The sequence below is a fragment of the Micromonospora sp. NPDC007220 genome, from assembly GCF_040634035.1.
GTDB lineage: Bacteria > Actinomycetota > Actinomycetes > Mycobacteriales > Micromonosporaceae > Micromonospora > Micromonospora reichwaldensis.
This window is the reverse complement of sequence record NZ_JBEYEU010000001.1, coordinates 167,400-223,693: the sequence shown is the minus strand read 5'-3', so window position 1 is coordinate 223,693 and position 56,294 is coordinate 167,400. Positions and strand designations below refer to the sequence as shown.

Genomic DNA, 56,294 nt, shown 5'->3' with positions numbered 1-56,294 from the left:
CCCAGCGTGGCAAAGGTGTTGTACTGGTCCGTCGACATCCCGGGAGCGGTGTTGTTGTACGTGTAGCCGAACGGCCAGAGCACCAGCTCCGAGTACGTGTGGAAGTCGATGTTCGCCTTGATCTGCTGGGTGCCGCCGACGACCCGGCTGTTCACGAAGTTCCGCAGCGCCTGCGTCTCCGGCGCGGAGAACGCCGACGGGCCCCGGTAGGTCTCCGACGAGGTCGAGCCGGACGAGCCGCCGCAGCAGCCCCACTGGTAGGACCAGTTCCGGTTCAGGTCGGTGCCGACGGCCGTCGAGCCGCTGTTCGGCTGCCGGTTCTTGCGCCAGGAGCGGTAGGAGCCGGTGGCGATGTCGTACTCGCTGCCGTCCGGGTTGACCGTCGGCACGATCCAGATCTCCCGGCTGTTCACGATGCTGGTGATCCGGGAGTCGCTGCCGTAGCTGTCGGTGAAGAGGTTGAGCAGGTAGACCGCCATCTCGACGGTCAGGTGCTCGCGGGCGTGCTGCTGGGAGTTGAACAGGATCTCCGGCTCGTTCTCGTCGGTGGCGACGTTGTCGGAGATCTTCACCGCCATCAGGTCCCGGCCCTCGTACGAGGAGCCGATGCTGATCTTCCGGGCGATCGAGGGGTGGTCCGCGACCACCTTGTTCACCAGGGCGGTCAGCTCGGCGTAGTCGTGGTAGTTGGAGTCGGCGGGCGGGAAGGCGGCCGTGCCGACGTCCCCCTCGGCGTGGTCGTGCCCGTCGGCCGACGGGGCGGGGACCGCCTCCAGCCGGAAGCCGAGCCGGGTGATGGCCGCCGCCTCGGCGGGCGTGGCCGAGACGTTCAGCACGCCGTGCTCGACGAAGTCGATGGCGGCGCCGGTGCCGGCGACGGCGGTGCGGTCGTCGACCGTACGCGGGCCGAGCACCCGGTACGACGCCGCCGCGGAGTCGGCCCGGTCCGGGGCCGGCCGGGCTGTGGCCGGCGCGGCGGCGACCGTGAGCAGGGCGAACCCGGCTGCTACGGCGACCGCCAGGCGACGGCGGAGGGTGGTGTTGCGGAAGGCCATGGACAACCTCCTCGGGGGGCGGGAGGAGATCCCGCTCGGTGGAGGACACTTCACCACCGCTCACATGGTCATATCAACATCCATCGTTGCCCACTTTGCATGTCATCCTGATCCTCACATCGGCAATGATTTTCCAACTGTCGACCTCTGGCGAAAGTTCCTTCCGAGCGGGACACTGACCCGCAACGATCGTCCGTCCCTGCGGAGGACCCATGGCCAGAACACGCCTGCGTACGGCCGCCCTCGCGGCCGCCACCGCACTCTCCCTTCTCGGCACCGCGGCACCCGCCGTCGCTGCCGCACCCGTCGCGGCCCCGTCGACCAAACGACCGGTGGTCCACGACGAACAGATCACCTTCCAGGACTGGTCCCGCTACCCCGACTGGCGTCGCGGCACCCACGCCGGCACCAAGGCCGTCCCCGGCCTCCGGCCGGGCGTGACGCTGGCCCGGCCGCTCGGCACCACCGACTACACCGACCCGCACACCGGCGTCACCAAGAGCTGGGAGTACGCGACCTGGACCTCCCCGGTCACCCAGGTCGGGTTCGACGCCACCGAGCTGATCGCCTCGTGGAACGCGAAGACCCCGGCCGGCACCTGGATCCAGGTGGAGATGCAGGGCACGTACAACACCGGCGTCCAGACCAAGTGGTACGTGATGGGCCGGTGGGCCTCCGGTGACGCCGACATCAAGCGCACCAGCGTCAACCGGCAGGGCGACCCCTGGTCGACCATCTGGACCGACACCTTCAGCATCGACGACGCCTCCGTCGGGGTGCTGCTGCGGGGGTACCAGCTGCGGCTGACCCTCTACCGGGCGCCGGGCCAGCAGGCCGCGCCGGTGGTCCACACCCTGGGGGCGATGAGCTCGAACGTCCCCGACCGGTTCACCGTCGAGCCGAGCAAGGGCGGCATCGCCTGGGGCAAGGAACTCCGCGTCCCCCGCTACTCGCAGAACGTCCACGCCGGCCACTACCCCGAGTACGACGGCGGCGGCCAGGCCTGGTGCTCCCCCACGTCCACCACGATGGTGATCGAGTACTGGGGCCGCAAGGCGTCCGAGGAGGAGACCTCCTGGGTCGACCCGACCTACCCGGACCCGACGGTCAACCACGCCGCCCGGATGGTCTACGACTACCAGTACGACGGCGCCGGCAACTGGCCCTTCAACACCGCGTACGCCGCCAGCTTCCCCGGCCTGGAGGGACGGGTCACCCGGCTGCACTCGCTGGACGAGGTGGAGCGCTTCATCGCCGCCGGGATCCCGGTCGTGACCAGCCAGTCCTTCCTCGCCAGCGAGCTGGACGGGGCGAACTACGGCACCTCGGGACACCTGTTCGTCATCGTCGGCTTCACCGCCGAGGGCGACGTGATCGTCAACGACCCGGCCTCGTCGAGCAACGACGTGGTGCGCAACGTCTACAAGCGTGAGCAGTTCGAGCAGATCTGGCTGCGGACCAAGCGGATCAACGCCAGCGGCGGGGTGTCCGGCGGCCCCGGCGGCGTCGTCTACCTGATCAAGCCCACGACGAAGCCGTGGCCGAAGGTGGCCGGCTCCACCAACTGGTGACCTGACACCGACCCAATCGAGGGGTCCGCGTCGCCCGGCTCAGGCCGGCGACCGGGCCCCTCGGCCGTTCCGGACGAGTCCCGTCCTTCGAGAGATGCTGGCCGGATGTCTACGGGTTGGCCGACTTGCGACGTTGATAGGGCGTGACGTTCGAGGAGTACGCGTTCGCCCGCACTTCGGCGCTGGTGCGGCTCGCCCGGTTGCTGACCGGTGACGAGCATCGGGCCGAGGACCTGGTTCAGGATGTCCTCGCCAGGGCGTACGCCCGCTGGGCGCGCATCTCCCGGACGGATCGGCCCGATGCGTACGTCCGACGGATGCTCGTCAACGCCCACCACTCGTGGTGGCGCCGGCGCAGCAGCCAGGAGATCTCCGTCGCCGACGTGCACGATCGGCCGGGCGCCACGGACGAGGCCGCCGGTGTCGCCGAACGCGACGCTCTGTGGCGGCTCGTCCGCACCCTGCCGGCGCGTCAACGCACCGTGATCGTCCTGCGCTACTACGAGGATCTCGACGACGCGTCGATCGCCGAGATCATGGACTGCTCCACCGGCACAGTCCGTACCCACGCGAAGCGGGCCCTGACGGCACTCCGCGAGCGGCAGGAAGCATTCGCATCCACCTCCGCCCGGACAGGAGGAGAGTTCTGATGTCCAGCAACCTCGATCAGCAGCTCGCCACGACGCTCAAGCACCACGCGGGCGGCGACATCGACCCCGCGCCGATCGTGGAACACGCCCGGCGTCGCGGCCACCGCCTCCGACTGCGCCGCCGCTGGTTGACCGCCGGGGGGACGGCAGCGGCGTGCGTCGTCCTGGCCGCGGCGGTCATGGTGATTCCGTCCGGTCGGGCACCCGATGGCGGGACCATGTCGGCCACGGCACTCGTGCTGCCGGACGCACCGGGCCAGCCCGGCGCCATCGCACGGCCCGAGGTCGTGGGGGCCGATCCCGGCGTGGTGCACTTCACGACCGACAGCCTGGTCAGCGGCGCCTCGTCCGCGACCTGGAGCGCCGGCCGTGGGGTCGAGAGCGTCGAGTTCCGGGGCCCGACCGGGCAGGCCCGGTTCGCGTTGGCGCGCAGCGTCGCGACGCTCGACGGGCTACAGCAGACGCTGTCGTCGGCGGGGCGACCGCAGCCGCCGACCGATGTGCGAGTCGGAGGCCGCCCGGGGGTCGCTTGGCTCGATACGAAGCTGTGGTTCGTCCGTTGGCAACCCGTTGACGGGCTCTGGGCTCAGCTCGACATCTACGCGACCGGCCGCGACGAGGCGACGGACGCGGCGAGTCGCGTCCGGTTCGACGGCGCCCACCGCTGCGTGGTGCCGTTCCGCCTGCGGTCACTGCCGCCGGGTGGGCGGCTGCTCGGATGCTCGGTCACGCTTTCCCGGTCGGAGCACGGCTCCTTCGATGAGGCCTCGCTGACGGTAGGGGACGATTCCGGGCGCTGGCTGACGGTTCGGGCGCAACCCGTGCCGGGGCGCGACGCCAGGGAAGCCGACCTCGTCGCAGGGCCCTACCGGGCTCGCCGGCAGGGCAGCGACGTGCTGGAGATGTTCGTCGAGCCGTGCGTCGTCGAGGCGTTCCTCAAGGGTTGGGGGAACGGCTACACCGAGCCGGAAGGCCTGACGATTCTTAGCGGGTACCAGCCGGTCCGCGACCTCGACAACCCCGACACCTGGTGACACCACCGCAGCGCCGACAGGGCGGATTCCACCGTCGCTCGTCCTGCGGCTGTGCGATTGGAGATCAGGCCGGAAGCGATGGCAACAGTGGACTACATTTGCAGCCTCATCGAAGGAGGCGAATGTGGCGGACTGCTCGAGGTGCGGGCGATCAAAGAACTACGCGGGCGAATGCATGTACTGCTGGGGGCGGGAGGCGGGAGACGACATTAACGCCGGGAAGACCATGCGCCTTCCGAACTCCGATTCGAGGCGCGACATAAACACCGGGCAGACCTACCACCCGAAGAGTTCCGGTTGCCTCGTGCTCGCCGTGCTCACACTGTCGCTGTCCGGGCTGATCCCCGGCGTGCTGCTGATGTGGCACCTGACAGTCTGACGGTCCGGCCGCCGGCCGCCCCTGGCCAGGATCCGCCAGCACGGCCGTGATGCGCCCGCCGACGTCGGCCCGGAGCAGGCGGGGATCATCGCCGAGGCGCTAGTTGGAGGGCCCCGGCGCCTCCCGGTCCTGGTCCTCGCCGGCGAGGGCGGAGCGGAGCCGCTCCTTCTCGGCGCGACGACGCTCGGCGGCGGTGGCCATCTCCTCGGCCATCTCGTCCCGCCAGCCCTTGAGCAGGAAGAACGACAGGGCGGCCGAGAAGGCCAGCGCCACCATCAGCTTGATGAAGATGTTCATCTCGACCAGCCAGAGGGCCGCCAGCACGGCGACGAACAGGCCGAGCCGGCCCAGCGTGTACTTGACCGCCGCGCTCACGTTCCGCACTCCGTTCTCCGCCGCCGGAGTTCCGGCGGCAGGTTCAGCCCGTCCGGCGGGCCAGCCAGTGGACGCCGTGGAACCAGACCACCGCGTACCCGAGGGTGAAGGTCGCCGCCCCCAGCCCACCGGAGAGCAGCGGCGGGAGACCGGCGGCGAGGCCGGCCACCACCAGCCCGGCGACCACGCCCACGGCGGCGGCCGCCAGCGCCGACACCACCCGGGCCGCGCCGAACTCCCAGGCGCGGAAGTCGTCCCAGAACAGCCAGGCCGGCAGGATGATCGCCAGCCAGCCGCTCGACCGCCCGAATTCGCCGCTGCCGATGAGCGCGAACGCCCAGTCGAACAGCACCACCGCCAGCACGCCGATGACCAGGCCGGCCAGGCTCACCCCGAGCAGGTCGCCCAGGGTGAGGATGCGCCCCTCGGCGTCCCGCCGGGGGAATCCGCTCCGCTGCTCGGTCATGGTCTGGAAGGGTACGTGCCGACTCAGGCCCAGACCTGCTGCGGCTCGGCGCGGCGCTCGGCCAGGGACGCGGGGGCGTCGTACTCGCGGACCACCTCGTAGCGGGTGTTCCGCTCGACGGGACGGAAGCCGGCGTCCCAGATCAGGTGCAGCAGGTCGTCCCGGTGCATCGTGTTCGGGGTGCCGTACGAGTCGGCGTCGTGGGTGATCTTGTATTCGACGACCGAGCCGTCCAGGTCGTCGACGCCGAAGTTGAGCGAGAGCTGGGCCACCGACAGCCCGTGCATGACCCAGAAGCACTTCACGTGCGGGACGTTGTCGAAGAGCAGCCGGGAGACCGCGAAGGTCTTCAGCGACTCGGCCGGCGACGCCATCGTCGTCCGGGCCTGGATCCGGTTACGGATCTTGCCGTCCGCCGAGTCGACGAAGTCGTGCTGGTAGCGCAGCGGGATGAAGACCGCGAAGCCGCCGGTCTCGTCCTGGAGCTCGCGCAGCCGCAGCACGTGGTCCACCCGGTGCCGGGGCTCCTCGATGTGGCCGTAGAGCATCGTCGCCGGGGTCTTCATGCCCTTGCTGTGCGCCAGGGCGTGGATCCGCGACCAGTCCTCCCAGTGACAGGCGTGGTCGACGATGTGCTGGCGGACCTCCCAGTCGAAGATCTCCGCGCCGCCGCCGGTCAGCGACTCCAGGCCGGCGTCCATCAGCTCGTCGAGGATCTCGTCGGCGCTCAGCCCGCTGATCTTCTCGAACCACTGCACCTCGGTCGCGGTGAAGCACTTGAGCTTCACGTTCGGCAGCGCCGCCTTCAGCTCGCGCAGCACCTTCGGGTAGTAGCGCCAGGGCAGGGTCGGGTGCAGGCCGTTGACGATGTGCAGCTCGGTGAGCTGCTCGTCCTCCATCTCCTTGGCCTTGCGGACCGCCTCGTCGATGCGCATCGTGTAGGCGTCCTTCTCGCCCGGCTTGCGCTGGAACGAGCAGTACGCGCACGAGGCGGAGCAGACGTTGGTCAGGTTGAGGTGCCGGTTGACGTTGAACATCACCCGGTCGCCGTTGAGCTCGGTGCGCCGGTGGTGCGCCAGCCGGCCGAGCCACGCGAGGTCGTCGCTGTCGTAGAGGGCGATCCCGTCCTCACGGGTCAGCCGCTCGCCGGCGTACACCTTCGCTTCGAGCTCACGCTTGAGTCCGGCGTCCATCGAAAGCCACGTCCCTTCCACCTGCGGTAGGAATCGAGCGTACGTCGGCCCGCCGACGCCGCCGCAGCATGGTCGGCCCCCGTGCGCCGGTTCACCGAACTCTCAGGCTCCTGTTACCTGCCGACGCATCGACATCGTTGCCTGGGTGCGGTAAGACAGGGTGGGACGTTCGCCACACACTGGTAGCGTCCCGACGGCCGCGCCCACCCGGCGCGGCGACGCAGGCCGGACGGGGAGCGGAATGGGCGACAGCAGGCACGGGCGACGGCAGCGACGGCGGAGTCCGGTGATCTCGCCGGTGCTGCGCCCGGCGCTCTGGTCCGCCCTGCTCGGCGCCGTCGCCGCCACGGTCCTCGCCAACCCGGTCCAGGCCGACCCGTCGCTGCCCACCAGCGTCCCCGACACCGGGTCCCGGCCGTCCTACAGCGGCCAGCTCCAGCTCCCCGGCGGCACGCCGGTCCCGGGGTTGCCGGGCACGGTCCCGGGGTTGCCGGGCACGGTCCCCGGGCTGCCGGGCACGGTCCCCGGCGTGCCGGGCGGCAACGTCGGCAACGGCCCGCTCGCCGCCCAGATCTACGCCGCCGAGGCCCAGGTCGGGCAGCTCCGTGACCAGCTGCTCCTGCTCCAGCAGAAGCGCACCGAGGCCGAGACGCAGCGTGCCACCGCCGAGCGCAACCTCGCCCTCGCCCGGGACGCGGTGGCGCGCGCCCAGGAGGGCGCCGACGCCGCCGCCGCAGGCGCCTTCAAGGCCGCCGCCGCCCTCCCGCCGGGCGAGTTCGCCAACGACCTGCACGAACTGAGCCGGCTCTCCCGGATCATCCGGGGCGAGAAGGCCGAGGGCGGCACCACCGCCGCCCAGGGCGAGGTGTCCCGGGCCCGCACCGGCGAGCAGGCCGCCAGCCAGGCGATGGTCTCGGCCGACTCCCGCCTCACGGGCGCCAGGACGGAATACTCCGCCGGCGAGAAGGCCCTGCGCGCGGCCGAGAAGAAGCTGGACAAGCTGAAGCGGGACAACGCCGCCCAGCTCGTCGAGATCGAACGCCAGCAGGAGGCCGCCGAGCAGCGCCTCGGCGCCGGCTACCTCGGCAACGAGACCGCCAACGGGCTGGCCGCCCACCCGACGGCGCTGAAGGCCCTGGCGTACGCCAAGGCGCAGCTCGGCGACCCCTACCTGTGGGCCGCCGAGGGGCCGGACCGGTTCGACTGCTCCGGCCTCATCTACGCCGCCTACCGGTCGGCGGGCTACTACGGGCTGCCCCGGGTCTCCCGGGACCAGTACTACGCCACCCGGTCCCGCACCGTGTCCCGCACCGCGCTGCTCCCCGGTGACCTGCTCTTCTTCGCCTCCGGCACCAGCTGGACGACGATCCACCACATGGGCATGTACGTCGGCGGCGGCAAGATGATCCACGCGCCGACCACCGGCGACGTGGTGAAGATCTCCACCGTGCGCTGGTCGCGCCTCTACGCCGCCACCCGCGTCATCGGGGCGGTGCCCGCACCGGTCAGCACCCCATCGCCGACGCCGACGCCGAGCAAGCCGCCCGCGACGAAGCCGCCGACCAGCCCGAAGCCGACCTCGCCGACCTCGCCGTCGCCGAGCCCGTCGACGTCACCGTCGACCTCGCCGTCCCCGACGCCGACCGGCACCCCCTCGCCCACGCCCACGCCCGACACGTCGACCTCGCCGTCGCCGTCCCCGAGCAGCTCGGACGCCTCGTCGCCGAGCCCCTCGGGGGGCAGTGTGGCGCCGACCACGGCGCAGAGCAGTTCCGATCCGGCGGCCAGCACCTCGGCCAGCACGTCGGCCACCGCCTCGGCGAGCTCCGGCAGCTGACCACGGTCCCCGGGCCGACCGACGGGATCGGCCCGACATCGCCCCCGGAACACGCTCCGGCTGTGCCGTCGGGCCGGAATGTGGCACGGTGACAGACAGGCACGCCCGGTCCGATGTCGCGGATCCGGGCGCGAGCGTGCGCGGAGGGCGAGCATGGCCGAGCAAGAGGTTCCGGCGGAGCCGGTCGACCACGGATCCGCGCCCGACCGGAGCGGTGCCGGGGCACCGCATCCCCTGACGTCCGTCGGCGCACCGACGCCGGCCACAGCCGACGGCGCGGCGGGGCCGTCCGGGTCGTCGACCGAGCCGCCCTCCGACGACGTACGCCGACAGCCCGACGCGCCGGCCCGGGGCCGGGTGTCCGTGGCCACCGCCGCCGCGCCCGGCGGGAGCGAGGCGGTGCCGCCGACCGGCCCGAGCGCCGGCACCACCTACCGGGCCGCCGGGACGGGTGCCCCGGCGGCCACCCCGGTCCCCGGTCAGCGGGGCACGGCGGGGGCGCGGGCCAGCGCCGCCGTACCGGGCATGCGGCGGATCTCGGCGGACGAGGCCGGGGCCATCCGTTCCCGGACGGGCGAGGCCCGGATCTACCGGGCGGCGCCGGTCAACCCGGAGCCGCCGGAGCCCGCCCAGCCGCCGGAGCCGGCGCAGCCGCCGACCCCGCCCGTCCCGGAGCCCGAGCCGGCGCCGGCCCCCACTCCGCCGGTACCTGGTCCGAACCCGCCGTCGCCGGCCCCTCCCGTCCCGGCCCCGACGCCGCCGGTCCCCGGTCCCTACCCGCCCGGCCCGGTGCCCCCGGGACCGGGGCCCAGGCCGCCGGCACCGGTACCGCCCGTGCCGGGTCCGCCCACGCCGCCACCCGGGCCGCCGGTGCCCGCCCCGCCGCCCCCGCCCGGCCCGACGCCGGCGCCACCGTTCCCGCCGCCGCCCCTCACGGCCGCCGCGAGCGCCGGACCGGCACCGGGCCCCGTCGCGGGCGCGCCGCCGTTCTCCGCGCCGCCGGTGGTCACGCCGTCGTTCTCCGCACCTCCGGCATCCGCGCCGCCGTTCTCCGCGCCCCCGGCGGTAGCGCCCTCGTTCTCCGCACCGCCGGCATCCGCGCCGCCGTTCTCCGCACCTCCGGCGGTCGCGCCGCCGTTCTCTGCGCCTCCGACGAGCGCGCCCTCGTTCTCCGCACCTCCGGCGGTCGCGCCGCCGTTCTCCGCACCTCCGGTGTCCGGGCCGCCGGTGGTGCCCGCTCCCGCACTGCCGGGCTGGCCGCCGCCCACCAACCCGGGTGACCGCCGGCCCGGTGGTGCCGAGCCGGCCACCGCGCCCCGGGAGGCACGCCGGCTGAGCGGTCGCGTCGACGGCGGCGGCTCGGCCACGCGCGTCGGGCAGGCCGGGGGCGCCCCCGCGGGCCGCTACGACGGCGGACCCGACCTGGGCACCATCTACGGCGCGGGCGCCGGAGCCGGCACCGAGGGCCCGGGCTTCAGCACAGTGTCGTTCCCGAACAACCCGGTGGAGAACTCCGGCTCGTTGACCGGGCACATCCTGGCCCAGGGCTGGACGGAGACCCCCACCGAGCAGCGCTCCAGCACCGCCAAGGTGGTGGTCGTCCTGGCCGCCTCGCTGGGCCTGCTCGTGGCGATCAGCGTGCTGGTCGTGCTGCTCGCCAACGACACGGTGGGTGGGCTGGTGGGCGGCGTCCTGAACAAGTGAGCCGCGTACGACGTCGATGGTGAGCCCGCCCACTACCCGTCCGTGGTCGGGTGGCGGGTTCGCCCTGTCGCCGTACACTGGTGGGGATCACTGACCCGGCGCGCCCTGCGCGCCCATGGGCGATCTTGCGGGCGATTCGGCGGCGTTCAGCTGCGGCAGGCCATCGCGAAGATGCGCCCCGCTCGAAAGGCATTTCTTGACGACCTTTGCTGAACCCAGCACGTTCCTGCCCGCCCTCGACACCGCCGACGCGCAGACCGCCGTCGAGCGGGACGGCACCGTCCAGGACCCGGCCGCCCCGGTGACGCCCGAGGCCACCGACTTCGCCGCGCTGGGGCTGCCCCAGCCGCTGGTCCAGGCGCTCGCCCGGCAGGGCATCACCACCCCGTTCGAGATCCAGCGCGCCACCATGCCCGACGCGCTCGCCGGCCGCGACGTCCTCGGCCGTGGCCAGACCGGCTCCGGCAAGACCCTGGCCTTCGGCCTGCCCCTGCTGGCCCTGGTGGCCGACCGCAACCGGGCCCGGCCGTTGCGCCCCCGGGCCCTGGTCCTGGTGCCGACCCGGGAACTCGCGATGCAGGTCAACGACGCGCTGATGCCGCTCGGCAAGGCCGTCGGCGTGTTCCTGAAGACCGCCGTCGGCGGCGTGCCGTACGACCGGCAGATCGACGCGCTGCGGCGCGGGGTGGAGATCATCGTGGCCACCCCGGGCCGGCTGGGCGACCTGATCGCCCGGGGCGTCTGCCACCTGGACGACATCGAGGTCACGGTCCTCGACGAGGCCGACCAGATGGCCGACATGGGCTTCCTGCCCGAGGTCACCGAACTGCTGGCGAAGACGCCGGCCGGCACCCAGCGGCTGCTCTTCTCGGCCACCCTGGACGGCGACGTCGACGCGCTGGTCAAGCGGTTCATGACCGACCCGGTGACGCACTCCACCGCCCCGTCCACCGCCTCGGTGTCCACCATGGACCACCACATGCTGCTGATCCCGCCGCACGACAAGTTCCCGGTCGCCGCGTCCATCGCGGCCCGGGACGGTCGGACGATGGTCTTCGCCCGCACCCAGCTCGGCGTCGACCGGCTGGTCGAGCAGCTGGCCGCCGTCGGCGTACGGGCGGGCGGGCTGCACGGCGGCAAGACCCAGCGGATGCGTACCCGCACGCTGGCCGAGTTCCGTGAGGGACGGGTGAACGTCCTGGTCGCCACGGACGTGGCCGCCCGGGGCATCCACGTCGACGGTGTCTCGCTGGTGCTGCACGTCGACCCGCCGAAGGACCCGAAGGACTACCTGCACCGCGCGGGGCGTACCGCCCGGGCCGGCGAGTCCGGCGCGGTGGCCACGCTGGTGCTGCCGAAGCAGCGGCGGACCACGCTCGCCATGCTGGAGAAGGCCGGCGTGGCACCGGCCGAGACCCGGGTGCGGGTCGGCGACCCGGCGCTCGCCGAGCTGACCGGCGCCCGTGAGCCGAGCGGCGTCCCGGTGCGCATCGAGGCCGAGGAACCGCGCCGGCACGGCGACCGGCCGGGCGGCCCGCGCCGCTACGGCGACCGTGACACCCGGGGCGAGCGCCGCTACGGTGACCGGCCCCAGGGCGAGCGGCGCTACGGCGACCGCCCGACCGACGGCCGTGGCTACGGCGACCGCCCGCAGGGCGAGCGCCGCTACTCCGACCGGCCCGCCGACGGCCGTGGCTACGGTGACCGGCCCCAGGGCGAACGCCGCTACTCCGACCGCCCCACCGACAGCCGCGGCTACGGCGACCGCCCCCAGGGCGAACGCCGCTACTCCGACCGGCCCACCGACAGCCGTGGCTACTCCGACCGCCCGACCGACAGCCGTGGCTACGGGGACCGGTCCACGGACAGCCGTGGCTACGGTGACCGGCCGCAGGGTGAGCGGCGCTTCGGCGACCGGGGCGGCTTCCGGCCCGAGGGCCGGGGGCGCGACGACCGGCCGCGCGACGACCGGCGGGGCTTCGGCGGGCGTCCGCCGGCGCGTACCCACTGACCGACAGCGTCATCCACGAACGCCGTCGCGGGGCCCAGGCTCCGCGGCGGCGTTCGCGCATCCGCTGCCGGTGCCGGCCGGGTCGCGTAACGTCCGGCTCATGCCGACCATGCCGAAGTCGCTCTTCTGGACCCGGACGGACACCGCCGGCGCGGAGCACGCGCTGTTCGACGACGGCCGTGGACTGACGGCGCGGGGCACGCTCACGGCCGTCGACCCGATCCCCTACACCTGCCGCTACCAGCTCGCCACCGACCCCGAGTGGGCCACCCTCCGCGTCGAGGTCGAGGCGGAGGGCACCGGGTGGCTGCGGAGCGTACGCCTGGAGCGGGTGACCGACGGGTGGCGGGTGACCACCGCCGAGCAGGGCGACCTGGACGCGGCGCTGCGGGCGGCCGGCCACCCGCCGGTCGGGCTGCCCGGCACCGACGACCCGGACCGGCTGGCCGGGGCGGTGGACGTCGACCTCGGCGGGGCGGCGCTGTTCAACGCGCTACCGGTGCGCCGGCTCGGGCTGCCCCGCGCCGCGGCCGACACCCCGCACCGGATCGACGTCGCCTGGGTGCTGGTGCCCAGCCTGCTGGTGGTGCCCGCCGAGCAGGTCTACACCCCGCTCGGTCCCGGCCGGGTCCGCTTCACCAGCGACACCTTCACCGCCGACATCGACCTCGACGGCGACGGCTACGTGGTGCGCTACCCCGGGCTGGCCGAGCGCGTCGGCCCGCGCTGACCGGGCTGCGGGCGCCTCCCCCGACGACCCGGGCCGGCCAGGCTGGCTCAGCCATTCCGCCGGCTCAGGCCCGCGAGGCGGCTCAGGCCGGCCAGGCGCCCGTGCTGAGGAAGCGCTCGACGGTCGCCAGGTGCGGGGTGAGGTCCAGTCCCTGGGCGGCCAGCCAGTCGTCGGAGTAGTAGGTGTCGGCGTAGCGGTCGCCGGCGTCGCAGATCAGGGTGACCACCGAGCCGGTGCGGCCCTCGGCGAGCAGTTCCGCGATCAGCCCGAAGGCGCCCCACAGGTTGGTGCCGGTCGAGCCGCCCACCCGGCGGCCGAGCACTGCCGAGCCGGCGCGCATGGCGGCCAGCGAGGCGGCGTCGGGGACCTGGACCATCCGGTCCACCACCGACGGCACGAACGACGCCTCGACGGTCGGCCGGCCGATGCCCTCGATGCGGGAGCCCCGCCCGGTGCGCACCGACCAGTCGGCGGCCTGCCAGGCGGGATAGAACGCGGAGTTCTCCGGGTCGACCACGCACAACTTGGTGGGCAGCCGCTGGTAGCGGGCGTACCGGCCGATGGTGGCGCTGGTGCCGCCCGTGCCGGCGCCCACCACGACCCACGCCGGCACCGGGTGCCGTTCCAGGGCGAGCTGCGCGTAGATCGACTCGGCGATGTTGTTGTTGCCCCGCCAGTCGGTGGCGCGCTCGGCGTAGGTGAACTGGTCCATGAAGTGCCCGCCGGAGTCCTCCGCCAGCCAGCGGGCCTCCACGACCACCTTGGCCGGGTCGTCGACGAGGTGGCAGCGGCCACCCTGGAACTCGATCTGGACGATCTTCTCCGGCGAGGTGGAGGCGGGCATCACCGCGATGAACGGCAGCCCCAGCATCCGCGCGAAGTACGCCTCGGAGACCGCCGTCGAGCCGGAGGACGCCTCCACGATCGTGGTCTCCGGGCCGATCCAGCCGTTGCACAGCCCGTAGAGGAAGAGCGAACGGGCCAGCCGGTGCTTCAGCGAGCCGGTCGGGTGCACCGACTCGTCCTTGAGGTAGAGGTCGATCCCCCACGACCGGGGCAGCGGGAACGGCAGCAGGTGGGTGTCGGCGGAGCGGTTGGCGTCCGCCTCCACGGCGGCGATCGCCTCGGTCACCCAGCGCCGGCTGGCCTCGTCGCACCGGTCGATGTGAGTCACGTTCGAAACTTAGCAAGCCCGCTCACTGCGGACCGGCCCCGATCCGCCGGCGCTGGCGGCGCTGCCCGGCCCTGCCGGCCGCGAGGATCAGCGGGGCGAGGCGCACGGCGACGCCGGGCAGCGCGTCGAGGAGCCGGACCTGCGCGCCGCGCCAGCGGGGGACGCTGACCACCGGGCGGGGCCGCCGGGCCAGCCGCGCGGCCCGCCGGGCCACCCGCTCGGGGGTCAGCAGCGTCCCGGTGAAGGAGGCCGCGGCGCCCGGGTCGTCGAGCCGGTCGTGCAGCATCGGCGTCCAGATCCCGTCCGGGCACAGGCACGACACGTGTACGCCCCGGTGCCCGGCCAGCCGCAGGTCGGCGAGGGTGCCGATGCTGAACGCGACGAGGGCGTGCTTGCTGGCCGCGTAGACGGTCTCGCCGGGCGCGGCCACCAGGCCGGCCAGCGACACGACGTTGACCACGTGCCCGTGCCCCTGTCCCCGCATGACGGCCAGCGCGGCGAGGGTGCCGTTCATCGCGCCGAGGGCGTTGACCTCGACCACCCGGCGACGGGTCGCCGCGTCGTGCTCCCACGAGGGGCCGGTGACGAGGATCCCCGCGTTGTTCACCCAGAGGCCGAGCCCGCCCCGGCCGGCGGCCTCGGCGGCGACGGCGGCACAGGCGTCGGAGTCGCGTACGTCCAGCCGGCGCGACCAGCCGCCCAGCGGGGCGGCGGCACGGGCCACCGCCTGGTCGTCGTGGTCGGTGAGGAGCACCGGCCAGCCGTCGGCGTGCAGCGCGGCGGCGATGGCGCGGCCGAGGCCGCCGGCCGCGCCGGTGACCACCGCCGTCCCGGGGGCTGGCTTCGTCATCGGCGCACGCTATCGCCGCCCGGCGACCGCGCGCCAGAGCCGGCCGGACGCGGCCGTCCGGAGGCCGACGGCCGGGGGTCGCGGGACGCGGCCGTCGGGGCGGGCGGGGGCGGGGGGCGGCCCTCGGGTCAGGCGGCGGGAGGCACCGGGGCCTGTGGCCGGTTCTCCCACTTCGTGGAGAGGGCGATGCCGGTCCGGGTGGAGGCGACGCCCGGGGTCCGGTTCAGCCGCACGATGAGCCGCTCCAGCTCGGCGATGGTGCCGACCCTGGCCTTGAGCAGGAACGACTCGACGCCGGCCATGAAGTAGCAGGACTCGATCTCGGGCATCTGCCGGAAGGCCTCCAGCACGTCGTCGGTGTCGCCGCCGGAGTCCTCGACGATCCCGATGAGCGCGGTGACGGCGAAGCCGATCGCCTCGGGCTCCACCTCCGCCCGGTAGGCCCGGATCACGCCGCTGGACTCCAGCTTGCCGACCCGCTCGTGCACGGCGGGCGCGGAGAGGCCGACCTGCCGGGCCAGCTCGGCGTAGGACAGGCGGGCGTTGCCGCGTAGCAGCTCCACGAGGCTCAGGTCGATGGCGTCCACGGACTGTGACCCTAGCGGTCCGGGCGTAACGTCGGGCATCCGGCGCGCGTTGGACATGACAGGGCGTAGTCGCTCGCAAACTGACAGTCAAGGGAGCCGCACCCAGGTAATATTTCCTAACTTCCCACTCAGTGCGTTTTTCGCGTTTGGCGGACAGGCCAGGTCGCTGGTGCTGTAATTGCCATACGTCCCTCATGACGGCTCTGGGCTCGCACCGGCCGGGGGCAGTGTGTTCAGCCGGGGGCTTCGTCGACGCGAGGAGGGGGCTGTGGACACTGGAGATCGCCTGCTGACACCGGGTGAAGTTGCCGCGCTGTTTCGGGTTGACCCGAAGACTGTGACGCGATGGGCAGCGGCGGGCCGGATAGGCAGCATCCGGACTCCAGGCGGGCATCGCCGGTTTCGGGAATCCGAGGTGCGGGCCCTGCTTGAGGGGGAGGGCATGTTGGACGAGGCGGAAGACGTCGGCAAGCCGCGTAACGCGGGGCCGGCCACCTCGACCGGGCCGGGCCCGGCCAACGCCGGCATGTACTGAATGGTGCGGATCATCACGCGGGCCGGACGAGAGCTCCGGTCCGCGTCGCGGTGAGCCGGGCCCGGGTCACTCCCGCGCCGCGCCCAGCTCACCCGACCAGCGACGGAACAGCGTGTGCGGTACGCCGAGGGCGTCCAGCACCTTGCCGGCCACGAAGTCGACGAGCTGCGGGGCGGAGGCCGCCGCCCCGGCGCCGTAGAAGCCGGGACTGGCCGGCAGCACCACCGCTCCGGCGTCGTGCAGCGCGATCAGATGCTCCAGGTGGCTGCGGGTCACCGGCGTCTCCCGGGGCACCACCACCACCGGCCGGCGCTCCTTGAGGTTGACCTCGGCGGCCCGCTGCAACAGGTCCTTGGAGAGCCCGATCGCGATGCCGGCGCAGGCCGCCGTGCTCGCCGGGACCACCGCCATCCCGCGTACCCGGTAGGAGCCGCTGCTCGGGCCGGCGGCCAGGTCGCCGGCGGGCCAGTGCCGCACGTCGGCTCCCGCGAGGTCGCGGCCCAGCCAGGCGGCGAGGTCGTCGGCCCAGTGTGCGTCCCGGAACGGGCGTCCGGTCTCGTCGAGGACGGTCAGCCGGGCGGCCCGGGAGACGATCAGGTCCACCGGCTCGCCGGCGTCGAGCAGCGCCCGCACGACGGCCGCCGCGTACGGCGTGCCGGACGCCCCGGAGACTCCGACCACCCATGGTTCGCGCATGCCCTCCAGCCTGCCTGGTCGGCCCCTCCCGATGCCGGGCACCCCCGTCCGGAGCGTCCGTGATGTCCCGCTCGGGTGTCGGTTGTGCGCCGACGGGCGCGATGTCGGGTCGGGAGCGCGACCATCCCGCCCGCCTGACATGCTGCCGGTGGCGATTCCCACGCGAAGCGGGATCGCACCGGGGAGGAATCGGTGATGACCGGCGAGGTCCTCTGGTCGCTACGGTCGGAGTGCCCCATCCCGCCCCGGCTCTCGCCGCACGCCGACCGGGTGCAGAAGTGGCTGGTCGGCGACCTGCTGCCGGGCCTCGGCCTGGCGACTGACGACGCGGCGCCGCAACGGCTGGCGCACGCCGGCGTCGCCCGGTACGCCGGCCGGCTCTACCCCGGCGCCACCGAGGCCGACCTGCGGGCGCTGACGGCCCTGTTCACCTGGTTCTTCCTGGTCGACGACGCGTGCGACCGGCCGGGCCGGCTCGACGCCGACCAGATCCGGGCGCTGCGCGCCGGCGCGCTCACCCTGCTGCACGCCGGTCCCCGGCTCCGGCACGCCGGCCTGACCGGGCCGCTGAGGCGGCTGCTGGTGCACGCGTGGCGGGAGCCGCGCCGTCGGATGCCGGCCCGCTGGCGGCTGCGCTTCACCGAGGCCGTCGCCGACCATCTCGACGGCACGTGGCGGGAGGCGGCGAACAAGGCGGCCGGCCGTCGCCCCGGCGTCGCCGAGTACGTCGCGCTGCGGCGCGCCACCTCCGCCGCGTACGTGTCGTATCCGCTGGTGGAGTTCGTCACCGGCCGCCCGCTGCCCGACCCGGTCCACCACCACCCGCTGCTGCGGGAGATCGCCGACACCGGCAACGACCTGCTCTCCTGGTACAACGACCTCGCCTCGTTGGAGCGCGACGAGGCCACCTCCGGCGGGCACAACCTGGTGCTCGCGACGGCGGCCGAGCAGCGGGTGCCGGTGGAGACCGCGGTCGGCCTGACGGCCGAGCGCTGGCGGGCGTCGATGCGGCGCTTCGTCGAGCTGCGCGCCGGGGTGCCGTCGTTCGGCCCGACGCTGGACCGGGCGGTCGCCGACCACCTCGACGGGGTGGCGAACGCCGTCCGGGCCACCGTCGACTGGACCCTGGAGAGCACCCGCTACGGCGGCGGAGGAGGCCGCCTCGTCGACGCTGCCGCCGGCGGAGGGGCCCCTTTCTGACCGGTCAGGCGCGCAGGCCGAGGCGGACGACCAGGTCGAGCAGGGCGAAGACGAACAGCGCGATGCCGACGAAGCCGTTGGCGGTGAAGAAGGCCCGGTTGACCTTGCTCAGGTCGGTCGGGCTGACCACCAGGTGCTGGTAGCCGAAGGCGACGGCGGTCAGCGCCAGACCCACCCACCAGAGCCAGCCGAAGCCGACCAGCGCCCCGAACCAGACGAACAGCGCGAACGTCACCACGTGCGCGACGGTGGAGGCGTGCAGCGCGAACCGCAGCCCGTAGCGGGCCGGCACGCTGTGCACGCCGATCTGCCGGTCCACCTCGGCGTCCTGGCAGGCGTAGATCAGGTCGAACCCGCCGATCCAGAGGCCGACGGCCACGCCCAGCAGCCACGCCGGCCAGGAGCCGTCGAGGGTGCCGGTGACGCCCAGCCAGGCGCCGACCGGGCCGACGGCCTGGGCGACGGCCAGGATCGCGTGCGGCCAGTTGGTGAACCGCTTGCCGTACGGGTAGACGACCAGCGGCACCACGGCGAGCGGCGCGAGCACCAGGCAGAGCGGGTTGAGCAGGGCGGCGGCGGCGAGGAAGACCACGAGCGCGACCGCCGCGCCGGTCCAGGCCGTCCGCACGCTGACCGCCCCGGTGACCAGCTCCCGGGAGGCGGTACGCGGGTTCCGCGCGTCGATCCGCCGGTCCAGGATCCGGTTGGCGGCCATCGCGAACGTCCGCGCGCCGACCATCGCCACGGTGATCAGCAGCAGGTCCAGCCACCGGACCCGCCCGCCGTCGACCTGCATGGCGGTGAGCGCCGACAGGTACGCGAACGGCAGCGCGAACACGGAGTGCTCGATCGCCACCAGCTTGAGGAAGGACTTGACCCGGCCCGGTCGCTGCACCGGTTCGACGGCGGTGGCCATCAGATGCCGTACTCCTTCCAGCGCTTGTCGACCAGGGAGACGACCTCGGGGGCCATCCGCATCTCCTCCGGCCAGCCCCGGGTGTAGCCCTCCGCGGGCAGCTTGCGGGTCGCGTCGACGCCCGCCTTGCCGCCCCAGAACTGCTGGTACGACGCGTGGTCGAGGTGGTCCACCGGGCCCTCGGTGAGCAGCAGGTCCCGGGCGTAGTCGACGTTGCCGAAGGCGCGGAAGGCGACCTCGTTGTAGTCGTGCACGTCGCAGTCCTCGTCGACGATCACGATCAGCTTGGTCAGCGACATCATGTGCGCGCCCCAGATCGCGTTCATGACCTTCTGAGCGTGCTTCGGGTAGCGCTTGCGGATCGACACGATCGCGCAGTTGTGGAAGACCCCGGCGGCGGGCAGGTCGTAGTCGACGATGTCCGGGATCAGGAAGCGCAGCAGCGGCGCGAAGATCCGCTCGGTGGCCTTGCCGAGGCCGTGGTCCTCCTGGGGCGGCTGCGACGTGACGATCGTGTGGTAGACCGGGTCGCGCTGCGTGGTCATGCACTCGATGTGCATCACCGGGAAGGGCTCCACCGGGGTGTAGAAGCCGGTGTGGTCGCCGAACGGACCCTCCGGGAGCCGCTCACCCGGCTCGATGTAGCCCTCCAGGACGATCTGCGCGTGCGCCGGCACCTGCAACGGGACGGTCAGGCAGTCCACCATCTCGACCCGCTCGCCGCGCAGGTACCCGGCGAACAGGTATTCGTCGATGTCGGCGGGGAGCGGCGCGCTGGCCGAGTACGCCACCGCCGGGTCGGTGCCGATGGCGATCGCCACCGGCAGGCGCTGGCCGAGCCGCTCGGCGACCGCGTGGTGCGCCGTGGAGTTCTTGTGGATCTGCCAGTGCATGCCGATGCTGTTCCGCGAGTGCTGCTGCAACCGGTACAGCCCCAGGTTGCGCTTGCCGGTCTCCGGGTGCTTCGTGTGGGTCAGCCCGAAGTTGTGGAAGATCCCGCCGTCACCCGGCCAGACCTGCAACCCCGGCAGCCGGTCCAGGTCGACGTCGTCGCCCCGGTAGACCACCTGCTGGCAGGGGGCGGTCCTGACCTTCTTCGGCGGCATCGACGTGAGCTGCCTGACCTTGCCCAGGCCGTCCATCATCCCGGAGAGGCCCACCGGCAGCTCCGGCTTGAGCATGTTGCCGATCCGCTCGCCGACCTCGTCCAGCGACTCGACGCCGAGCGCCATCGCCATCCGCTTCTCGGTGCCGAAGAGGTTGATCACCACCGGCATCTCGCCCCGGGTGGGCCGCTCGAAGAGCAGCGCCGGCCCGTCCGCGCGGACCGTCCGGGTGACGATCTCGCTGATCTCCAGGGTGGGATCGACCGGCGCGCTCACCCGCCGCAGCTCGCCCGCGCGCTCCAGCGCCGCGAGGAAGTCCTTGAGATCGGTGTACGGGAAGCCACGAGCCGCCATGCCTGCCAGTCTCCCGCACCGACCTGGGCGGCGACCACGCCGGGTGGTGTGACACCGACGATCCACCCGTGAGGAAGCGCGGAAACTGCCGGGCCGCTTCTGCCGGCGGAGCCCGCGCCATCGAACGTTGTCGCTCCGGCGGGCCGGATCGGGCGGCTGGCGCTCACTAGGATCAGGTCCGCCGACCGGGCCGGCGGTGACGCCCCGCCGCGGCTCCGCGGACCGGCCCACCCCACGAAGGAGATCGATGACAACTGTGCGCTTCCCGCGCCGCAGCGTGCTGCGCGCCCTTACGGTGCTGGCCGTGGTCACGGCGGGCGCCGGCACGGTGGCCGGCCCGGCCGCCGCGCAAACCGACCCCGGTTGGGTCAGCGGCTGGCTCAACGACCTCACCGTCGGCGCGGCCGGCGCGCCCGGCCGGTCGGCACCGCTGGACCTGAGCAGCAGCGGCGCGACCGCCCCCCGGGTCACCGTCGACCTGAGCGGTCTCGCCGGTGTCGCCACGGCCAGCTTCCCCAGCTGGTGCGTCACCGAGGGCACCTCGGTGACCTGCCCGATGCCGCCGGAGGCGACCCCGGACGAGTACGGCACCGTCAACGGCACGGTGCCGGTGGTGTTCCGCGCCGCCCTGGGCGCCGTCGGCGGCGCGACCGGCACGCTGGACTACACGGTGCGGGCCGACGGGCTGGAGCCGTACACCCAGCAGGCGACCGTCAGCGTGCGCTCCGGTGCCGACGTTCTCGACCTGGTCGACGAGTACGTCTCGGGCGCCGAGGTCGGTGACGTCCACGCCGTGCCCGTGGCCGTGGTCAACGCCGGTGACCAGCCGGCCGAGGATCTGCGGGTGACTTTCCGCTTTCCGGTCGGCCTGCACCCGGCCAGCTACCGGAACTGCCGGTACGGCACCGATCCCGTGCTCGCCACGGTGGTGGTCTGCACCGTGCGGGGCACGTTCGCGCCCGGGATCCGGCACGAACTGCGCAACGGCTTCGCCACCACGGTCGGCCCGGCCGCCCTCGGCGACAAGCGCATCACCCAGTTCGTGGAGCCGCTGGCCACCGCGGGGCCGCTGCCCGGCAACGTGCGGCTGACCCGCCGGGAGGCCGACCGCGCGCTCCGGCTGCGGCCGGTCGGTGGGACGCTCGATCCGGTCACCGCCACCGGCCCCGGCGGCGGGACCTACCTGCGCGACATCCACGGCGCCTTCGACGTCGTCGCCGTGGGCGCCACCGTCACCGGTGCCGTCGGTGCCACCGTGCGGGTGAGCGTGGGAATCCGCAACGACGGTCCGGGTGTGCCGGACGGCACCGTCTCCGGTGGCAACGCCGGCGGGTTCCTCTTCACCCCACCGGCCGGCGTGACCGTGCTGGCCACCCCGCCCGGCTGCTCGCCGACCGGCGACGACGAGGGCGGCGCTCCGACGTCCTGGGTCTGCTGGCTGGGGGCCGTGTTCCCCGCCGGGCAGAGCTTCACGGTCCCGTTCGACCTGCGGATCGACGGGCCCGCCGGCACCCCCGGCGAGGTCAGGTCGTACTACGACTACCCGCGTCCGGACGACGATCCGGCCGACAACACCGCCCCGGTCACCCTCGGCTGACCGGACGACCGCGCCTTCGACGGAGGTGGGCCGGCCTCGGGCAAGCCGTGGCCGGCCTACCCCCGCCCTCGGCTGCCCAGGTGCGTCAGCGGGCGGCCGGCTTCCAGGCGTACGCGGCCAGGGGCTCGTCGAGCGGGGCGCCGGTGAGCCGGTTGGCCAGGGTGGAGATGGTGTACGTGCCGACGCCGAGCACCACGTCCAGGGCGTGCCGGGGCTGGTAGCCGGCGGCCAGGAAGGCGGCGGTCCCGTCCTCGGGCACCGCGCCCCGGTGGTCGAGCACGGCGAGGGTGAAGCACCGCAGCGCCTCCAGCCGGTCGTCGGGCAGCGGCATGCCGGCGCGCAGCGCGTCGACCAGCTCGGGCGTCGCGCCGTGCCGGGTGAGGGCGGCGGTGTGCATGGCGACGCAGAGGTGGCACTCGTTGCGGGTGGCGACCGTCATGACGACGACCTCCCGCTCGACCGGGTCGAGGGCGCACTTCTCGAAGATGCCGTTGACGGTGAGGAAGCCGGTGAGCAGCTCCGGGGACTCGGCCATCAGGCCGACGGCGGCGGGCAGGTGCCCGAGCCTGCGGCGTACGCCCTCGATGGTCGGCCGGGCGGCGGCGGGTGCGGTGTCGGCGGTGTGCGCGGTGAACGGGGGCACGGGAGACCTGCTCTCGGGGGTTCGGGGGCGGCCGGCGCGGCCCGATCGGCGACGCGCCGCGCGTGACGTAGGATCGTCAACGTGGTTGTCGAAATAGTAAACGAGGTTGTCGAACGTGGCAACGGCTGACCCCGACCGGCCCGGCTTCCTGCTGCCCCTGCTGCTGCTGGCCGGCTTCCGTACGCTCATCGACGACCTGCACGCGGAGCTGGCCCGGCAGGGGCACCCGGAGCTGCGACCGCTGCACGGCTTCGTCCTCCAGGCCGTCGGCGCCGACGGCACCACCGCCACCGAGCTGGGCCAGCGGCTCGGCGTCTCCAAGCAGGCGGCCGGCAAGACGGTGGACCGGCTCGTCGCCCTCGGCTACCTGGAGCGCGCCGACGACCCGCGCGACGCCCGGCGCAAGCTGGTCCGGGCGACCCCGCACGGCCTGGACGGCCTGCGCCGCTCGGCGGCCGTCTTCGACCAGCTCCGGCAGCGGTGGGCCGCCACGCTCGGCCCCGACCGGGTCGCCGCCCTGGAGGACGACCTGCGCGCGGTCACCCCGGCCAACCCGTTCCGCCTCGACGTGCCCGGCTGGTTCGGCGGCTGACCCCGTCCCCTGGCGTTCGCGGCCGGGGCGGGGCTCCACCGACCCGTTCCCGGGTAGCACCCGCCCGGAGCCGGGAGCGGGCAGGCGTCGGGTGGGGCCGGCAGCAGCACGGCCGCCCGCCGTCAAGACCCCCGGTCGCCGTCGCCCGAACGGTCGAAGCCCGAACGGTGCGCCCCCCGCGGCCCCGCGGACCGACCCGGCCCACCCGCCGACAGGCGCCTTTCCCGGGACGCCCGAGCCGGTCATAGGCCTTTCGGCCACCCGCTAACACACCGCGTGCGAACGCGGCCAGCACCGTCCATGCGGAATTGCCCGCCGTTCAGTCGGGCTCCGCCGGATCCGCCCGGCAGCGTAAATCTTCCGACATTGCCCGCAGACAATTCCAATGGTTCCGTCACCACCATCCGAAACATTAACCATCGGAGCAAGATCGGGGTGACGGTTGGCGATGGCCACCTTCAATCAGCAGAACCAGCGCGTGGATCAGCAGTTCAACGCCGAAACCATCGATCTGCGGAACAGCACCTTCGAACGTCTGCCCGACAACGCCGGCCAGACGGAGCTCGTCCCTCGACTGGAGGCCGTCCTGAGGGCGGTGGAGCAGGCCACGGCCAGCGGCGCCCTCGACCCGCAGGTCGGCCGCACCGTCGTCGACGACCTGCACGGCGCCCGCCGGAGCCTGACCCGCGACGACCAACGCGAGGCCTCGCGACGGCTGCGGCGGGCCATCGAGGTGTTGCAGGCGGCGGCACCGCTGGCGGTGATCGGCGGGGCGATGGCGACCATCTGGAACTCGTTGGGCGGGGCTTCCTGATGACCACCTTCGACCAGCACGGCCAGCGCGTCTTCGGCGCCCAGATCAACGCCGACAACGTGCACATCAACAAGTCCGACGGGCCGCAGCAGCTGATGGCCTACGGGCGGCGGGCCGTCGCCGAACGGCTGTACAAGAGGGCGGCCGAATACTTCACCGAGGCGATCGCCAAGGGGGCGAAGGGCGCCGACCCGCACTACTACCTGGCCCTCGCGCTCCTCGGCGGCAGACGGCCCAGCCGGATGGGTCGCGAGGCGCAGCAGGTGATGGCCCGGGTGGAGGAGCACCTGGGCAGGGCACTCCAGATCGACCCCGCTGCGGCGCACGTCCGCGCCCTCTGGGTGGCCGTCAAGCGCGACCACTACGCCGACCGCCACGACCCCGGCCCGTCCGTCGCCGACATCGAGGCCGGAGCCGGCGACATCGACCCGGTGCACGCGGCCGAGATCGCCCCCTTCCTCGGCAACCGCGAGAACCGGCTGTGGCAGGCCACCGTCGCCGTGGCGCAGGCCGGCATCGAGGAACGCAAGCCGAACGTACGCAAGTACTTCGTCCGCACGCCCGTGCCGCCCGCGACCGGTGGCGCGCAGGCCATGATGGTCGCCGGCGGCATCGGGTTGGCCCTCGCGCTGATCCTCGTGCTCGCGTCGTTGTCGGAGTCGGGTTACCTCTGCCTCGCGGTGCTCGTGGGTGTGGGCGGCCTCGTCCTGCTGGTCAAGGGATACGGCCAGTACAACGCGCTCACGTCGACGTACGAGCGTGACCTGGCAGCGGCCGAGCCGAAGCCCAGCGACGAGCAGATGGACGTGTGGCTGCACTTCGACAAGTTCGGCGTTCTCGATCACGCCCTCCGGCACCTCGACCGCGAACTGGACGATTTGATCTGCGAGCCGCAACTCGTCATCGGTCCCGCCTCGCCCACCGAACAGGCGGTGGGAAAGGACGGCATCCGTCGGTTCTCGCGGTACAAGTTCGTCATCCTGCTCCTCGGGCAGACCCGCATCTCGGTCTTCTCCTGCGAGTGGGACTTCGTCAAGTGCATCGTGTCGAACGCCGACGCCTTCGACTTCCGCTACAAGGACATCACCGGCCTGCGTATGCGGCAGTTGCACGAGGCGACGCACGGCAGCCGACTGGTGATGACCGGCGACGACGGCAAGGAGATGGAGGTACGGTTCGCCAAGATCTTCGAGATGATCATCGCGGGTACGGACCGGATCGCGGTGACCATCGACGTCCAGGCGCAGAACGCCGGCGCCGGGTTGCAACCGACGGGGGCCACCGCCACCGAACGGCTCGTCCGGCGGCAGTTGGACGACGTGGCCTGACCGCCCGGTCGCGGCTTCTCGGTCTCGCGCCTACGCGCCGGAGTAGAGCCGGTCAGGACCGACCAGCACCACATCGGGTCGGTGGGCGGCGAGCTGCCGCAGTTCGGCGGTGAATCCCTCGGCGCTGGCCAGCAGCAGCCGCGCGCCGCGCGCGTCGAGCCCGGGGCGGGCGACGAGCAGCTCGCGCGCCCGCTCCAGTCGATCCAGGTGGGGCCGGCCGAGCAGCCGGCCCCACTTGACTGCGCCGATGGCGAGCAGGGGACGCGGACCGTCCCCGAGCGGCGACTCGCCAAGGGCGACGAGGTAGCGCGCCTCGCGGAACAGCGGGCGGGCAGGATTGAGGACCGCCCGCACGACCCAGTCGTCGAAGTCGTCCCGCCCGTCGGGCGTGTCGTCCTGCACGTACTCGCGGCGGTAGGCCGGCGTGCCTCCGACGATGGCGAACACCTGGGCGGCGAGCAACGGATCGTCGAATCCCCAGAACGCCGCGGCCGACCGGTAGTCCAGGGGCGCGACGGGCAACTCCAGCCCGGCTCGCCCGCGCAGCGGCGCGGAGCCGGCCAGCAGCCCACCCATGAACGAGAGCGCCGAACCACACAGCAGGAGACGGGTACGGGAGGCGGTGCGCTCGGCCCGGCCGGGGGTGAGCGCGTGCTGGATCACCGACGGCAGGTCCCGGCTCGCCCGAGCCAGGTAGGGGAACTCGTCGACCACCACCGTGACCGGGCGGTCCCGGCCGAGGGCCAGCAGTGCGTCGACCGCGCTCGCCCAGTCCGCGAGGTGCACCGGCCCGGGAGCGCCCGTGTGCCGACCGAGCGCCTCGCCCAGACGCCGCAACGAGTCCGCCTGCGTCGCCTCGGTCGCCCCGAAGTAGAAGCCCTCCGTGGCGCGGGCCAGCTCGTACAGCAGCAGGGTCTTGCCCTGACGCCGACGGCCGCTCGCGACGCGTTATACGTCTTGCAGGGACTGGCTCAGTCCAGGCCGCCGTAGGAGTGCAGGCCCTCGAAGAAGATGTTCACGCCGAAGAGGTTCATCAGCATGGTGAGGAAGCCGACGACGGCGAGCCAGGTCGCGACGTTCCGCTTCATGCTCGGGGTGGCCCGGGCGTGCAGGTAGCCGGCGTAGATCACCCAGGAGATGAACGACCAGGTCTCCTTCGGGTCCCAGCCCCACGGCCGTCCCCAGGCCGCCTCGGCCCAGATCGCCCCGGCGATCACCGCGAAGGTGAAGACCGGGAACGCGAAGGCGTGCAGCACGAAGGTCAGCCGCTCCAGCGCCGCCGCCGCCGGCAGCCGCTTCGCCAGCGTGTACGGGAAGCTGCGGCGACCCTGCTCGTAGCCGGAGCGCATCAGGAACGCCACCGCCGGCACCGCGCCCAGCAGGAAGATGCCGGAGGCGAAGACGATCGTCGAGACGTGGATGACGAACCAGTACGAGTTGAGCGCCGGCACCAGCGGCACGATCGGGGTGTAGAGCACCAGCTCGGCGGTCGCCACCAGCAGCACCATCACCAGCGACATGAACAGCCCGAGGCGGCGCAGCTGCGGCCGCTTCCAGAGCACCACCAGCCAGGCGGCGACCCCGATCCAGGTGCCCGTGAGCACGAACTCGTACATGTTGCCCCAGGGCATCCGGTCCGCGGCGAGACCGCGCGTGACCAGCGCCCCGAGGTGCAGCAGCGCCCCGAGCGCGGTGGCCGCGACGGCGACCAGGCCGCCCAGCCGGGCGCGTCGGGCCGTACGCTCGGCCGCCGCCGCGCCGGTTTCGGCGGGCGCGTCGGGGGTGCTGCCCCCGGCCGCGCCGACGCCGGCGCCGACCAGCTCGCGGGCGGGTGCCGCGGCGACCCGGGCGCGGGAGTTGCCCAGCGCGTACTCGACGGCGTGGCTGATCATCGCGATCAGGTACGCCAGGATCGCGAACGACACCAGCTGGTCGGAGAGTGCGGACATCACTCGGCTCCTTCTCGCGCTCCGGCCCGGTCGCCGCCGTCGCGGTCGACACCGGCCTCCTCGTCCGACCGCCCGTCGCCGCCGACGGCGGCCACGAGCTGCGCGAACTCGTCGGCGAACCCGGGATGGTCGGTGCGCGGCAGGCCACCGGCCTCGACCAAACTACTACCGCTCGTCGGAGATCCACTCGTGGGGTCGGCGGCACCGGCCGGCAGCACCCGGAAGAAGACCCGGCGACGCCGCCCGAACAGCGAGCCCATCAGCCCGACCAGCAGGACGGCGGAGCTGACCAGCAGCAACGTCGAGCCGGGGTCGTACCGGACCGACAGCGTGATGTACGGCACGGTGCCCAGGAACTCGAGCGTGGTGCCGTCATCCAGCTTCCAGGTCTCGCCCTTGCGGAGCAGCTTCGTGCCGACCTCCTTGACCTTGCCGGCATCCACCTGCCGCTGGTCCAGCTTGTAGACCGAGCCGGGGATGCCGGCGTCCATGCCCAGGTTGCCCCGGTAGGCGACGAGGTTCAGCGCGGGATTCCGCTCCGTCGGGTACTCGGAGCGGGCGAAGGGCGCGGCGGCCGGCGCCGTCGGCAGGTAGAGACCGGAGAAGGCCATCTGCGTGTTCGCATCCCGCTCCCCCGTGGCCGGATCCACGTTGATGTCCGGGAACGCCGCCAGCCCCTCGCTGGTCAACCCGACATCGCCGGTCGTCAGGAACGGGAAGTTGCTGGTCTGGGACTGGCCGAACTTGTCGGTGTAGCGGATCACCGGGGCATAGCCGTGGCCCAGCAGGTAGACGTTCGCGCCGTCGAGGCGCAGCGGGGAGTTGACCGAGAATTCGGCCGGCCCCCGCTCGCCGCCGACCTCGTCCACGGTCACCTTGGCCTCGTAGAAGTCCGGCTGACCGGACTCCAGGAACCGGGCGTCGAAGTCGTCGAGCTGGATGCAGAAGCCCGGCAGGTCGGCGCTGCTGACGCGGGGGCCGAGCTTGCTCTCGGCGTACTGCTGGCGGGTGTTGCAGAACGCGTTGTCCTTGCCGGCCACCAGCAGCTTGTTGCCGCTCCAGCCGTACCAGGAGCCGAGCGCGACGCCGACCAGCACGAGCACCAACGAGCTGTGGAAGAGCAGGTTGCCGGTCTCCTTGAGGTAGCCCTTCTCGGCGGAGACCTCGTCGCCGCGGACCACCACCCGCCAGCGCCGCCGGCGCAGCACCTCCGCGATCGCCGCCGCGCCCCCCTCGGGCGCGGACAGCACGGTGTGCTGCGGCAGCCGGTCCAGCCGCCTCGGCGCGGCCGGCGGCTTCGCCCGCAGCGCCCGCACGTGGTCGCGCAGCCGGGGCGTGATGCAGCCGATCAGCGAGGTGAAGAGCAGCAGGTAGATCGCGGAGAACCAGACCGAGCCGAACGCCTCGAAGGCGCCGATCCGGTCCAGCACCGGGGCCAGGTCGGGGTGCGCGGTGAAGTAGTCCCGCACGTCCTCCGGGTTGACCCCGCGCTGCGGCAGCACCGAGCCGGGAATGGCGGCCACCGCGAGCAGGAAGAGCAACACCAGGGCCGTACGCATGCTGGTGAGCTGCCGCCACGAGTTGCGCAGCAGGGCCAGCAGGCGGTTGGGTCGGCGCCGGGGCGCCTCGGCCGGCGGTGCCGGCCGCTCGTCGACGGCAGTCATCAGATGCTCACCTCGCCCGCCCCGACGGTGGTCTGCAACCAGATCACGAAGTTCGTCCAGCCGCCGGTGACCAGCGCGAGGCCGATCAGGATCAGCAGCGCCCCGCCCAACCGGGTGACCCACCGGCTGTTGCGCCGGACCGCGCGGAACACCCCGAGCAGCCGCTCGAAGCCCAGCCCGAAGACGACGAACGGCACCCCCAGCCCCAGGCAGTACGCCAGGGCGAGCACCACGGCCCGGTCGGTCTGCCCGCCGACGCCGGCCATGCCCAACACCGCGCCGATCGTCGGGCCGGCGCAGGGCACCCAGCTGAGCGCGAAGACCGCGCCGAACACCGGCGCGCCGAGCAGCCCGGCGGCGGGCAGCCGCTGGATCCGGAACTCCCGCTGCAACCCGGGGACCAGCCCGAGGTAGCTCAGCCCGAGCACGACGATCAGCGCGCCTATGACGATCTCCAGCGTCCGCTCGTACTCGAAGAAGACCCGGCCGACGCTGGCGAAGAGGATCGCGGTGGCGGTGAAGACGACGGTGAAGCCGGCGATGAAGAGCAGCGTGCCGGCGAGCACCCGGCCCTTGACCGCGGCCCTCGTCGGTTCGGCGCGCTCCCGCACCGCCACCCCGCCGCCGCCCTCGGTGTCAGGAAGGGACCCTTCCGCTACCGGATCCGTTGACGGGGGGTCCTTCCTGACCTGCGGGCGACGGGTTTCGAGGTCGGCGCCGGCGAGGCCGGTGACGTACGACAGGTAGCCCGGCACCAGCGGGAGCACGCACGGGGAGAGGAAGCTGACCAGCCCCGCGAGCGCCGCCGCGCCGATGGCGAGCAGCAGCGGACCCGACTGGGCGAGTTCGGAGAACGTCTCGCCCATCAGCGGGAACCGTTGGGGGCGGGTTTCTCGGCCGCGATCCGCTCGACGATGGGCTGGAGGCCCTCCTGCTTCACCGCCGCGCGGATCACCACGGCGATCCGGCCGTCGCGGTCCAGCACGACGGTGGCCGGGATGGTGTTCGGCGGGATGTCCAGGGCGAGCGCCAGCCGGCTCGGCGGGTCGAAGAGGCTCGGGTAGGTGACCTTGAAGCTCTCCTCGAAGGCGAGCGCCTTGTCCCGCTGGTCCTGGATGTTGATGCCCAGGAACGTCACCCCGGAGGCCTTCGTGGCCTGGTACGTGTTCTCCAGGTCGTCCGCCTCCGCCCGGCACGGCGCGCACCACGAGCCCCAGAAGTTGACCACCACGACCTGGCCCCGGTCCCTCGCCACGTCGTGGCTGCCGCCGGTGAGCAGCTCACCGGCGAGCTTCGGGGCGGCCGAGCGCTGGTCGGGGGCGCACTCGATGATGCCGCCGGAGTTGTCACACGCCTCCTCGCGGTCGCGCGACGAGCAGCCGGCCAGCGCCACCGTCACGACGGCGGCGAGCAGACCCGCGGTCAACCTCCGGGCGTTCATCAGGCCCCCTTGGCCGTCCTGGCTGTCGGCGACATCGCGATCAGGTGCGCGGCCGGCTCGGAGTAGCCGATGCCGACCACCTTGGCGCCGTCGAAGTGGAAGGAGGTGAGGCTGGCCAGCCCGCACTGGCGCTTGCGCGGGTCGTGCCAGAGCCGCTTGCGCTCGACGTGGCGGCGCAGCGTCCAGATCGGCAGCTGGTGGGAGACCAGCACGGCCTCGCGCCCCTCGGCCGCCACCCGGGCGGCGTGCAGGGCGGCGAACATCCGCTCCGCGATGGCCCGGTAGGCCTCGCCCCAGGACGGGGTGACCGGGTCCCGCAGCACCCACCAGTTACGCGGGTCGCGGAACGAGCCGTCGCCGGGCGAGACCTTCTTGCCCTCGAACCAGTTGGCGCTCTCGATGAGCCGCTCGTCCGCGCCGACCGGCAGCCCGAACTGCGCGGCGATCGGCTCGGCCGTTTGCTGGGCGCGCTCCAACGGGCTGGCCACCACGTGCACGACCTCCCGCTCGGCCAGCCCCTGCGCGGCGGCCTTGGCCATCTGCACGCCGAGTTCGGAGAGCCGGAAGCCCGGCAGCCGGCCGTAGAGAATGCCGTCCGGGTTGTGTACCTCGCCGTGCCGCAGCACGTGGACCACCGTCTTGCTCAACGCTGCGTCCCCTTCGTTCGCGACTGCGGGGCTCGCAGACCCGGCTCACTCCTCGCACTCACCGCTACGCCCTTCGTTCGCGACTGCGGGGCTCGCAGACCCGGCTCACTCCTCGCACTCACTGCTACCCCCCGTGACCGGCCGCTGCCGCAGCGTTGGCCGCCACCGGCAGGGCGGCGGCGATCTGCTCCAGAGCGGCGTCGTCCAGCGCCGCAGACACGAACCACGCCTCGAACGCGCTCGGCGGCAGGTAGACGCCGCCCGCGAGCATCGCGTGGAAGAACGCCTTGAACGCCGGCACCTGCTGGGTGCGGGCGCTGTCGTAGTCGACCACGTCGGCGTCGGTGAAGAAGACCGAGAACATGTTTCCCGCGTACGACAGCCGGTGCGGGACCCCGGCGGCGGCGAGCGCCTCCGCGGCGAGCCTGCCCACGACGGCGGCCGTGTCGTCGAGCTTGCGGTAGAGCGCGTCGTCGGCCAGCCGCAGGGTGGCCAGGCCGGCGGCGCAGGCCAGCGGGTTACCGGAGAGGGTGCCGGCCTGGTAGACCGGGCCGGCGGGGGCCAGTCGCTCCATGATCTCCGCGCGCCCGCCGAACGCCGCGGCCGGCAGCCCACCACCCATGACCTTGCCGTACGTCCACAGGTCGGCGTCGGAGGGGTCGAGGCCGTGCCAGCCGGCGCGGGAGACCCGGAACCCGGTCATCACCTCGTCGACGATGAGCAGCGCCCCGTGCGCGTGCGCGATCCGGGCGAGCTGCGAGTTGAAGCCGTCGCGCGGGGCGACCACGCCCATGTTGCCGGCGGCGGCCTCGGTGATGATCGCGGCGATGTGCTGGCCCTCGGCGGCGAACGCCTGCTCCACGGCGGCGACGTCGTTGTACGGCAGCACGATCGTGTCACCGGCCGCCGCGCCCGTCACGCCCGGCGAGTCGGGCAGGCCGAGGGTGGCCACGCCCGAGCCGGCGGCGGCCAGCAGGCCGTCGGAGTGCCCGTGGTAGCAGCCGGAGAACTTGATGATCCGGGGGCGGCCGGTGAAGCCGCGTGCCAGCCGGATCGCCGACATGGTGGCCTCGGTGCCGGAGTTGACCAGCCGGACCTGCTCGACCGGCGTGCGGTCGACGATCTCGGCGGCCAGCTCGACCTCGCCCGGGGTGGGGGTGCCGAAGCTGGTGCCCCGGGTCGCGGCCGACCGGATCGCGTCCACGACCTCCGGGTGCGCGTGGCCGAGGATCAGCGGGCCCCAGGAGGAGACCAGGTCGACGTAGCGCCGGTCGTCGGCGTCGTAGAGCCAGGGCCCCTCGCCCCGGACCATGAAGCGCGGCGTGCCGCCGACGGCACGGAACGCGCGCACGGGAGAGTTCACCCCGCCGGGCACGATGGCCTTGGCGCGGTCGAACAGGGCCTCGGAGGCCGGTGCTTCGGCCGGGTAGCGGCCGGATCCGGCGGGAAACATATCGGTCACGATGCCGCCATTGTGTCAGCGTCGGGCGGCGAATCGGCAGGCACCCCGTACCGGGGTTACCAGGCTCACCCGGGTCGGCCCTCACCGCCGTCCCGGCGGCGTCACGTCCGCGGCGCGGGACGTCCCCGTTCCCGACCTCCTCGGGAGCGTGGTCGCCGCGCCCGGTCGGCTCGGTCGCCACCGCTCGACGGGCCGGGTGGCCCGGATCGCGCTAGGCTGACCCGGTGGATCGTGCCGAACTGTCCATCACGCTACACCGGACGGGCGACGAAGCTGTGCTTCGCCTGGCCGGTGAGATCGACATGCTCACGGCCGCCCAGCTGTCGACCGTCGTCAACGAGGTCCTCGCCGACCCGCCGCCGCGCATCGTGCTCGACCTCGGCGGGGTCACCTTCTGCGACTCACAGGGCCTGGGCACCCTCGTCGTGCTCAGCCGCAAGGCCAGCCACGCGCAGAGCCTGCTGATCCTGACCAACGTCGGCGACTTCCTGCTCCGCGTCCTGGACATCACCGGCCTGCGCAGCGCCCTGATGATCCGCAACGACCAGACCACGGGCTGACTCCCCGCCCACCCGCGGCGCGATCTTGGCGAGTTACGGCCCCTCAGGGGGCCGCCAGCTACCAAGATCGCACCTCAGCCCGCCCGGCGTGGTTCCGATACCTGGGTCAGGGGGTGTTGCCCCAGCGGGCCTGCTCCAGGAGCTGCACCGCGCGGTCGCGGGAATCCTGATCGTCGAGGCGCAGCATCGCGGTGGCCTCGTCGACCGCGTCGGTCAGCACCCGCAGCTGCGCGTCCCGGTCCCGCACCAGATCCGACTGGGCGGCGAGCTGCCGGGTCTTCACCCACAGCTCGACGAAGACCGACACCTTGGCCCGCAGCACCCACGGGTCGAACGGCTTGGTCAGGTAGTCGACCGCGCCGACCGCGTAACCGCGCAGCGCGAGCTGGGCGTCCCGGTCGGCGGCGGTGAGGAAGATGATCGGCACGTGCCGCGTACGCTCGCGGCGCTTGATGTGGCTGGCCGTCTCGAAACCGTCCATGTCCGGCATCTGGGCGTCCAGCAGGATCACCGCGAAGTCGTCGACCAGCAGCTGCTTCAGGGCCGCCTCGCCGCTCTCCACGGCGACGGACTGGACCGGCAGGCCCTGGAGAATCGCCTCCAGTGCCATCAGGTTCTCCCGGCGGTCGTCCACCAGCAGCGCCTTTGCCATCTGGGTCACGAACTCTCCTCGGTTCGGCTGCCGCTGATCCAGGACGACATGAGTTCGATCAACTCGTCCAGGTCGACGGGCTTGGTGATGTAGTCACTTCCCCCGGCCGCCAGCGCCGACTCGCGGTCGCCGGGCATGGCCTTGGCGGTCAGGAAGACGATCGGCAGGTCGGCGAACCGGTGGTTACGCCTGATCTGTCGGGTCGTCTCGTACCCGTCCTGATCGGGCATCATCGCATCCATCAGGACGATGTCCACCTCCGGATGCTCGGCCAGCAGGCGGACGCCGTCCGCCCCGTTGTCCGAGTACAACACGGTCAGGCCGTGCAGTTCCAACGCGCTGGTCAGCGCGAAGACGTTCCGGACGTCGTCGTCGACGATCAGCACGGTGGTGCCCTCCAGCCGCCGGGTGGCCGGTGTGGAGGCCGGCTCGGGCAGCTCCGGCGGGGGCATGAGCAGCGAGGACGGCAGCCCGGCCCGCGCCGGTGACGGCGGCAGCGGCGCGACCACCGCGTCCGGGGCGAGCACGTCCGGCACGAAGAGGGTGAACGTCGAGCCCTGGCCGGGCGCCGACGCCACCACGATGCTGCCGCCCAGCAGCCGGGCCAGGTCCCGGCTGATCGACAGCCCCAGCCCCGTGCCGCCGTAGCGACGGCTGGTGGTGCCGTCGGCCTGCTGGAACGCCTCGAAGATCAGCGACAGCTTGTCGTCGGAGATGCCGATGCCGGTGTCGACCACGGTGAACGCGATGACCTGCTGCGCGTTGGTCAGGGCCGGCACGTCGAAGATCGTGTTGTCGGGCGCCGGCGCGATCCGCAGCGTCACCGCCCCGTTGTCGGTGAACTTGACCGCGTTGGAGAGCAGGTTGCGCAGGATCTGCTGGAGTCGCTGGGCGTCGGTGACCAGCGCCTCCGGCAGGTCCTTGCTGATCCGCACCTGGAAGTCCAGGCCCTTCTCCTCGGCCTGCGGCGCGAACGCCTGCTCCACGTACCCGCGGATCTCGTCGAACCGGACGGCGGTGGGCTCGACGTCCATCCGCCCCGCCTCGATCTTGGACAGGTCCAGGATGTCGTCGATGAGCGACAGCAGGTCGGAGCCGGCGCCGTGGATGGTCCGGGCGAACTCGATCTGCTTCGGCGTGAGGTTCTGCTCCGAGTTCTCGGCCAGCAGCCGGGCCAGCAGCAGCAGCGAGTTCAGCGGCGTACGCAGCTCGTGGCTCATGTTGGCCAGGAACTCCGACTTGTACGCCGACGCCCGTGTGAGCTGCTGGGCCTTCTCCTCCAGGCCGAGCCGGGCCAGCTCGATCTCCCGGTTCTTCGTCTCGATGTTGCCCTTCTGCTCCGAGAGCAGCTGCGCCTTGTCCTCCAGCTCGGCGTTGGTGCGCTGGAGTTCCGCCGACTGCTCCTGCATCTCGTGGGCGAGCCGCTGCGACTGCGCGAGCAGTTCCTCCGTACGCCGGTTGGCCTGGATGGTGTTGACGGCGACGCCGGTGGTGAGCACGAGCCGCTCCAGGAACGACAGGTGCAGCTCGGAGAAGGCCGCCACGCTGGCGAACTCGATGACCCCGAGCAGCTCGCCCTCGAAGAGCACGGGCAGTACGACCAGGTCGGCCGGCGGGGTATCGGCGAGCCCGGAGCGGAGCATCAGCTTGCCGTCCGGCGCCCCACCCATCCGGATGGTGCGGCGGGACAGGGCGGCCTGCCCGACCAGCCCCTCGCCGGGGCCGAAGGTGACCTCGTGCCCCCGGGCGACGTAGCCGTAGGAGGCGGTCAACCGCAGCCGCATCACGCCCTCGGACGTGTCCGCCAGGAAGAACGCGCCGAGCTGCGCGTCGACCAGCGGGGTCACCTCCATCATGATCATGCGGCAGACCTCGCCGAGGTCGCGCTGCCCCTGGAGGAGGCCGCCGATCCGGGCCAGGTTCGAGTCGAGCCAGCCCTGCTCGGCGTTCTTCTTGGTCGTCTCCCGGAGGGTGACGATCATCTGGTTGATGTTGTCCTTCAGCTCGGCGACCTCGCCCTGCGCCTTGACCGCGATCCGCTGGGTCAGGTCGCCCCGGGTCACCGAGGTGGAGACCTGCGCGATGGCGCGCAGCTGGGTGGTGAGGGTCGAGGCGAGCTGGTTGACGTTCTCGGTGAGGTCGCGCCACGTGCCGGAGACGCCCTTGACCTGGGCCTGACCGCCGAGCTTGCCCTCGCTGCCCACCTCGCGCGCGACCCGGGTGACCTCGTCGGCGAACGACGACAGCTGGTCCACCATCGTGTTGACCGTCGACTTCAGCTCCAGGATCTCGCCCTGGGCGTCGACCGTGATCTTCTGCGACAGGTCGCCCTTCGCCACGGCCGTGGTGACCGAGGCGATGTTGCGCACCTGCGACGTCAGGTTCGACGCCATCGAGTTCACGTTGTCGGTCAGGTCCCGCCACGTACCCGAGACACCCTTCACCTGGGCCTGACCGCCCAGCTTGCCCTCCGTGCCCACCTCGCGCGCGACGCGCGTCACCTCGTCGGCGAACGACGACAGCTGGTCCACCATCGTGTTCACCGTCGACTTCAGCTCCAGGATCTCGCCCCGGGCGTCCACGGTGATCTTCTGCGACAGGTCGCCCTTCGCCACGGCGGTGGAGACCTGGGCGATGTTGCGCACCTGGGCGGTGAGGTTGGAGGCCATGGAGTTCACGTTGTCGGTCAGGTCGCGCCAGGTGCCGGCGACGCCCCGCACCTGGGCCTGGCCGCCGAGCTTGCCCTCCGTGCCCACCTCGCGCGCGACGCGCGTCACCTCGTCGGCGAACGACGACAGCTGATCCACCATCGTGTTCACCGTCGACTTCAGCTCCAGGATCTCGCCCCGGGCGTCCACGGTGATCTTCTGCGACAGGTCGCCCTTCGCCACGGCCGTGGTGACCGAGGCGATGTTGCGCACCTGCGACGTCAGGTTCGACGCCATCGAGTTCACGTTGTCGGTCAGGTCCCGCCACGTACCCGAGACACCCTTCACCTGGGCCTGACCGCCCAGCTTGCCCTCCGTGCCCACCTCGCGCGCGACGCGCGTCACCTCGTCGGCGAACGACGAGAGCTGGTCCACCATCGTGTTGACGGTGTTCTTCAGCTCCAGGATCTCGCCCTGGGCGTCGACCGTGATCTTCTGCGACAGGTCGCCCTTCGCCACGGCGGTGGAGACCTGGGAGATGTTGCGCACCTGGCTGGTCAGGTTGCCGGCGAGCTGGTTGACGTTCTCGGTGAGGTCGCGCCAGGTGCCGGAGACGCCGCGCACCTGGGCCTGGCCGCCCAGCTTGCCCTCGATGCCCACCTCGCGCGCGACGCGCGTGACCTCGTCGGCGAACGACGACAGCTGGTCCACCATCGTGTTGACGGTGTCCTTCAGCTCCAGGATCTCGCCCTGCGCCGCCACGGTGATCTTCTGCGACAGGTCGCCCCGGGCCACCGCCGTGGAGACCTGGGCGATGTTGCGGACCTGGGCGGTCAGGTTCGACGCCATCGAGTTGACGCTGTCGGTCAGGTCCTTCCACGTGCCGGCCACGTTCGGCACGTCGGCCTGCCCGCCGAGCTTGCCCTCGGTGCCCACCTCGCGGGCCACCCGGGTCACCTGCTCGGCGAAGAGCCGCAGGGTGTCGGTGAGATAGTTCATCGTGTCGGCCAGCTCGGCGACCTCGCCGCGCGCGCTGACCGTGATCTTCTGCGACAGGTCGCCCTTGGCCACCGCCGTCGCCACCTGGGAGATCGACCGCACCTGGCCGGTCAGGTTCGACGCCATGGTGTTCACCGAGTCGGTGAGGTCCTTCCAGGTGCCGGCTACGCCGCGCACGTCGGCCTGGCCGCCGAGCTTGCCCTCGGTGCCCACCTCACGGGCGACCCGGGTGACCTCGTTCGAGAAGGACGAGAGCTGGTCGACCATCGTGTTGACCGTACGGCCGATGCGCAGGTACTCACCGCGCAGCGGCCGGCCGTCGATCTCCAGGGCCATGTGCTGGGAGAGGTCGCCGTCGGCGACCGCGACGATGACCCGGGCGATCTCGGTGGTCGGCCGGCCCAGGTCGTCGATCAGCGAGTTGACCGCCCGCTGCCCCTCCGCCCAGGAGCCGTCCAGCCCCTCGTCGTCCAGGCGCTCGGTGAGCCGGCCGTCCCGGCCGACGATCCGGCTGATCCGCCGCAGGTCGAGGTACTGCTGCTCCTGGAGCGACACGACCTCGTTGAAGGCGTCCGCGACCTCACCGGCGCGGCCGGCCCGGCGGGGCAGCCGCACCTTCAGGTCGCCCCCGCGCACCCGCCGCAGCGCCTCGGTCAGCTCGCCGAGGAGCGCCTCGTGGTCGGGCGCGGACTGGTCCACGGTCGCCGACTGTTTCGTGGTCATCATTCCTCGCTCAGCTCGGGGCCACCGGCTCCTGCCGACACCGGCCATGCCCCCATTGTGCCCGTGGCCTCGTCCGCGCCACGTCCACGCGCCCGACCCGCCCCACCCCACCGCCCCCACCCCCACCGCCCCCCGCCCCGCCGGGCCCCGCCCGAAGGGCCGATCATGCAGTTGTGGGGCCTGACGAATCGGGTCGAACGTCATCGATCGCCCACCACAAGTGCATGATCGACGAGGCGGGAGGCGGGGGCGGGGGGCGCGCGTACGGGGATCGGCTTGGCACCCGCACGGGTGGCGGTGGAGGATACGGGGGTGTCAGCGGAGGCGGGGCCCGCGGCGACCGGGGGCCGAGACGAGCACGTCCGGCGCGTCCGGCTCCCCGCAGACCGGCGTACGCCGGCCGCGGCCCGGGCCCTCGTGCGGTCCGTCCTCACCGAGGCCCACCTGGACCAACTGGCCAACGAGGCCATGCTGCTCACCACCGAACTCTCCACCAACGCGGTGGAGCACGCCCGCACCGAACTGGACGTCGAGGTGGTCGCCGACCCGGTCGGGATCACCGTCACCGTGTCCGATTTCGCCGCCGGCCCGGTGGAGGAGCTGACCGTCGGGGTCCGCAACGACGCCACCGACATCGACGAGGTCTCCGAGCGCGGCCGGGGGCTGCTGCTGGTCGACCACTTCGCCAGCCGCTGGGGCACCACCTACCTGCCCACCGGCAAGGGGGTGTGGTTCCGGTTGGACCTGCCCGGTCCGGCCACGGGCACCCGGCACGCGCGGGTACCCGCCGCGGCGTCCGCCGGAGGCGGCGCACCGGCGACCCCGGAGAGCTCCGCGCCGAGCGCCGGGGCCATGAGCGAGCTGATGCAGACCACCCCCGACCCGTACGCCGAGGATCCGCTGCCCGACTTCGCGACCAGCCTGCTCACCCGGGTGGCGGAGATGGTCGGCGCGGCGGGCGGGGTCGTGCGGCTGGACCGGGGGGACGGGCAGGGCACCCAGGTGCTGGCCCGGTACGGCCGCCAGCCCCGGCCCGGCAACGAGCTGCTCCGGGTGGCGCTGGCCGTGCACCGGCCGTACACCGGTGAACTGGTGCTGGACGCGGCACCGTCGGCGTACGCGCGACCGCTGGCCGTGCTGATGGCCGAGCGGCTCTCGCTGCACCTGGAGAACGACCGGCTGCGCCGGGCGGACGTCCGCCGGCAGGCCTGGCTGACCTTCCTCGCCGAGGCTAGCGAGCTGCTCGCGCAGTCGCTGGACGTCGAGTTGACCATGGCGCTCGTCCCCCAGCTCGTGGTGCCCCGGCTCGGGCAGTGGTGCGCGGTCCACACGACCGACGAGTGGGGCCGGCTCCGCCTCGCGGCGGCCAGCCACGCCGACGAGTCGGTGCTGCCCCAGCTGCACCAGGTGCTCGCGGAGACCGGCCCGGACTCGGTCCAGGCCCGGCTGCGCGAGGCGTCCCGCAACGGCACCCAGGTGCCGCTCGGCGCGCCGATGGAGGGCTTCGCCGTCCCGTTGATCGCGCGGGGTCAGCGGCTGGGCACCCTGGCCGTCGGCCGGCACCAGCGACACCGGCACGACCCGGACGAGGTCGCCGTGCTGGAGGACGTCGCCCGGCGGTCGGCGCTGGCGATCGAGAACGCCCGGATCCACGCCGAGCGCCGGCGCGTCGCGCACACCCTCCAGCAGTCGCTGCTGCCGCCGGTGCTGCCCGTGGTCGAGAGCATCGGCTTCGCCGCCGAGTACGTCCCGACCGGCGGCGACGTCGACGTCGGCGGCGACTTCTACGACGTGGTGCCCCTGCCGGACGGGCGCTGGCTGGTGGTGATCGGCGACGTCTCGGGCAAGGGGGTGCAGGCGGCGACGGTCACCGGCCTGGTCCGCGACGTCATCCGGGTGCTGGTGGGCGACGGCAAGCCGCTGCCGGAGGCGCTGGCCCGGGTCAACGAGACGCTGCTCGAGCGGGGCGGCGGGCGCTACTGCACGCTGGCCCTGGCGGCGGTCGGCCCCGGCGACGGCGACCGGCTCGACGTGTCCCTGCACCTCGCCGGCCACGACCGGCCGGTGCTGCTGCCCGCCGGCGGCGGGGCGCGTTTCGTCGGCATCGGCGGCACCGCGCTCGGCCTGCTCGACTCGATCGCCTCCCCGACGGCCGAGGTGCCGCTCGCCCCGGGGGACTCGCTGGTCTTCTACACCGACGGGGTCACCGAGCGGCGGCGCGGCCGGGAGCTGTTCGGCACCGAGCGGCTGCGTGACGCCGCCGCCCCGCTGGCCGGCTACCCGGCCGACGTGATCGCGGCCCGGCTCCGCTCGACGGCGATCGGCTTCTCGGCCGAGGCGCCCCGCGACGACATCGCCATCCTGGTGCTCCGCAACGACGCGACCTGAGCAGCGGTCGCCGGGCCGGCACGGGTCGCGGCACCGTGCGGCGTCGACGGCCCGGCGCGCCGCGATCGGGTCGGACGTTCGCGGCGGCGGGCACCGGGACGGACGGCCGGTCGAGCAGGCGGACCAGCCGACGCCGCCGGAGGAGTTCGCTAGGTTGACCGCATGTCGAGCACCGTCCATGCATCCGCCGAGCGGCCGCCGCTGCTGCGCAGCGTCCTCGCCGCCCAGTCGGCGCTGACTGCCGCCTTCGTCGTCGTCCTCACGCTCTGGTTCGGCCGGATGGCCGCCGCCGGGGTCGGCCCCGAGGAGATGCGCAGCGGGGCGTACGACCCGAAGGACCTGGTGCCGTTCGGCCTGAGCGGAGCGAACCCCCTCACCTGGCTGTACGGCGCGGTGTCGCTGCTCTACCTCGCCGGCCTGGTCGCCGGGCCGCTGCTGGCGGTCCACGGCGTGGTCCTGCTGGCCCGGGACCGGTCGGCCATGTCCCGCCGCACGTGGCGGGTGCTGCTCGCCCTGACCGTCGGCGCGGTGGTCGTGGCCGCGAGCCGTTTCACGCCGGTCGGCGCCGACCTGCACCGATGGTGGTTGGACTGAACCGCGCGCGACCCCGGCCGCGCCGCCCTCCCGCCCCGCTCGCGCCGGGAGCTGGCCGGAGCGGTCAGAGGCCGCCCGGGAGGCGGCCCGGGGCGAGGCGGCGGTGGGGATCGAGGTGTTCCTTGGCCGCGCGCAGCCGGGCCAGCCCGGCCAGCTCGCCCCACAGGTCGACGGCCCGCCGGACGGCGGCCGGCGCGGAGACCACCACGCACCGGCCCTGCCGGGCGAGGAGCACGCCCCGGACGGCGGCCAGGATCGACGCCACCCGGTCGGGGGACATGGCAGCGGGCAGGGCCGCGTGCACCACGCCGAGGCCGGCGGAGCCGCGCACCGGGACGGGGCCGCCGGCGGCGTCCCGCAGCGCGTAGACGGCGGCGTGCAGGTCGGCGATCGGCACCTCGATGCGCAGCGCCGTGTCGCCCGGGCCGAACGGATAGCGCCGCCACCAATCGGGCGCGGCGTGGCTGGCGCCCGCGCCCGGGCCGAGGAGCGCGACGAGCCGGTCTGCGCGCTCGGCGACATCGGCCGGGCCGCCCTCCAGCAACACCACCAGCCGACCGGCGCCGGCCGGGCCGCCGCCGGCGCGCCCCGCCATGGACGGGTGCGCGGCCATCGCGGCGGCCCGGCTGCCCTGGCGCGGCCGGGGTCCCGCGCCGGCCGGCAGGTCCAGCTCGACCGCCGCCGGGTCGAGGCGCGCGGCGAGCACGGTGCGGACCAGGTCGTGCACCTCCAGCGGGGTCCACACCGGTCGGCTGACCCAGATCCGGCCGGCCGGGACGGCCTGCACCCGCAGGGTCGCGGAGACCAGCACGCCGAGCGCCCCCTGCGAGCCGCAGAGCAGCCGGGCCAGCTCCAGCCCGGCCGCGCCGCCCCCGGCGTCGACGAGCTCGCCGTCGCCGTCGAGGTAGCGCACCCGGACGAGCTGGTCGCAGGGGCTGCCGTGGCGGTGCCGCAGCGGTCCCGCCTCGCCGGCGGCGAGCACGCCGCCGAGGGTGGCCCCGGGCGAGGGGGCGTCGAGCGCCAGGCGCTGCCCGGTGCGGTCCAGAGTGGCCTGCACCGCGCGCAGCGGGGTGCCCGCCCCGACCTCGGTCGTGGGCGCGCCGACCGGCTCGTGCCCGATCCCGGCGAGCCGGCCGGTGTCGAGCATGATGTCGACCCGGTCGGGGGCGGCACCCCAGTCGATCTTCGTGCCGGCGCCGCGCGGCACCACCGTCAGGTCGTGCCGGGCGGCGAGCCGCAGCACCTCCGCCGCCGCGCGCGTGCCGCCCGGGACGGCCACCCAGCGGGCCGGGCGGCCGGCCACCTCGTCGGCGGGGCCGGCGAAGCGGGCGAACGGCGGGCCGCAGATCTCCGTCAACCGCCGCGTGATGTCGAGGGCTCCGGGCCGGTCGGTGGAACTCGCTGCAGCCGCCATGCCGGCCATCGTACACATGTTCGAAAGATGGGGCGGCGGGTCGCCGACGAGGCCGCGCGGCGGGCGGCGCGCGGCCGGTAACGTGGCGCCGTGACCACCGAGACCCCCGTGCCCACGGCGAAGCGGGTGCCCAGCGAGCGCACCCACCACGGCGACACCGTCGTCGACGAGTACGCCTGGCTCACCGGCAAGGACGACCCGGAGACGATCGCCTACCTGACCGCCGAGAACGCGTACACCGAGGCCCGGACGGCGCACCTCGAAGGGCTGCGCGCCGACCTGTTCGAGGAGATCCGCCGGCGCACCCAGGAGACCGACCTGTCGGTGCCCGGCCGCAAGGGCGGCTACTGGTACTACACCAGGACGGTCGAGGGCCAGCAGTACGGCGTGCAGTGCCGCCGGGCGGTCCGGGACGGCGAGACCGAGCCGCCGGTCAGCGCGGACGGCGCGCCGCTCGACGGCGAGGAGGTGCTGCTCGACGGCAACCTGCTCGCCGAGGGGCACGACTTCTTCGCGCTCGGCGCGTTCGACGTCAGCCCGGACGGGCGGTGGCTGGCCTACTCCACGGACTTCTCCGGCGACGAGCGGTTCACGCTGCGGGTCAAGGACCTGTCCACCGGCGAGCTGCTGCCCGACGAGGTGCCCGACACGTTCTACGGCACCGCCTGGTCCACCGACGCCTCCGTGCTGTTCTACGTGACGGTGGACGAGACGTGGCGCCCCAACCGGGTCTGGCGGCACACCCTGGGCACGGCGTCCACCGAGGACGTGGTGGTCTACCAGGAGGACGACGAGCGGTTCTGGGTCGGCGTGGAGCTGAGCCGCTCGGAGCGGTTCGTCCTCATCGACGTGCACAGCAAGATCACCAGCGAGGTGCTGGTGATCCCGGCCGGCAACCCGACCGGCGCGCCGGCCTCCGTGGCGCCCCGGCGGCAGGGCGTCGAATACACCGTCGAGCACCACGGGCACCGCTTCCTGATCCTGCACAACGACGGCGCGGAGGACTTCGCGCTGGCGTACACCTCGGCGGACGCGCCCGGTGACTGGGTGCCGCTCATCGAGCACTCGCCCGGCACCCGGCTGGAGGCGGTCGACGCCTTCGCCGACCACCTGGTCGTCTCGCTGCGCACCAACGGGCTGACCGGGCTGCGGGTGCTGCCCGTCGGCGGCGGCGACGCCTTCGACATCGACTTCCCGGAGCCGCTCTACAGCGTCGGCCTGCACGACAACCCGGAATACCGCACCGGGCAGATCCGGCTCCGCTACGCCTCGCTGGTCACCCCCGACTCGGTCTACGACTATGACCTGGTCACCCGGCAGATGGTGCTGCGCCGGCAGAAGCCGGTGAAGCCCGGGCCGGACGGGCGGGCGTACGACCCGGCCGACTACGAGCAGCACCGCGACTGGGCGCTCGCCGACGACGGGACCCGGGTGCCGGTCTCGCTGGTCTGCCGGGCCGGCACGCCGAAGGACGGCTCCGCCCCCTGCGTGATCTACGGCTACGGCTCGTACGAGGCGAGCATGGACCCGTGGTTCTCCGTCGCCCGGCTCTCCCTGCTGGACCGGGGCGTCATCTTCGCCGTCGCGCACACCCGGGGCGGCGGCGAGCTGGGCCGCAGCTGGTACGACCAGGGCAAGCTGCTGGCCAAGAAGAACACGTTCACCGACTTCGTGGCCTGCGCCCGGCACCTGGTCAAGGCGGGCTGGACGACCAGCGACCGGCTCGTGGCCCGGGGCGCCTCGGCCGGCGGGCTGCTGATGGGGGCGGTCGCCAACATCGCCCCGGACGCGTTCGCCGGGATCGTCGCGCAGGTGCCCTTCGTGGACGCGCTCACCTCGATCCTCGACCCGTCGCTGCCGCTGACCGTCACCGAGTGGGAGGAGTGGGGCAACCCGCTGGCCGACCCGGAGGTCTACGCCTACATGAAGTCCTACACGCCGTACGAGAACGTGCGGGCGGTGGACTATCCGGCGATCCTCGCGGTGACCAGCCTCAACGACACCCGGGTGCTCTACCACGAGCCGGCGAAGTGGATCGCCCGGCTGCGGGCGGTCGCCCCGCAGGGCGACTACCTGCTGAAGACCGAGATGGGCGCCGGCCACGGCGGTCCCAGCGGCCGTTACGACTCCTGGCGCGAGGAGGCGTTCGTCAACGCCTGGATCCTCGACCGCCTCGCCCGCGCCTGAACGGGGTCGGGGAGGGCCAGCACCGACGAGGGCCCTCCCCGACGCCCGCTCAGCGCAGGACGCCCGCCAGCACCGCCGGGTCGACGTTGCCGCCGGTGACCACGGCGACCGTACGGCCGGGCGGCAGCTCGGCGGCGCGGAACAGCCGGGCGGCCACCGCCACCGCGCCGCTCGGCTCCACCACCAGGCGGGCGTCGGAGACCAGCCGGCCCATCGCGGCGCGGATCTCCTCCTCGGTCACCGTGACGATGCGGTCGAGCCGGGCCCGCAGGTGCGCGAGGGTCAGCTCGGACGGCGGCAGGCGCAGCCCGTCGGCCATCGTCCGGTAGGTGCGCTCCTCGCCCCACGCCACCACCGACCCGGCCGCCAGCGACTCCCGCGCGTCGGCGGCGAGTTCCGGCTCGACGCCGATCACCGTCGCCGCCGGGCGCAGGGCGGTGACCGCGGTCGCGACGCCGGAGGAGAGCCCGCCGCCGCCCACGGGCACCAGCACCACGTCGACGTCGGGCAGGTCCTCGACGATCTCCAGCCCGACCGTGCCCTGCCCGGCGATGACACGCCGGTCGTCGAAGGGCGGCACCAGCACCGCACCCGTCGTCGCGGCGATCCGCTCCGCCTCCGGCCCGCGTTGCGGCGGCGGCACCAGCAGCACCTCGACGCCCAGCGCCCGGATCCGGTCCACCTTCGCGGCCGGGGCGCCCTCGGGCACCACGATCCGGCACGGCACGCCGGCCGCGCGGGCCGCGTACGCCAGGGCCAGGCCGTGGTTGCCGGAGGAGTGGGTGACCACCCCGCGCGCCCGCTCCTCAGGCGTCAGCCGGGCGACCGCGTGGGTCGCGCCGCGCAGCTTGAACGACCCCACCGGTTGCAGGCTCTCCGGCTTGAGCCACAGCTCCGGGTCCCATCCGGTGCGCAGCAGCGGGGTACGCGACACGATGCCCACGATGTCGGCGGCGGCGTTTCGGACGTCGTCGATCGAGACCAGCTCCATCGGCCCATCCTGCCCGATCGCGCGGCCGATCAGTCGAGGCAGAACTCGTTGCCCTCGGGATCGGCCATCACGATGTGGCCGGCGCCGAGCGGGGGTTCGGGCTCGTGGCGCCGGAGCCGGGTGGCGCCGCGGGACACGAGCCGCTCGGCCTCGGCCTCCAGGGCCGCCATCCGCGCGTCACCCTCCAGCCCGGGGGCGGCCCGCACGTCGAGGTGTACGCGGTTCTTGGCCTGCTTGCCCTCCGGTACCCGTTGGAAGAACAGCCGCGGCCGGGCGCCCTCAGGGTCGACCAACCCCGAGGCGTCGTTGCGGTTCTCGGGCGGCACGCCCATCGCCTCCAGTGCCTGCTCCCACGTCTCGAAGCCGCCGGGCGGGGCCTGCAACTGGTAGCCGAGGACATCGGCCCAGAACGTTGCCAACCCGGCCGGGTCGGCGCAGTCGAAAGTGATCTGGACGTCGCGCGCCATCTCAGCTCGCCTCCTGTCGGGTCTGCCCATGAGTGTGCAGGTGGAGGTCGCGCAGCAGGCACACTTCGGACAGATGGTGGATCATCTCGCGGTTGATGTGCAGCACCAGCTCCGCCAGGGAACGCTCGGCGTACGGGCCCTCGGCCTCCCCGCAGCGCCGGGCGAGGCCGCTCTCGCCGAGGGACTCGACCCCGGTCTGCCACGCGGCGTACTCGGTGTCGAGCTGGTCGAGCGCCTCGGTCGCGGTCGGGGCGTACTCGAACGACTGGTAGTCGGTGGGCGGGCGGCCGAAGTGCGTGGCGTTGCGTACGGCGAGCACGCCGACGATCACGTGCCCGAGTCGCCAGGCGATCGTCGTGAACGGTGCCGGGTCGGGTGTCGGCATCGCGAAGTCGATGGTCATCGCGCCGGCCCCCGCCTGCACCGGCGCGGCGCTGGTGCCGCGCGGGCGCACGTTCCAGCAGCCGGGTGCCGGCTCCCAGAAGTACTCGTCGTCGGTGAGTCCGTCGAGGCGGTCGCGCAACTGGTTGGCCCAGTGCCAGGCGAGCTGGTCACGGAGCAGGGGGTTCCAGGTCTGGTCGGTCATGGCCCCAGCCTCCCGTGGATAGCGGACAGGATCGTTCCGTAATCCATGCAACGATGAGCCGGTGACCGTGGAAGCGACGACCGAGCGGGTGCTGCGCCTGCTGGCGCTGTTGCAGCGACGGCCGTCCTGGACCGCCACCGAGCTGGCCGCCGAGCTGGGGGTCACCGACCGCTGCGTACGCCGCGACGTGGAGCGGCTGCGCGCGATCGGCTACCCCGTGCACGCGACGGCGGGCGTCGGCGGCGGCTACCAGCTCGGCGCGGGCACCCGGCTGCCGCCGCTGCTCCTCGACGACGAGGAGGCGATCGCGACGGCGGTCTCCCTGCGGCTGGCCTCGGGAGGCACGGTCACCGGGTCGGGCGAGGCGGCCCTGCGGGCCCTCACGAAGCTCGACCAGGTGATGCCGGCCCGGCTGCGCGCCGAGGTGCGGGCCGTGCACGGCGCCACCGAGACCCTCGTCGGCCCGGCGGTCGAGATCGACGCGGAGCTGCTGGTGACGCTCGCGCGGGCCTGCCGCGACGCCGTGCGGGTCCGGTTCCGGTACGCCGGCCGCGACGGCGGGGAGCACGAGCGCACGGTCGAGCCGGTGCGGATGGTCACGACCGGCCGCCGCTGGTACCTCATGGCCTGGGACGTCGACCGCGCCGACTGGCGCACCTTCCGGCTGGACCGGATGCGCGAGGTGGCGGCGACGACCTGGCGCTTCCACGCGAGGGAGCATCCGGATCCGGTCGCCTACGTGCAGCGGTCCGTGACCGGGGCGCCGTACCGCTATCTCGCCCGGGTGCGGTTGCGCGCCCACCCCGACCAGGTGCGGAAGCTGGTGCCGCCCCAGGTGGGGCGCGTCGAGGACGATCGCGACGGGTGGTGCGTGCTCGCCATCGGCGGGGACGACCTGGACTGGCTGGCCATGCACGCGGCCCGGCTGGGCTTCGAGGCGGAGGTGCTGGAGCCTCCGGAGCTGCGGGAGTCCGTCGTCGTGCTCGCCCGCCGCCTCGCGGCGATGGCCGGCACCGGCTGACCCGCCCGCCGCCGCACGGCGATGGCCAGGACCGCCGGCCCCGCAGCACCTAGACTGCCCGGGTGACCGGGGCCGGCGAGGTGGACGACGACGAGCCGGCCGAGGGCGTACCGGCGTCGGGGTGGCGGGCGGCGGCGCGCGACCGGCGCGTCTGGGCGATCCTCGCGGTGGTCGCGTTCCTGCTGGTGTGCTGCTGTTCCGCCGCCGCCGGGACACTGCTCGCGCTCTCCGCCGGCCTGTTCGCCGCCTGACGCGGCACCGGGGCCGTCCCGCGCCCGGCTCAGGTCACCCGCAGTTCCTCGACGGCCGTGCTCGCGCGCAGGAAGAGCAGGCCGACGCCGACCGTCGCCAGCACCCCCGCCAGGGCGCCGGCCCCGAGCAGGGCCAGCTGTTCCAGCGGTACGTCGGGCGGCACGGTCACGTCCGGCATCGCCACGACCCGGGTGTGGCGCGCCCGGGTGGCGGGGTCGGCGCAGAGCTGCGCGGTGGCGTCGCAGACCTCGTTGTAGTGCTCTGCGGTCGGCGTGCGGAACAGCCCCCGGGCCAGCAGCAGGCCCACGGCCAGCGCGACGGCCACCGCCGGCACGGCGGGGGCCAGCGACTGCCAGGCGATGGACCGGCCGAGCGTGGGCCGGGGCACCCCGGTCGCCACCAGGGCCGCGTACGCGCGCCGCCGGGCGGTGATCCCCTCCACCATCGCGACGACCAGCCCACCGGCGGCGACCAGCATGGCCACCGCCACCGCCAGGTCCACCAGGTCCATGGTCCGCAGGTAGAAGCCGTCGTTGCCGGCCAGTCCGCCACCGGTCCGGCGGCTCAGCTCGCCCGCCGCGACGAAGTACTCCCGCAGCCCGGCCGCGCCCGCGCCGAGGAGCACCGCGGCCAGCAGGGCGGCGAAGGTGCGGCTGCCCGCCCACGGGTCGGCCGTCAACCGGCGGGCGGCGAGCAGCGCGGCCGGCCCTCGGGCATAGCGGTGCAGCATCCGCCCGACCGTCCAGGAGATCCAGCCGGTGCCGACGACCACCCCGATCATCGCGGCCAGCCCGCCGCTGACCAGCAGCGCCGGCACCAGCCAGGACGGCGGGTCGGTGTCGCGCCGGTCGTAGAGGCGGGTGACCGGTTCGACGGCGACGAAGGCGGCCAGCCCGGCGCCGATGAGGACGCCCGCCCAGGGTCGGGGGCCGCGTTCCCGGCGGTGCGTACGCAGCACGCCGAACGGGGTCGTGCTCACCCGGCGCAGCATCAGCGCGGTGGCCAGTGCCGCCACGACCGGCAGCCCCGCCAGCACCGCCACCAGCACGCCGGGGGTGGGCAGCACGTCGGTGGGGAGGACGAGCCGGCCCTGGGCGTCGGGCCGGTCGAGCAGCTCCCGGCCGACGAAGTGGACCGACGCGCCGGCCAGCGTGCCGAGCAGGCACGCCAGGCCGGCCTCCAGCACGGCGATCCGGGTCACCTGGCCGGGGGTGGCGCCGGCCAGCCGGAACGCGGCCAGTCGGCGGTCCCGCGCCGGGGCGCCGAGCCGGGCGCACTGCCCGGCCAACGCCAGCACGGGAATCATGAGCAGCAGCAGGGCGAAGGCCGTGCCGCCGCGCAGCCCCGGCTCGACGAGCAGCTGGTTGGCGTACTGGTGGGACCAACGGCTGCCGTTGCCGTTGCCGTCGGTGGCGGGCGGGGTGGGGATGGCCAGCACGGTGAACGCGGCGAGGGCGACGAGGGTGGCCAGGGCGGCGCTGAGCGCGGTCAGCGCCACCCGGGCGGTGTCGGTGCGGGTGCCGGCCAGGGCGAGGCGTACCAGCGTCGACGGTCTCACCGGCGGCTGCCCGGCAGCGGGGTGTCGAGGCCGAGCCCGGTGTGGTCGACCATGCCGTCGCGGAGGATGACCTCGCGGTCGGCGTACGCGGCGATCTGCGGCTCGTGGGTGACCAGGACGACCGACGTCCGCTGCTCGCGGGCGAGCCGGACCAGTTGGATGAGCACCTGCTCGCCGGTGAGCGTGTCCAGCGCGCCGGTCGGCTCGTCGGCGAAGAGCACCCGGGGCTCGGTGACCAGCGCCCGTGCCATCGCGCAGCGCTGCTGCTGCCCGCCGGACATCTCGCCCGGCCGGACGTCGGCCAGGTCGGCCACGCCGAGCCGGTCCATCCAGGACAGCGCCGCCGTCCGCGCCTCCCGCCGCCGGGTGCCGGCGAGGAGCAGCGGAAGGGCGACGTTCTCGGCGGCGGTCAGTTCGGCGACGAGCTGGCCGAACTGGAAGAGCACCCCGAACTCGGTGCGCCGCAGCCTGGATCGTGCCGCCTCGGACCAGGTGTCGATCCGGTGCCCGTTCCAGCTCACCTCGCCGGCGTCCGGACGCAGGATGCCGGCGAGGCAGTGCAGGAGGGTGGACTTGCCGCAGCCGCTCGGGCCGGTGACGGCGACGATCTCCCCCTCGGCGACGTCGACGGTGACGCCGCGCAGCGCGGGTGTCCGTCCGTAGGCCTTGACCACGCCGCGAGCCTGAAGTTGCGTCACGAGTGCACCTCCCGGTGCCAGTCGGCGACGCGGCCCAGGGTGGTCTGCAACCACCGCAGGTCGGCGTCGAGATGGGCGATGGCGAAGTCGGCCGCGACGATGTCGTCGAGGCTGGCCGAGGGCGCCGTCTTCACCGCGGTCAGCTCGCGCAGCCGCTCGGTGTGGGCCTGCCGCTGGGCGACGAGGTAGGTCCGGGCCCGCTCCGCGTCGGCCACCAGCAGCGCCACGACCACCTTGGCGAAGAGCGTGCTGGTGACGTACGGCATCGGTGGCTCGACCTCGGCGAGCCACCGCTGGAGCGCGGCCCGGCCGTCGGCGGTCAGCGAGTACGCGGTGCGGTCGGGACCGCCTTCGCGTTCCTGCCCAGCGGGTGCCACCAGGCCGTCCCGCTGCAACCGGCCGAGGGTCGAGTAGACCTGCCCGAAGGCCAGCGGCTTGACGCGGGGCAGGCGCTCGTCGTGGGCGCGCTTCAGCTCGTAGCCGTGCCGGTTGCCGGCGGCCAGCAGGCCCAGCAACACGTGCGGTGTGGACACCGCGTCACTATTCACCCAGTGAATAGTGACTGTCAAGGAGGCCCGCGCGGCGGGGGTGCCGCGCGGGCCTGGTGGCGCTTCGAGGTCAGGCGCCCGCCGACCAGCCCGGGTCCCGGCCGGTCAGGGCGAGCAGACGGTCGATCTCCGGGGCGTCCGACGACGACGTCCCCACCGGCTCCCCGAAGACGCCCTGCTTCCGGGCCATCGGGCCCATCTGCTCGGTCAGGGCGTACAGCGGGGGCAGCGCCTCCGGCGCGGGGCGGAACGGCTGCCCGGTGGCGACGGCCAGGTCCCAGGCGTGCACCGTCAGGTCGAGCAGCACCATGGTGCCGACCGTCTCCTGCGGCAGCCCCATCCCGGGCGAGACGCCCTCCAGCGCGGCCGGGTCCGACCACGCCTCGACCAGTTTCGCGGTCTCCGCCTCGAACCGGTCCCGCCAGCCCTCGGCCAGGTGGTCGGGCTTCTCCGCCCACTCCGGTTGCCCCCTGCCGGCGAGGGCCTGGAAGTTGACCACCACGTCGTAGAGGTGGTTGAGCAGGTCGCGCACGGCGTAGTCGCTGCACGGGGTCGGCAGGTCCAGTTGGTCGTCCGAGACGCCCCGGACCACCGCGACGGCACGGGGTGCCGCGGCTGCGAGCAGATCACCAGTCTTCGTGGCCATCAGCTCAGGGTACGAGGGTGGCCCCGACGTCGCCGCCCCGCGCGAGGCCGGCTCAGTTGCGGCGGAGGGCCACCACGGCGACGTCGTCGTGGATCTCCGACGGAGCCAGCTCGACCAGGAGCCGTTCGCAGAACCGGTCCAGGTCGTCGTCGACCCGGGTGGCGGCCACGGCCAGGGCGGCCAGCCCGTCGTCGATGGTGTTGTCCCGCCGCTCGATCAGTCCGTCGGTGTAGAACACCAGCGTCGCCCCGGCCGGCAGCACGAACTCCAGGTCGGGCGGCCGGGGGGCGCGGACCCCGAGCAGCGGGGCCGAGTGCTGCACGAACTCCACCTTGCCGTCGAGGCTGAGCGCCGGCGGCAGGTGCCCGGCGCTGGCCAGCCGCACCCGGCCGCTGGGCGGGTGCAGCAGCAGCACGCAGATCGTGGCCAGCTCGTTGGGGAGCAGGGTGCGCATGAGTTCGTTGACCCGGTGCAGGATCTCGCCCGGCTGGTGCCCCTCCACCGCGTACGCCCGCACCGCGTGCCGCAGCTCGGCCATCACCGTCGCGGCGTGCAGCGAGTGCCCGGCCACGTCGCCGATCGCCAGCAGCAGGTGACCGTCGAGCATCACCAGCTCGTAGAAGTCGCCCCCCACCTCGGTCTGCGCGCTCGCCGGCTCGTAGCGCACGGCCAGGTCGAGCCCGTTGACCTGCGGTATCCGGCGGGGCAGCAGGCTGCGCTGGAGGGTGACCGCGATGCGGTGCTCCTCGTCGAAGGAGCGCTGCGCCTCCACGGCCGCCGCCACGGCCTGCGCGAGCTGCCGCAGCACGGGGGTGTGGGCGGTCTGCGTGGCGGTGGGCACGACGACGTAGAGCGGCGCCCGGTCCTCGCGCAGCCGGGTGGCGGCCACCGTGACCGTGTCGTCCGCCGGCCAGTCGACCAGGCCCCAGGCGGCCGGATCGTCCACCCGGACCGTCGTCCCGGTCGGCACCCCGGTGTCGTCGACGACCCACGGGACGATCGTGGCCGTGCCGTCGGGGCCGTCCGCGGTCCCGGCGAGACAGTCGCCGTCGAACGTCTCGGCGATCACGGCGGCCGGGCTCCTGAAGATCTGCGCGGCCCCGGCCGCCGCCGCCTCCAGCAGCCGCGCGAAGTTCGGCGCGGAGTGCACCGCCACGGTGGTGTCGGCCAGGCCGAGGAGCCGTTCGGCGAGCAGTTCCGCGCGCTGTCGGGCCCGGTAGTAACGCAGCACCGCGTGGGAGGTGGCGACCAGTTCCTCCGGCTCGATCGGCTCCGCCAGGTACGCGTCCGCGCCCCGGGTGAGCCCCTGCGCCCGGTCCACCACATCCACCGCGTGCGCGGACACGTGGATCACCGGCATCGCCGGATGCGCCGCCTTGATCCGCTCGCAGACCTCGAAGCCGTTCAGGTCCGGCAGCCGCACGTCGAGCACCACGAGGTCGATCGGGTCCACCCCGACCCGGGCCAGCGCCTCGGCGCCGTTCTCGGCCTCCAGCACCGCGAAGCCCGCCCGGGAGAGCCAGCTCACCAGGAGGTAGCGCTTGGTGGGGCTGTCGTCGACCACCAGGACCGTCGCCGGGCCGCCCTCCACGTCACGCTCCTCCCACGGGCAGGGTGACGGTGAACGTGCTGCCCCGGCCCGGCTCGCTGGACACCACGAGGCTGCCGCCGAGCAGGGTCACCAGCCGTCGGGCGTACGGCAGGCCGAGGCCCGTGCCGCCGACCCGGGTCGCGCCGGGCACCTGGTAGAACTCCTCGAAGATCCGCTCGTGCAGCTCCGGGGGGATGCCCGCGCCGGTGTCGGAGACGATGAGCGACCAGCGCTCGTCCCGCCGCTCCGCCCGCAGCCGGACCTCCCCGCGCTCGGTGAACTTGAGCCCGTTGTGCAGCAGGTTGCGCAGGACCTGGGCGAGCAGCACCTCGTCCGTACGCAGCGTCGCCGGAACGGGCGGCTCCTCCACCACCAGCTCCACGTCGGGCCGGGTGGCCAGGGCCCGTAGCGTGCCGCGCAACTGGCCGAAGACCGGCCGCAGGTCGACCTCGGTCCAGTCGGGCTCGATCCGGCCCGACTCGGCCTTGGCCAGGTCGAGCAGCTCGTTGACGAGCGTGAGGAGGTCGCCCGCCGAGGAACGGATCAGCCCGACCTGGCGGGCCTGCTCGGCCGTGAGCGGGTCGGAGGCGGAGTCGCCGAGCAGCCGGCCCAGGCCCATGATCGCGGTGACCGGCGCCCGCAGCTCGTGGCTGACGTTCGCCAGGAAGCGGCTCTTCGACTCGCTGGCCGCGCGCAGCTGGGCGGACTTCTCGTCGAGCTCGGCGTAGAGGGCCACCACCCCGCGGTTGGTCTCCTCCAGCTCCTCGGTGAGCTGGTTGTAGAGCGCCATCACCCCGCGGTTGGTCTCCTCCAGTTCCTCGTTCAGGACGGCCAGCTCGTCGCGCTGGCTGCGTACCTCGTCGAGGGCGGCGATCAGTTGGGCGTTCTGGGCGGTCAGCTCGTCCAGGGCGCTGCCCGGGGCGTTCCGGTCGAGCTCGGAGCGCAGCTCGGCGAGACGCTCGGGGGTCAGCACCTCTGCGGTGACCGGGACACGTCGGGACATCCTCACGACCGTAACCCCCTCCCCGGTCACCACGCCCAACTTGTCCACCAACCGCGCCACCGCGCCGGACTGCGGCTCGTACCGCCCGCCGGGCAGCGGGCGCACCGGGACGAGGTCCACCCGCAGGTGACGCCTGCCGTCGACGGCGTCGTCGACGAGGACGAATGCCACCTCCGCCCCGCCGACCGAGTGCAGCAGGTCCCGGGCGACCTCGCTGAGCGCCGTGGCGATGCGTACCTGGTCCTGGTGCTCCAGGCCCACCACGGCGGCGACCTCACGGCCCCGCTGCCGGACGACGAAGATGTCGTGTTCGACCCGCAGCGCCATCGTCAGCAGCGGCGCCCCGGTGGGTCCGGTCACGACCATGCCCGGACGGCCAGGACGCAGGCGTCGTCGCGGCGCGTGCCGGCGTCACGCAGCACCGTCGCGGCCACCACCAGGGGCGACCGGTCGGCGAGACCGGGATAGTCGGCGAACTGCCAGCGGTCGACCACCCCGTCACTGTGCATGACCAGCAGGGCGTCGGCCTCGAAGGGGTAGTCGTACTGCCGGACCGAGGGGCGCTGGTGCCCGGCGATGCCGGGCAGCGAGACCAGACCCCGCCGCTTGCCGTCGGCGCCGATCACGGCGGCGGAGATGTTGCCCAGCCCCGAGTAGCGCAGCACCCCGGCCGACGGGTCCGGCTCGGCCACGGCCAGCGCCGCGCCCCGGGTGTGCGACATCGAGCGGTGCAGGTGGGCGACGACCGCCGACGGCGCCCCCACCGGCGCCTTGCGGAACGCGTCGAGCGCGGCGTCGGTGGCGGCGGAGGCGAGCGGCCCGTGTCCCAGGCCGTCGCAGACCAGCACCTGGCGCCGGCCCTCGACGATCCGCCACGCGTACCCGTCGCCACTGACCGACTCCCCGGCCAGCGGCCGGCTGAGCGCGCCGACCCAGGGCCGCTCGTGCCCGCCGTCGGGCTTCGGCCAGACCTGTACGGCGAGGACCGTGCCGCGCTCCGGCCGGGAGTAGCCGTCGAACCAGCTGGCCTGTCGGACGATCGCGCCGAGGCCGATGCCGAGGGTCCCGACGGTGGAGTGCCCGTCCTGCGAGGAGGCGGTGAGGTCGGCCATTCCCGGCCCGGTGTCGAGGGCGACCAGCTCCACGCCGGCCTCCCCGTCGCGCCGGACCGGCCGCAGCAGCAGGACACCGTCGTCGGCGTGCTTGACCAGGTTGCTGGTCAGCTCGGCGGCGACGATGGCCAGGTCGGCGGTGCGGGCGGCGCTCAGGTCGAGCTGGGCGCCGAGCCGTTCGGCGGCGCGGCGCACCGTGCTGGCCGCGCTGCCGTTCTCGACCCGGTACCAGACTCCACGGTCGGGGACCGCGTCGTCGTTCATCGGGACCATTTGGTGACCGTGATCCGGGTTCCCTCACCCGGGGCGGTCTGGATGTCGAACTCGTCGACCAGCCGGCGTGCGCCGCTGAGCCCGAGGCCGAGCCCGCCGCCGGTGGTGTAGCCGTCGGTCAGCGCCAGGTCGAGGTCGGCGATGCCCGGGCCGGAGTCGGCGAAGACGATCCGCACGCCCCGCCGCCGGCCGTTGTCCACCGTGGCCACCTCGACCGAGCCGCCGCCGCCGTACACCAGGGTGTTGCGGGCCAGTTCGCTCGCCGCGGTGACGACCTTGGTCTGGTCGACCAGCGAGAGCTTGACCGCCACCGACACCGTACGCACCAACTGCCGGACGCGTACCACGTCCTCGTCGCTGCGGATCGCCTGCGCCTGCGGCTGGCCCAGGTCGACTCCGGCGGTCATGACAACGCCGTCGTCTCGGCGTCCGGTTCGTCGTCGAACGCGAGCTCGTGCTCGTCGGCGTGGGCCGCCGCGATCAGCTCCATGCCCCGCTCGACGTTGAGCGCCGTCCGGATGCCGTTGAGCGACAGGCCCAGCTCGACCAGGGTGATGGCCACGGCGGGACGCATCCCGACCACGACCGTCTCCGCGTCGAGCACCTTGGAGATCGACGCGATGGTCGACAGCATCCGCCCGACGAAGGAGTCGACGATGTCCAGGGCGGTGATGTCGATGATCACGCCGTGGCAGCCGGTGGCGACGATCCGCTCCGCGAGGTCCTCCTGGAGCTGGACGGCCGTCTGGTCGGACATGTCGACCTGGATGGAGACCAGCAGGATGTCGCCGATCTTGAGGATCGGCACCCGTTCCATCAGGCC

At 73.4% G+C, this 56,294-nt stretch carries 54 protein-coding genes (2 of these 54 cut by a window edge); 20 read left to right on the top strand and 34 right to left on the bottom strand.

Annotated features, from left to right (window positions below):
- On the bottom strand, positions 1-1,055 hold the 5' portion of the coding sequence (locus tag ABZ573_RS01120; protein WP_358114480.1) for a M14 family metallopeptidase. Its footprint begins 823 nt before the window's first position; 1,055 of the gene's 1,878 nt are visible here — the first part of the coding sequence; it begins with the start codon at positions 1,053-1,055; the stop codon falls past the left edge of the window.
- Positions 1,056-1,267: 212 nt separating this feature from the next.
- On the opposite strand from ABZ573_RS01120, the gene ABZ573_RS01115 reads away from it, so the two are divergent.
- From ABZ573_RS01115 to ABZ573_RS01100, 4 genes are all read left to right on the top strand, one after another.
- Positions 1,268-2,626, top strand: a complete 1,359-nt coding sequence (locus tag ABZ573_RS01115; RefSeq protein WP_327030254.1) for a C39 family peptidase — start codon at positions 1,268-1,270, stop codon at positions 2,624-2,626.
- A gap of 143 nt (positions 2,627-2,769) precedes the next feature.
- Positions 2,770-3,276 carry a SigE family RNA polymerase sigma factor gene (locus ABZ573_RS01110; protein ID WP_358114477.1) on the top strand — a complete coding sequence of 169 codons (507 nt, stop codon included), beginning with the start codon at positions 2,770-2,772 and terminating at the stop codon, positions 3,274-3,276.
- Positions 3,277-3,494: 218 nt separating this feature from the next.
- The gene (locus tag ABZ573_RS01105; RefSeq protein ID WP_358114474.1) at positions 3,495-4,310 is read left to right on the top strand and encodes a hypothetical protein; all 816 of its coding nucleotides are present in this window, start codon (positions 3,495-3,497) and stop codon (positions 4,308-4,310) included.
- 226 nt (positions 4,311-4,536) lie between these two features.
- Entirely contained in the window at positions 4,537-4,689 is a 153-nt protein-coding gene (locus tag ABZ573_RS01100; protein ID WP_358114471.1) for a hypothetical protein, read from the top strand.
- A gap of 99 nt (positions 4,690-4,788) precedes the next feature.
- On the opposite strand, the gene ABZ573_RS01095 is transcribed toward ABZ573_RS01100, so the two are convergent.
- The 3 genes from ABZ573_RS01095 to mqnE are packed head-to-tail and all read right to left on the bottom strand — an operon-like array spanning position 4,789 to position 6,723.
- Entirely contained in the window at positions 4,789-5,064 is a 276-nt protein-coding gene (locus ABZ573_RS01095; protein WP_327030251.1) for a DUF4229 domain-containing protein, read from the bottom strand.
- A 43-nt stretch (positions 5,065-5,107) separates the two neighbouring features.
- Positions 5,108-5,530 (bottom strand): hypothetical protein, encoded by a 423-nt coding sequence (locus ABZ573_RS01090; RefSeq protein WP_327030250.1) that lies wholly within the window; start codon positions 5,528-5,530, stop codon positions 5,108-5,110.
- 23 nt (positions 5,531-5,553) lie between these two features.
- Complete coding sequence (gene mqnE, locus ABZ573_RS01085) at positions 5,554-6,723, bottom strand: aminofutalosine synthase MqnE (RefSeq protein ID WP_132232180.1); 1,170 nt, start codon at positions 6,721-6,723, stop codon at positions 5,554-5,556.
- 241 nt (positions 6,724-6,964) lie between these two features.
- Between mqnE and ABZ573_RS01080 the strand changes: the two genes are divergently transcribed.
- From ABZ573_RS01080 to ABZ573_RS01065, 4 genes are all read left to right on the top strand, one after another.
- Positions 6,965-8,560 (top strand): NlpC/P60 family protein, encoded by a 1,596-nt coding sequence (locus ABZ573_RS01080; RefSeq protein ID WP_358114467.1) that lies wholly within the window; start codon positions 6,965-6,967, stop codon positions 8,558-8,560.
- A gap of 1,212 nt (positions 8,561-9,772) precedes the next feature.
- Complete coding sequence (locus ABZ573_RS01075; protein WP_358114464.1) at positions 9,773-10,264, top strand: hypothetical protein; 492 nt, start codon at positions 9,773-9,775, stop codon at positions 10,262-10,264.
- Positions 10,265-10,379: 115 nt separating this feature from the next.
- Complete coding sequence (locus tag ABZ573_RS01070; protein ID WP_358114461.1) at positions 10,380-12,275, top strand: DEAD/DEAH box helicase; 1,896 nt, start codon at positions 10,380-10,382, stop codon at positions 12,273-12,275.
- Between the two features lie 100 nt (positions 12,276-12,375).
- Positions 12,376-13,005, top strand: a complete 630-nt coding sequence (locus tag ABZ573_RS01065) for a putative glycolipid-binding domain-containing protein (RefSeq protein ID WP_358114458.1) — start codon at positions 12,376-12,378, stop codon at positions 13,003-13,005.
- An 82-nt stretch (positions 13,006-13,087) separates the two neighbouring features.
- On the opposite strand, the gene ABZ573_RS01060 is transcribed toward ABZ573_RS01065, so the two are convergent.
- The 3 genes from ABZ573_RS01060 to ABZ573_RS01050 form a co-directional block, all read right to left on the bottom strand.
- Positions 13,088-14,179, bottom strand: coding sequence for a PLP-dependent cysteine synthase family protein (locus ABZ573_RS01060; RefSeq protein ID WP_358114455.1), 1,092 nt, complete (start codon positions 14,177-14,179; stop codon positions 13,088-13,090).
- A gap of 22 nt (positions 14,180-14,201) precedes the next feature.
- Positions 14,202-15,029, bottom strand: coding sequence for an SDR family oxidoreductase (locus ABZ573_RS01055; protein ID WP_151457416.1), 828 nt, complete (start codon positions 15,027-15,029; stop codon positions 14,202-14,204).
- Positions 15,030-15,157: 128 nt separating this feature from the next.
- Positions 15,158-15,616 (bottom strand): Lrp/AsnC family transcriptional regulator, encoded by a 459-nt coding sequence (locus tag ABZ573_RS01050; RefSeq protein WP_358114451.1) that lies wholly within the window; start codon positions 15,614-15,616, stop codon positions 15,158-15,160.
- Positions 15,617-15,884: 268 nt separating this feature from the next.
- On the opposite strand from ABZ573_RS01050, the gene ABZ573_RS01045 reads away from it, so the two are divergent.
- The gene (locus ABZ573_RS01045; RefSeq protein ID WP_132232190.1) at positions 15,885-16,151 is read left to right on the top strand and encodes a BldC family transcriptional regulator; all 267 of its coding nucleotides are present in this window, start codon (positions 15,885-15,887) and stop codon (positions 16,149-16,151) included.
- 66 nt (positions 16,152-16,217) lie between these two features.
- On the opposite strand, the gene ABZ573_RS01040 is transcribed toward ABZ573_RS01045, so the two are convergent.
- A complete protein-coding gene (locus ABZ573_RS01040) occupies positions 16,218-16,847 on the bottom strand; it encodes a UbiX family flavin prenyltransferase (RefSeq protein ID WP_151454998.1) in 630 nt (209 codons plus the stop codon).
- Positions 16,848-17,042: 195 nt separating this feature from the next.
- On the opposite strand from ABZ573_RS01040, the gene ABZ573_RS01035 reads away from it, so the two are divergent.
- Positions 17,043-18,047: a terpene synthase gene (locus ABZ573_RS01035; RefSeq protein ID WP_358114447.1), complete on the top strand. Its 1,005-nt coding sequence runs from the start codon at positions 17,043-17,045 to the stop codon at positions 18,045-18,047.
- 4 nt (positions 18,048-18,051) lie between these two features.
- Here the strand turns inward: ABZ573_RS01035 and mqnP are convergent, their stop codons facing one another.
- Positions 18,052-18,963, bottom strand: a complete 912-nt coding sequence (mqnP, locus tag ABZ573_RS01030; RefSeq protein WP_151455000.1) for a menaquinone biosynthesis prenyltransferase MqnP — start codon at positions 18,961-18,963, stop codon at positions 18,052-18,054.
- Entirely contained in the window at positions 18,963-20,423 is a 1,461-nt protein-coding gene (locus tag ABZ573_RS01025) for a menaquinone biosynthesis decarboxylase (protein WP_327030241.1), read from the bottom strand. The genes mqnP and ABZ573_RS01025 overlap by 1 nt, the downstream gene beginning before the upstream one ends.
- Positions 20,424-20,670: 247 nt before the next feature.
- Here ABZ573_RS01025 and ABZ573_RS01020 point away from each other — a divergent pair, with 247 nt between their 5' ends.
- Entirely contained in the window at positions 20,671-22,020 is a 1,350-nt protein-coding gene (locus ABZ573_RS01020; RefSeq protein WP_358114442.1) for a hypothetical protein, read from the top strand.
- Between the two features lie 85 nt (positions 22,021-22,105).
- On the opposite strand, the gene ABZ573_RS01015 is transcribed toward ABZ573_RS01020, so the two are convergent.
- On the bottom strand, positions 22,106-22,663 hold the full coding sequence (locus ABZ573_RS01015; protein ID WP_151455003.1) for a carboxymuconolactone decarboxylase family protein: 558 nt from the start codon (positions 22,661-22,663) through the stop codon (positions 22,106-22,108).
- A 115-nt stretch (positions 22,664-22,778) separates the two neighbouring features.
- On the opposite strand from ABZ573_RS01015, the gene ABZ573_RS01010 reads away from it, so the two are divergent.
- From ABZ573_RS01010 to ABZ573_RS01000, 3 genes are all read left to right on the top strand, one after another.
- Positions 22,779-23,255 (top strand): MarR family winged helix-turn-helix transcriptional regulator, encoded by a 477-nt coding sequence (locus ABZ573_RS01010; protein ID WP_151455004.1) that lies wholly within the window; start codon positions 22,779-22,781, stop codon positions 23,253-23,255.
- Between the two features lie 442 nt (positions 23,256-23,697).
- Complete coding sequence (locus tag ABZ573_RS01005; RefSeq protein WP_151455005.1) at positions 23,698-24,069, top strand: hypothetical protein; 372 nt, start codon at positions 23,698-23,700, stop codon at positions 24,067-24,069.
- Positions 24,069-25,397: a hypothetical protein gene (locus ABZ573_RS01000; protein ID WP_327030238.1), complete on the top strand. Its 1,329-nt coding sequence runs from the start codon at positions 24,069-24,071 to the stop codon at positions 25,395-25,397. The genes ABZ573_RS01005 and ABZ573_RS01000 overlap by 1 nt, the downstream gene beginning before the upstream one ends.
- A gap of 30 nt (positions 25,398-25,427) precedes the next feature.
- Here ABZ573_RS01000 and ABZ573_RS00995 read toward each other — a convergent pair whose 3' ends face one another.
- The 7 genes from ABZ573_RS00995 to hemL form a co-directional block, all read right to left on the bottom strand.
- Entirely contained in the window at positions 25,428-26,234 is an 807-nt protein-coding gene (locus ABZ573_RS00995) for a hypothetical protein (RefSeq protein ID WP_358114437.1), read from the bottom strand.
- Positions 26,235-26,368: 134 nt separating this feature from the next.
- The gene (gene ccsB, locus ABZ573_RS00990) at positions 26,369-27,346 is read right to left on the bottom strand and encodes a c-type cytochrome biogenesis protein CcsB (RefSeq protein ID WP_327030236.1); all 978 of its coding nucleotides are present in this window, start codon (positions 27,344-27,346) and stop codon (positions 26,369-26,371) included.
- Positions 27,346-29,010 carry a cytochrome c biogenesis protein ResB gene (locus ABZ573_RS00985; protein WP_151455009.1) on the bottom strand — a complete coding sequence of 555 codons (1,665 nt, stop codon included), beginning with the start codon at positions 29,008-29,010 and terminating at the stop codon, positions 27,346-27,348. The genes ccsB and ABZ573_RS00985 overlap by 1 nt, the downstream gene beginning before the upstream one ends.
- Positions 29,010-29,876: a cytochrome c biogenesis protein CcdA gene (locus ABZ573_RS00980; RefSeq protein WP_151455010.1), complete on the bottom strand. Its 867-nt coding sequence runs from the start codon at positions 29,874-29,876 to the stop codon at positions 29,010-29,012. The genes ABZ573_RS00985 and ABZ573_RS00980 overlap by 1 nt, the downstream gene beginning before the upstream one ends.
- Entirely contained in the window at positions 29,876-30,451 is a 576-nt protein-coding gene (locus ABZ573_RS00975) for a TlpA disulfide reductase family protein (RefSeq protein ID WP_151455011.1), read from the bottom strand. Before ABZ573_RS00975 ends, ABZ573_RS00980 begins: the two co-directional genes overlap by 1 nt.
- Entirely contained in the window at positions 30,451-31,098 is a 648-nt protein-coding gene (locus tag ABZ573_RS00970) for a histidine phosphatase family protein (protein ID WP_151455012.1), read from the bottom strand. Before ABZ573_RS00970 ends, ABZ573_RS00975 begins: the two co-directional genes overlap by 1 nt.
- A 124-nt stretch (positions 31,099-31,222) precedes the next feature.
- Positions 31,223-32,560 carry a glutamate-1-semialdehyde 2,1-aminomutase gene (hemL, locus tag ABZ573_RS00965; protein ID WP_358114431.1) on the bottom strand — a complete coding sequence of 446 codons (1,338 nt, stop codon included), beginning with the start codon at positions 32,558-32,560 and terminating at the stop codon, positions 31,223-31,225.
- Between the two features lie 224 nt (positions 32,561-32,784).
- Between hemL and ABZ573_RS00960 the strand changes: the two genes are divergently transcribed.
- Positions 32,785-33,120, top strand: a complete 336-nt coding sequence (locus ABZ573_RS00960) for an STAS domain-containing protein (RefSeq protein WP_121397135.1) — start codon at positions 32,785-32,787, stop codon at positions 33,118-33,120.
- 106 nt (positions 33,121-33,226) lie between these two features.
- Here the strand turns inward: ABZ573_RS00960 and ABZ573_RS00955 are convergent, their stop codons facing one another.
- Both ABZ573_RS00955 and ABZ573_RS00950 read right to left on the bottom strand, forming a co-directional pair.
- On the bottom strand, positions 33,227-33,781 hold the full coding sequence (locus tag ABZ573_RS00955) for a response regulator (protein WP_151455014.1): 555 nt from the start codon (positions 33,779-33,781) through the stop codon (positions 33,227-33,229).
- Positions 33,778-38,145 (bottom strand): HAMP domain-containing protein, encoded by a 4,368-nt coding sequence (locus ABZ573_RS00950; RefSeq protein WP_151455015.1) that lies wholly within the window; start codon positions 38,143-38,145, stop codon positions 33,778-33,780. The genes ABZ573_RS00955 and ABZ573_RS00950 overlap by 4 nt, the downstream gene beginning before the upstream one ends.
- Before the next feature lie 309 nt (positions 38,146-38,454).
- Between ABZ573_RS00950 and ABZ573_RS00945 the strand changes: the two genes are divergently transcribed.
- Positions 38,455-40,530 (top strand): SpoIIE family protein phosphatase, encoded by a 2,076-nt coding sequence (locus tag ABZ573_RS00945; RefSeq protein ID WP_358114426.1) that lies wholly within the window; start codon positions 38,455-38,457, stop codon positions 40,528-40,530.
- Between the two features lie 162 nt (positions 40,531-40,692).
- The gene (locus ABZ573_RS00940; RefSeq protein WP_358114424.1) at positions 40,693-41,124 is read left to right on the top strand and encodes a hypothetical protein; all 432 of its coding nucleotides are present in this window, start codon (positions 40,693-40,695) and stop codon (positions 41,122-41,124) included.
- Positions 41,125-41,188: 64 nt separating this feature from the next.
- Here ABZ573_RS00940 and ABZ573_RS00935 read toward each other — a convergent pair whose 3' ends face one another.
- Positions 41,189-42,538: an FAD-binding oxidoreductase gene (locus ABZ573_RS00935; RefSeq protein WP_358114421.1), complete on the bottom strand. Its 1,350-nt coding sequence runs from the start codon at positions 42,536-42,538 to the stop codon at positions 41,189-41,191.
- A gap of 90 nt (positions 42,539-42,628) precedes the next feature.
- Between ABZ573_RS00935 and ABZ573_RS00930 the strand changes: the two genes are divergently transcribed.
- The gene (locus tag ABZ573_RS00930; protein WP_151452607.1) at positions 42,629-44,725 is read left to right on the top strand and encodes a S9 family peptidase; all 2,097 of its coding nucleotides are present in this window, start codon (positions 42,629-42,631) and stop codon (positions 44,723-44,725) included.
- A gap of 49 nt (positions 44,726-44,774) precedes the next feature.
- Here ABZ573_RS00930 and ABZ573_RS00925 read toward each other — a convergent pair whose 3' ends face one another.
- Genes ABZ573_RS00925 through ABZ573_RS00915 form a run of 3 tightly spaced genes read right to left on the bottom strand, consistent with a single transcriptional unit; the run spans position 44,775 to position 46,769 of the window.
- Positions 44,775-45,716, bottom strand: coding sequence for a threonine/serine dehydratase (locus ABZ573_RS00925; protein WP_327030231.1), 942 nt, complete (start codon positions 45,714-45,716; stop codon positions 44,775-44,777).
- Between the two features lie 29 nt (positions 45,717-45,745).
- Entirely contained in the window at positions 45,746-46,183 is a 438-nt protein-coding gene (locus tag ABZ573_RS00920; protein WP_151452605.1) for a VOC family protein, read from the bottom strand.
- A 1-nt stretch (position 46,184) separates the two neighbouring features.
- A complete protein-coding gene (locus tag ABZ573_RS00915) occupies positions 46,185-46,769 on the bottom strand; it encodes a DinB family protein (protein WP_151452604.1) in 585 nt (194 codons plus the stop codon).
- 61 nt (positions 46,770-46,830) lie between these two features.
- Between ABZ573_RS00915 and ABZ573_RS00910 the strand changes: the two genes are divergently transcribed.
- Together ABZ573_RS00910 and ABZ573_RS00905 are read left to right on the top strand one after the other, a co-directional pair.
- Positions 46,831-47,790, top strand: a complete 960-nt coding sequence (locus ABZ573_RS00910; RefSeq protein ID WP_327030230.1) for a YafY family protein — start codon at positions 46,831-46,833, stop codon at positions 47,788-47,790.
- A 62-nt stretch (positions 47,791-47,852) separates the two neighbouring features.
- Entirely contained in the window at positions 47,853-48,041 is a 189-nt protein-coding gene (locus ABZ573_RS00905) for a hypothetical protein (protein ID WP_151452603.1), read from the top strand.
- Between the two features lie 29 nt (positions 48,042-48,070).
- On the opposite strand, the gene ABZ573_RS00900 is transcribed toward ABZ573_RS00905, so the two are convergent.
- From ABZ573_RS00900 to ABZ573_RS00855, 10 genes are all read right to left on the bottom strand, one after another.
- Complete coding sequence (locus tag ABZ573_RS00900; RefSeq protein ID WP_358114415.1) at positions 48,071-49,600, bottom strand: FtsX-like permease family protein; 1,530 nt, start codon at positions 49,598-49,600, stop codon at positions 48,071-48,073.
- The gene (locus ABZ573_RS00895) at positions 49,597-50,298 is read right to left on the bottom strand and encodes an ABC transporter ATP-binding protein (RefSeq protein WP_151452601.1); all 702 of its coding nucleotides are present in this window, start codon (positions 50,296-50,298) and stop codon (positions 49,597-49,599) included. The genes ABZ573_RS00900 and ABZ573_RS00895 overlap by 4 nt, the downstream gene beginning before the upstream one ends.
- Positions 50,295-50,831, bottom strand: coding sequence for a PadR family transcriptional regulator (locus ABZ573_RS00890; protein WP_358114412.1), 537 nt, complete (start codon positions 50,829-50,831; stop codon positions 50,295-50,297). The genes ABZ573_RS00895 and ABZ573_RS00890 overlap by 4 nt, the downstream gene beginning before the upstream one ends.
- 85 nt (positions 50,832-50,916) lie before the next feature.
- Positions 50,917-51,492, bottom strand: coding sequence for a TIGR03086 family metal-binding protein (locus tag ABZ573_RS00885; RefSeq protein WP_151452599.1), 576 nt, complete (start codon positions 51,490-51,492; stop codon positions 50,917-50,919).
- Between the two features lie 52 nt (positions 51,493-51,544).
- Positions 51,545-53,083 carry a SpoIIE family protein phosphatase gene (locus ABZ573_RS00880; RefSeq protein WP_151452598.1) on the bottom strand — a complete coding sequence of 513 codons (1,539 nt, stop codon included), beginning with the start codon at positions 53,081-53,083 and terminating at the stop codon, positions 51,545-51,547.
- A gap of 1 nt (position 53,084) precedes the next feature.
- Positions 53,085-54,452 carry a sensor histidine kinase gene (locus tag ABZ573_RS00875; protein WP_151452597.1) on the bottom strand — a complete coding sequence of 456 codons (1,368 nt, stop codon included), beginning with the start codon at positions 54,450-54,452 and terminating at the stop codon, positions 53,085-53,087.
- On the bottom strand, positions 54,443-55,471 hold the full coding sequence (locus tag ABZ573_RS00870; RefSeq protein ID WP_358114407.1) for a SpoIIE family protein phosphatase: 1,029 nt from the start codon (positions 55,469-55,471) through the stop codon (positions 54,443-54,445). The genes ABZ573_RS00875 and ABZ573_RS00870 overlap by 10 nt, the downstream gene beginning before the upstream one ends.
- Positions 55,459-55,878: an ATP-binding protein gene (locus ABZ573_RS00865; RefSeq protein WP_151452596.1), complete on the bottom strand. Its 420-nt coding sequence runs from the start codon at positions 55,876-55,878 to the stop codon at positions 55,459-55,461. Before ABZ573_RS00865 ends, ABZ573_RS00870 begins: the two co-directional genes overlap by 13 nt.
- Positions 55,875-56,288 (bottom strand): STAS domain-containing protein, encoded by a 414-nt coding sequence (locus ABZ573_RS00860; protein ID WP_101413704.1) that lies wholly within the window; start codon positions 56,286-56,288, stop codon positions 55,875-55,877. The genes ABZ573_RS00865 and ABZ573_RS00860 overlap by 4 nt, the downstream gene beginning before the upstream one ends.
- On the bottom strand, positions 56,288-56,294 hold the 3' end of the coding sequence (locus ABZ573_RS00855; protein ID WP_151452595.1) for an STAS domain-containing protein. It continues 851 nt past the right edge of the window; 7 of the gene's 858 nt are visible here — the last part of the coding sequence; its start codon lies beyond the right edge, outside the window — the gene reads right to left on this strand; the stop codon is at positions 56,288-56,290. The genes ABZ573_RS00860 and ABZ573_RS00855 overlap by 1 nt, the downstream gene beginning before the upstream one ends.

Bases quoted from the DNA above. Each gene is read 5' to 3' on its own strand.
- ABZ573_RS01115 (WP_327030254.1), top strand. From the start codon at position 1,268: ATGGCCAGAACACGCCTGCGTACGGCCGCCCTCGCGGCCGCCACCGCA.
- ABZ573_RS01105 (WP_358114474.1), top strand. From the start codon at position 3,495: ATGTCGGCCACGGCACTCGTGCTGCCGGACGCACCGGGCCAGCCCGGC.
- ABZ573_RS01100 (WP_358114471.1), top strand. From the start codon at position 4,537: ATGCGCCTTCCGAACTCCGATTCGAGGCGCGACATAAACACCGGGCAG.
- ABZ573_RS01090 (WP_327030250.1), bottom strand. From the start codon at position 5,530: ATGACCGAGCAGCGGAGCGGATTCCCCCGGCGGGACGCCGAGGGGCGC.
- mqnE (WP_132232180.1), bottom strand. From the start codon at position 6,723: ATGGACGCCGGACTCAAGCGTGAGCTCGAAGCGAAGGTGTACGCCGGC.
- ABZ573_RS01080 (WP_358114467.1), top strand. From the start codon at position 6,965: ATGGGCGACAGCAGGCACGGGCGACGGCAGCGACGGCGGAGTCCGGTG.
- ABZ573_RS01070 (WP_358114461.1), top strand. From the start codon at position 10,380: ATGGGCGATCTTGCGGGCGATTCGGCGGCGTTCAGCTGCGGCAGGCCA.
- ABZ573_RS01065 (WP_358114458.1), top strand. From the start codon at position 12,376: ATGCCGACCATGCCGAAGTCGCTCTTCTGGACCCGGACGGACACCGCC.
- ABZ573_RS01055 (WP_151457416.1), bottom strand. From the start codon at position 15,029: ATGACGAAGCCAGCCCCCGGGACGGCGGTGGTCACCGGCGCGGCCGGC.
- ABZ573_RS01040 (WP_151454998.1), bottom strand. From the start codon at position 16,847: ATGCGCGAACCATGGGTGGTCGGAGTCTCCGGGGCGTCCGGCACGCCG.
- ABZ573_RS01035 (WP_358114447.1), top strand. From the start codon at position 17,043: ATGACCGGCGAGGTCCTCTGGTCGCTACGGTCGGAGTGCCCCATCCCG.
- mqnP (WP_151455000.1), bottom strand. From the start codon at position 18,963: ATGGCCACCGCCGTCGAACCGGTGCAGCGACCGGGCCGGGTCAAGTCC.
- ABZ573_RS01025 (WP_327030241.1), bottom strand. From the start codon at position 20,423: ATGGCGGCTCGTGGCTTCCCGTACACCGATCTCAAGGACTTCCTCGCG.
- ABZ573_RS01020 (WP_358114442.1), top strand. From the start codon at position 20,671: ATGACAACTGTGCGCTTCCCGCGCCGCAGCGTGCTGCGCGCCCTTACG.
- ABZ573_RS01000 (WP_327030238.1), top strand. From the start codon at position 24,069: ATGACCACCTTCGACCAGCACGGCCAGCGCGTCTTCGGCGCCCAGATC.
- ccsB (WP_327030236.1), bottom strand. From the start codon at position 27,346: ATGTCCGCACTCTCCGACCAGCTGGTGTCGTTCGCGATCCTGGCGTAC.
- ABZ573_RS00985 (WP_151455009.1), bottom strand. From the start codon at position 29,010: ATGACTGCCGTCGACGAGCGGCCGGCACCGCCGGCCGAGGCGCCCCGG.
- ABZ573_RS00980 (WP_151455010.1), bottom strand. From the start codon at position 29,876: ATGGGCGAGACGTTCTCCGAACTCGCCCAGTCGGGTCCGCTGCTGCTC.
- ABZ573_RS00975 (WP_151455011.1), bottom strand. From the start codon at position 30,451: ATGAACGCCCGGAGGTTGACCGCGGGTCTGCTCGCCGCCGTCGTGACG.
- ABZ573_RS00950 (WP_151455015.1), bottom strand. From the start codon at position 38,145: ATGATGACCACGAAACAGTCGGCGACCGTGGACCAGTCCGCGCCCGAC.
- ABZ573_RS00940 (WP_358114424.1), top strand. From the start codon at position 40,693: ATGTCGAGCACCGTCCATGCATCCGCCGAGCGGCCGCCGCTGCTGCGC.
- ABZ573_RS00935 (WP_358114421.1), bottom strand. From the start codon at position 42,538: ATGGCGGCTGCAGCGAGTTCCACCGACCGGCCCGGAGCCCTCGACATC.
- ABZ573_RS00925 (WP_327030231.1), bottom strand. From the start codon at position 45,716: ATGGAGCTGGTCTCGATCGACGACGTCCGAAACGCCGCCGCCGACATC.
- ABZ573_RS00920 (WP_151452605.1), bottom strand. From the start codon at position 46,183: ATGGCGCGCGACGTCCAGATCACTTTCGACTGCGCCGACCCGGCCGGG.
- ABZ573_RS00915 (WP_151452604.1), bottom strand. From the start codon at position 46,769: ATGACCGACCAGACCTGGAACCCCCTGCTCCGTGACCAGCTCGCCTGG.
- ABZ573_RS00885 (WP_151452599.1), bottom strand. From the start codon at position 51,492: ATGGCCACGAAGACTGGTGATCTGCTCGCAGCCGCGGCACCCCGTGCC.
- ABZ573_RS00875 (WP_151452597.1), bottom strand. From the start codon at position 54,452: ATGGTCGTGACCGGACCCACCGGGGCGCCGCTGCTGACGATGGCGCTG.
- ABZ573_RS00870 (WP_358114407.1), bottom strand. From the start codon at position 55,471: ATGGTCCCGATGAACGACGACGCGGTCCCCGACCGTGGAGTCTGGTAC.
- ABZ573_RS00865 (WP_151452596.1), bottom strand. From the start codon at position 55,878: ATGACCGCCGGAGTCGACCTGGGCCAGCCGCAGGCGCAGGCGATCCGC.
- ABZ573_RS00860 (WP_101413704.1), bottom strand. From the start codon at position 56,288: ATGGAACGGGTGCCGATCCTCAAGATCGGCGACATCCTGCTGGTCTCC.